Consider the following 56,416-nt stretch of genomic DNA (forward strand, 5'->3'; position numbering starts at 1 on the left):
TGGACCGCGATACGCCGCGTAGTCCTTCGGTGCGCATGAGCCGCTCCACGGTGCAGCGTGCGACCGGGATTTCCTGTCGGCGCAGCTCGGCATGGACCTTCCGGGCCCCGTAGACGCCGTAGTTCTCGCTATGGACATGGAGGATCAGACCGGTCAGCCTGGCGTCGCGGATGCTCCGCGCAGAGGCTGGGCGGGAACGTCGTGCGTAGTAGGGGACAAGGGGCGATCTGCAGCTGGCGGCAGATCGGCTCGACCCCGTGTTCACCGCGGTGCTTGTCGATGAACGCGCACATCATCTCGAGGGGCGGTCGAGCTCCGCCGCGATAGACAAGTCGAGGCCTGGCGCAGGATCGTGTTCGCCCGTCGTAGCTCGCGTACCTCGCGTTCGAGTTCGGCAAGACGGGTGGCTTCGTCGCTGCTGGTGCCCGGGCGCTGACCGCCGTCGATTTCGGCTTGCTTGACCCAGTTCCGCAGCGACTCGGAATTGATGCGGAGTTGCTCTCCGATGCGTCGGTAGGCGCCGGTCCTGGTGGTCACGTCGCGGCGGGCTTCGACGGCCATCCTCGTGGCCCTATCTTTCAGCTCCGCGGGGTATTTCGGTTTCGCTGGCATGAGATCCATCCTTCCGGTTATTCGATGTCTCCATCAAACCCGGGGCAATACGCTTGGATACTGCCACAATAGTAATGCTGTTGCCTAGTTCGGTTTTGAACCAACCTCACTGTCAAATAAGCTCACATAATGACTTCCATCGCCGCTATTCAAGCTGAGACTCTGAACGTCCTCTCGGGTTTAGTCCACTGTGGGGAACACCTAGCGTTGGTCGATTTCCCCTTACATCAGAATTCCGGTGACTCACTCATCTACTTGGGCCAACTTGAGTACCTCCGAAAAATCGGGGCCGAAGTTCGTTATGTCGCGGATCAAACGCGATACTCGCCGAGCCAACTGCGACGCGCTGTCCCTACCGGCCCGATTTTGATCCAGGGTGGCGGCAACTTCGGAGATCGGTGGCTTGAGTTCCAAGAAATGAGAGAGCGCGTTATCCGCGACTTTCCCGACCGCCGTATTATTCAATTGCCTCAAAGCTTAGACTTTAGCGATGGACCGCGACTGAGGCAGGCGCAGGCCGTACTGGGTGCGCACCCAGCGTTAGTGTTGTTGTTCCGTGACCGACAGAGCTTAAGACGCGCCAAAGAGTGGTTCCCTGCAGCAAGTGTCTTGCACTGTCCCGACATGGCTTTTGGATTCATGCCGGAAACAAGAGAGTCTTCACCGGATTTTGAAATTGTGTTGATTCGTAGAAGAGATACAGAATCGACCCCAGCAGGAAATAGTCTAAGCCTTGACAGGTTAGGTCTGTCGGTCGAATTTGATTGGGGCCTCGTAGGGCGCGAACGTTTCGCCCATTTCTTTTTGAAGCTGCCAGGCGCCCTGCAAAAGCGTATTCCGTTCGTGGGACACGTGTCTCAGAAATTGATGCAATGGTGCTACGTATTGCAGGCGCGCTTAAATGTGCAATCAGCAATAAAAAAGCTCAATCACGGTGAAATTGTTTTGACCAATCGTTTACATGCCGTGATATTGGCTGTCCTTCTCGGAAAAGAAGTTGTTGCTATAGATAACGCAAATGGAAAAATCTCGGCGATCATGGATGATTACCTTCAGGCGTTCGAAGGCGTGCAGCTAGCCGAAAACGCTGCATCGGCCACTGAAGCTGTTAAAAATCTTGTCAAAGCAAAAATCTGACGAAAGACTCCCGAAGTCTCTGCGGGTTGCCTCCGATGTCACTGACAGCAGCCCCCGTTTCGGAAACTACTGTGACGATCCCCGGTGATGTCACTCGTTATCGAATTAGTTGTCACAGAGAATTGTCCACTAGCGTTCTAAGTAGTGGGTAGTGAATTGGCGTTATTCTACGCCGCACAATCATCCTGAACCGGCCGTTCGGTTGGCATCAATATACAAGCAAATGGGGGGGAAAGATTGCCTGTGGCAATTCGTATCACCGTGATCGGCGCGGGATATCTGGGGGCGACGCATGCAGCGTGCATGGCAGAACTTGGTTTCGAAGTTCTCGGACTGGACGTGGATCAAGAGAAAATCGACAGTCTTTCTCGTGGCGAACTACCTTTCCATGAGCCTGGGCTGCCGGAACTTTTACGCAAGCACATCGACTCCGGGCGCTTGCGCTTCACCACTTCCTACAAGGAAGTAGGGGCGTGGGGAGATGTCCACTTCATCGGCGTGGGTACACCGCAGTTGCCGGGCGAATACGCTGCGGACGTGGCCTTCGTGGACGCGGCCACCGTGTCGCTCGCGGAGAACATCACCAAGGATGCGCTGATCGTCGGTAAGTCCACAGTTCCTGTGGGAACAACGCGTCGACTCTTGGGCCTCATCGCTGAAAACAAGCGCGAAGACGTCCAGATCGATCTCGCATGGAACCCAGAGTTCCTGCGCGAAGGATTCGCCGTCAAGGACACGATCACACCGGATCGATTGGTTGTGGGCGTAGACAGCGTGCGTGCAGAAGAGACGCTCCGCGAGGTCTACGCATCCGCATTGGCTCTCGACACTCCCTTCATCAGCACGGACTTCGAGACCGCTGAACTGGTGAAGGTCGCAGCCAATGCTTTCTTGGCAACCAAAATCTCGTTCATCAATGCTTTCTCGGAAGTCACCGAAGCAGTGGGCGGAGACATCCGCACACTGGCCGATGCGATCGGCCACGACTCTCGCATCGGCCGTAAGTTCCTCAATGCCGGCCTCGGATTCGGCGGCGGCTGCCTCCCCAAGGACATCCGCGCCCTGCAGGCGCGCGTGAGCGAACTCGGTCTCGATCGGACCATGCGCTTCCTCACCGAAGTCGATGAAATCAACCTTCGGCGCCGCGAACGAGTCATATACCTCGCTACTGAGATCCTTGGTGACCTTGCCGGCAAGAAGATCGCTGTGTTGGGCGTGACGTTCAAACCCGACAGTGACGATGTGCGTGACTCTCCCTCACTCGACATCGCAGCGAGGCTGTATGGATCAGGAGCCGAGGTCACCGTCTATGACCCGGAAGGCAACGCGAATGCGGCCAAGCGTTTTCCCCGGCTCAACTACGTCGACAACACTTCCACGGCCGTCGCCGACGCGGACCTGGTGATGCTCCTCACGGAGTGGCCCGAGTTCAAGGCCTTGACGCCCATGTCGCTCGAGGGTTTCGTCAACGCGAAGCGGGTCATCGACGCGCGAAATGTCCTTGATGCCACTTCGTGGGAACAAGCAGGCTGGCACTTTACCGCCCTTGGACAGTACTTCGAGCCTACTGTGGCGCGCTAACTCAAGAGCGAATACCCAAAATTGGTCTGATCAGCGGCCAACAAATCGATTCCGGGGGGAATATCTTGAAAAAACCGCATGACGATTGGCATTCGGCGATTCCTAGGCTTTTGGGGATCGTGGATCTGTTGTGCATCTCTGTTGCCGTCGTTGTTGCCCAGCTCGCACGTTTCGGCGCATCAAGCGACCCCGAACTAGCTGGCGCGGTCCCGACCAACTATTGGCTGGTCACTGTCCTCATCGGTTTACTCTGGTGGGCAGCCCTTGCCGGCTGGCAGTCCCGGGACGTCAAGATCCTGGGCGCCGGGGCCGAGGAATATAAGCGAGTCGCCGTCGCATCCCTTTACCTCTTCGGCGCCATCGCGATCTTCTCCTACGCGGGCGAGGTCCCTACCGCCCGCGGCTATGTTGGAGTGGCACTGCCCCTGGGGGTCTTCTTGCTTCTAGCGAGTCGTTGGTTCATGCGAAAATGGCTCATTCGGCGCCGTGCCGCAGGACGGTTCACCCGCAAACTCCTGCTGATCGGTGCTCCTTCTGCGGTTGAGCATCTGCACGAAAACCTGTCCAGAGATTTCGGCGCGGGATACAGGCCGGTCGCTGCTATCCTCCCCGGCCATTCGCTGCAATCGCCTACAGGTCAGGAACTCCAACTGCCGGTGGTCAGCGTCAGCTCTGAGCTAGCAGCCGTACTCAGGGCCATCGAGGAAACCAACGTCGACGCGATCGCGATATCGGCCGGTTCCAGCCTCAAGCCCCGAGTCATCCAGGAGCTCGGCTGGGAGCTCCAGGACCGCGGTATCAGTATGATCATGGCGCCAGCGCTCACCGGTGTTGCCGGACCTCGAATCCACACCCAACCCGTGGCTGGCCTGCCCCTCATCCACGTCACCACGCCAAAGCTTGAAGGCACCAGCGCACTGGTCAAGCGCACCTTCGACATCATCGGTTCCGGTCTAGCCCTGCTCGTGCTCTCCCCGTTCCTTCTGGCCATGGCCCTGCTGGTTCGGGTCGACAGCCCCGGCCCTGCCTTTTTCCAACAGAAGCGGGTCGGCAAGCACGGTAGACCGTTCAAGATGCACAAGTTCCGTTCCATGGTCGCCGACGCCGAGGAACGCTTGGCCGCGTTGCAAGAAACCAACGAGGGAAACGGGACACTCTTCAAAATGAAAGCAGACCCACGCGTCACGCGGTTGGGCGCTTTCATCCGCAGATACAGCATCGACGAGTTACCACAGCTGTGGAACGTTTTCATGGGTGATATGAGCATGGTCGGCCCACGGCCACCACTGGTTTCGGAAGTCGAAACCTATGAAAAGTACGTGCTACGCCGTTTGATGGTCAAGCCAGGCGTTACCGGCCTCTGGCAGGTCAGCGGAAGATCGGATTTGTCGTGGAACGACAGTGTCCGTCTGGACCTCTACTACGTGGAGAACTGGTCGCTCATGAGCGACCTCATCATCCTTTTCCGTACAGCCAAGGCGGTTCTGGGCAAGGACGGCGCCTACTGACCGTTGGCCAGGGGAGTCGAAATCACCGACCATTCACGGATCGCGCCAGTGCCTTGGCATGGGGTCGACGCTCCGCGACGATGCGTGATCCAGCTTCTGCATGGACATGGGCCGACATGGCCGCCAGCTGTACACGCGAACGTGTCGATGAGCCGTTGCCGCAGTCGACGGCCAACATCGCCCCCAAGATGCCGGTCAGCACGTCGCCGCTTCCCGCTGTAGCCAGCTCAGGTCCGCCGTTGTTACTGACGATGGTCGGGCCGTCCGGCGCCACACATACGGTGGCAGGCCCCTTCAACAGCACCACCGAGGAATAGGCAACAGCGGCCCATCGCGCCCAACGAACGGGATTCTGTTCAACGGCCTCCCGATCCAGGCGCATGCCAGCGCGCCGGAGTAGATCTGTGAGCTCTCCCGCATGCGGGGTCAACACCAGCTTTGAGTGCCCCTGTTCCTGAGACAGTCCAGCCAGCGCACTGGCATCAACAACGCATGGCAACCCAGATGAAATAGCCGCCCGTGTCGCAGCGATCTGATCGGCGTCCTCGCCGATTCCCGGACCCACCGCCCAAGCTTGCACGTGGGCCTCAGCATCCTGTGCTGTTACTGCTTCGGGGACGGCCTGGGACAAAAGGGGCCGGACCGTCTCGGTGGCTACTGTCCGTAGCATACCCACGCCGGTGTTCACCGCTGCCGTCGCCGAAAGCACGGCAGCGCCCGGGTACTCGTCGGAGCCAGCGATCAAACCCAAGACTCCCCTGCTGTACTTCTGCGCGCTTGGCTCCGGACGGGGGAATAGCCTGCGGGCATCGCTGCCTTCCATCACGAAGAGGTCCGGTTCCCCGAGGTGTGGGCCCAGGCCGATGTCGACGACCTCGATTCGTCCTGAGAGTAGGTGTCCGGCGCCGACCGTAAGCCCAGTTTTGAGAGCACCAAAGGTCACGGTCAGATCTGCCTGAAGTACGCCGTTGGGTGCGTTTCCCGTATCGGCATCTACCCCCGAAGGCAGATCACAGGCAACCACCAACATATCGTCGGGAATCGTCGGCAGAGAGACACTTCCACGGGCTCCGGTACCCAACACGGCGTCGATCACCAAGTCCACTCCGTTAAGTGCTTCGGTGGCCCGATGCCAACGGCGGTTTCGCCCCCTTGAACCCGCGGGCCCCTCTCTTCCAGCTTCGACGACCTTGCCACCGGCCCGCTGGAAGGCGGCCATCCCTTCCGCATGGACCTTGGGCGCCATGAGAATCGCCGTGCAGGCAACCCCGCGTTTAGCCAGCCGCGCCATCGCGAAAAGTGCGTCGCCACCGTTGTTGCCGCTTCCAATAAGAGCCGCGACCCGAGCACCATAGACCCCACCGAAGCTCTCGCGCAGCAAGTTCATCGTGTGCTGGGCCAAGCCGTGGGCGGCGGCGCGCATGAGTGCGGGGCCATGCCCGGCTTCGACGAGGTGCGCTTCGGCGGCACGAATCTGAGTTCCTGTATATGCATTAATCATGTTCTAGCGCTCCGCAATGACCATGGCCGTGGCCAGGTCTCCATCGTGGCTGAGGGACAAGTGCCAATGACGCACGCCTTTGGACTCCGCAACCTCGGCCACCGTGCCGTCGATCTTCACCTGAGGGGCACCTGCGGCGTCCATGACTACCTGGCAATGTTGCCAGTTCATGCCCGCCGGGGCGCCGAGGGCTTTGGCGACCGCTTCTTTCGCAGCGAAACGCGCCGCCAGCGACCGCATGTTCAGCGCACGTTCGGCCGGCACAAAAAGCCGTTCGCACAACGCCGGGGTTCTTTCCAATTGCGCCGTAAAGCGGGAAACCTGCACTACGTCCACACCAATGCCCACAATCATTCCCCCAGCCTATCGGTTTCGGCGCTTCCAATGGTGGTCACGCGCAGTCGACGCACACTATCCCTTGCCCCACTTCCAGGCGTAGCGTCGGTGACCAGCCTGCCGACCGCCATCGTGCAGGGACGGCAGCCAATGAAAGGGCAACCCATGAGTGCGAATATTGCACGGGAACTTCTACGGGACGGGTTCGACCGTGTTGCGGAAACCGTCCGTTCCGTCACCAGCGGCACCGATGCAAGCGTCCTGCTCCATCAGCCTGACCCCCAGTCGAATCATGCTGCCTGGCTGATCTGGCATCTGACCCGCGTGCAGGACGACCATCTGGCGGACCTCGCCGCCGTTCTCGGCGGCGCCGAAGCCCCCTCCCGCGGCACCGCGCACCAGACTCCCGCGGGCCAGCTATGGCTCGAGCATGGCTGGGCACACCGTCTCGCGCTGCCCTATAAGGAGGAGGACACCGGGTTCGGGCACGACGGCCAGCAGGTCCGGGACTTCGACAACGGGGATTCCGGTCTGCTCTCTGCCTACCATCAGGCGGTCCACGACCGGACGGTGCAGGTGCTGGAGTCTCTGCGTCTCGAGGACTTCGAACGAGTCGTGGACCAAGGCTGGGACCCTCCGGTGACGGCAGCCTCCCGCCTGGTAAGCGTCCTGAACGACACCACCCAGCATGCCGGCCAGGCCGCCTATGTGCGCGGGCTCGCCGAGCGTGCGCTGGGGTAGTCCGCGAACGAAGGATCCCGGTGCATGTGTGCGGCGGGCTCCTTCAGATCGCGTGGGCCGCTCTACTCGACTGTGACGGACTTCGCCAGGTTGCGCGGCTGGTCAACGTCGAAGCCCTTGGAACTGGCCAGCTCACAGGCAAAGAGCTGCAACGGGACGGTGGCCAACAACGGCATCAGCAGGGTCGGGGTCTCCGGAACGTAGAAAACGAATTCGGCGTAGTCACGGACCGCCTCATCTCCGGATTCGGCGATCACCAGGGTCTTGGCCCCACGGGCCCGTACCTCCTGGATGTTGGAGACGACCTTCGAGTGCAGCGAATGCCGTCCCCGCGGGGACGGCACGACGACGAAGACCGGCTGACCATCGTCGATCAGGGCGATCGGTCCGTGCTTGAGTTCGCCGGCGGCGAATCCTTCGGCATGGATGTAGGCGATCTCCTTGAGTTTCAAGGCCCCTTCCATGGCCACCGGGTAGCCGACATGGCGTCCCAGGAACAGCACCGAGGTGGCCTCGGACATCGAACGGGCCAGAGCCTTGACCTCCTCCGCGCGATCCAGGATGTCCTGGATCTTGGCCGGGATGTCCTGCAGGTCCGCGAGAATGTCCTTGATCTGCCCGGTGAACAGGTTGCCACGCAGCTGGGCCAGGTAGAGTCCCAGCACGTAGGTGGCGGTGATCTGCGCCAGGAAGGCTTTGGTCGAGGCCACGGCGATCTCGGGGCCCGCATGGGTGTAGAGCACGGCGTCGGACTCGCGCGGGATCGTGGCGCCGTTGGTATTGCAAATGGATAGCGTCTTGGCGCCTTGCTCCCTGGCGTAGCGAACCGCCATTAACGTATCCATGGTTTCGCCCGACTGTGAGATGGAGACGATCAGGGTGTTGGCATCGACGATCGGGTCTCGATACCGGAATTCATGGCTGAGTTCGACCTCCACGGGGATGCGGCACCAATGCTCGATGGCGTATTTGGCGACCGAGCCGGCATAGGCGGAGGTACCGCAGGCCAGCACGATGATCTTGGAGATGTCGATCAATTCGGAGGCGTCGATGCGCAACTCGTCGAGGGTCATCCGGCCCTCGGCGTCGTAGCGGCCCAGCAGGGTGTCGGCGACGGCGGCCGGCTGGTCGAAAATCTCCTTCTCCATGAAGGAGTCGAATCCTCCCTTTTCCGCGGCGGCAGCGTCCCAGTCAACATGGAATTCGGTGCCTTCAGCCGGGTTTCCGTCGAAGTCGGTGATGACATGGGCATCCGGGGTGATGGTGACGATTTGGTCCTGCCCGAGTTCCACCGCGCGCCGGGTGAAGTCGATGAACCCCGAGACGTCGGATCCCAGGAAGTTCTCGCCCTCGCCCAGCCCGAGGACCAGCGGCGAGTTCCGCCGTGCGGCGACGACCACCCCGGGCTGGCTTTCGTGGATCGCCAACAGCGTGAAGGCGCCTTCAAGGCGCTGGCAGGCCAACTGCATGGAACGAGCCAGGTCCCCGTCTCCAGCATGGGTATAGATGTCGCCCAGCAGGACGGCAGCAACTTCGGTATCGGTTTCCGAGGTGAAGACATGGCCGACTGCGGAGAGTTCAGCTCGCAGATCGGCGAAATTTTCGATGATGCCATTGTGGATCATGGCCAGTTTTCCGTCGTCGGCCAGATGCGGGTGGGCGTTGACGTCCGAGGGTCCGCCGTGGGTGGCCCACCGCGTGTGTCCGATGCCGGTCAGTGAATTCGGCAGCGGGGCCGCTTCGAGTTCGGCGATCAGGTTGACCAGTTTGCCGGCCTTCTTCCGGGACTCAAGTCCGGATTCCCCGAGGACGGCGATCCCGGCGGAGTCGTAGCCGCGGTATTCCAACCGCCGCAGCCCCTCCAGAACCACGTCGAGGGCCCCATGGTTTCCGGTTGTTTTTCCTGGGCGGCCTACGTAGCCAACAATTCCACACATGCGCATAAGAATACCGCGCCGAAGAACCGATATTCGTCATTTCTGGGCTCTGGTGCCAGAGGCCGCCGCGGCAGTGGGCGTGCCCCGGTTTGGGGATACGGCGGCAGGCTTGGCACAATTCAGTGGTGAGCGCCTCCCGAGACCACGACGCCGGAGTCTCCCCTTTTGTGGAACTGGACCGGCAGACCTGGGCACGACTGTCCAACGAGATCACCCAACCGCTCGATGAGGGCGATCTAATCAGGCTGAGTGGCCTCGGCGAAAAACTCGATCTCAAAGAGATCAGGGACGTCTATCTTCCCCTCTCCCGCCTGCTGAACCTCTATGTGCAGGCCGCCGGTCAACTACACCAGGCCACCAACACCTTCCTCGGGGAATCGACCCGACGCACCCCCTTCGTCATCGGCGTCGCCGGCTCCGTGGCCGTGGGGAAGTCGACGACGGCCCGTGTGCTCCAGGAAATGCTGCGCCGCTGGCCAGATACCCCCAATGTCGAGCTGGTCACCACCGACGGTTTCCTGCACTCCAACGAGGTACTGGAACGCCGCGGCCTGATGCACCGCAAGGGCTTCCCCGAAGCTTACGACCGGCGCGCCCTACTGCGCTTCGTTTCAGCGGTGAAATCCGGTGCCGAAGAGGTCCGCGCCCCGTGGTATTCGCACCTGACGTACGACATAGTTCCCGGCAAGGAGGTGGTCGTCCACCGCCCCGACGTGCTCATCGTCGAGGGGCTGAACGTCCTGGCCCCGGCACAGGTCAGAAGCGATGGAACGGCCGGTTTGGCGCTCAGCGACTTCTTCGATTTCTCCGTCTATGTCGATGCTCAGACGCAGGCGATCGAGAACTGGTACGTCAAGCGGTTCATGAAACTGCGCAGCGGCGCGTTCGCAGATCCGGCCTCCTACTTCCACCGGTATTCGAGCCTGTCCGATGATGAAGCACGCGAAACCGCCTTGAGCATCTGGCGTCAGATCAACGAACCGAACCTCCGCGAGAACGTCCTGCCCACGCGGGGGCGCGCCCAGCTGGTGTTGACCAAGGACAGCGATCACTCGATCCGACGCATGCTGCTGCGCAAAATTTAATTATAAATCGTGCTCCCTCATGAATTTCTCCAGGTCATCGTCGGTGAGCGCGGTCGACAGGTCGTCGATGGCCTCATCGTCCGGCAGCACGATCGACTGCCCGTCCGAGGACCTGCCCGTTCCATTGTTCGGCAAGGTGAAGAAGTGGATCTTGTCGTTGCGGATGCTCTTCAGTGAAAGGCCCAGCTTGCCGACCATCGATGCGCTTAGGGTCTCGTCCACCGAGAGGTATGGCGACAACTCGTCGACGGCATTGGAAATACGCCCGGGGTTGGTCAGCGTGTCCTTGGCCAACAGCTTGCCCATGAGCGCCTTGATGAAGATCTGCTGGTCGCGCACACGCTGGTAGTCACCGTCCTTGAACGCATAACGTTCACGCACGAAACCCAGCGCTTGATCGCCATCCATATGCGTCGGTCCTGCCTTGAACGTATGGTTTCCGTGTTTTGAGGTGAAGCCCACCGGGACATCGACGTCCACTCCCCCGAGCGCGTCCGTCAGGCCCTTGAACCCCTCGAAATCCACCGAGGCGACATGGTCAATGCGGGTATCTAGTAGGCCCTCGATGGTTTGAACGGCCAACGGCACCCCGCCAAAGGAGAAGGCCGCGTTGATCTTATGGTTGCCCCTCCCCGGAATCGGTACCCAGGTATCGCGCATGATGGACGTGACATAGACGTTCTTCCGATCGCTAGGAACGTGCACGAGCATCATGGTGTCCGATCGACCGGCATTTGGAACCCCGTGGAGATCCTCCGTCTCCCCGGAACCGCCACGGGCATCGCTGCCCAACAGCAAGATATTCACCGCATCCTCGTTCGAGGCCTGCTTCTGCGGCCGCTGTGACTCGGCGGGGAAGGCATCGTCGATTTTCTCTGTCTTGCTGTCGAAGCTGCTGCCCAGCGAAAAGAGATAACCACCAGCGACGACGGCGGCGATGACCACTAGGACTATTAGGGAGAGGATCGTGATCCTGACCGGGTGCCGCTTCTGATGATGGGTTGTATCCTCGTGATCATGAATGCGCGCGTTAGTCATACCGCTCTTCCTTTTGTCCCCAGCATGTCAGGGCAAGTCTAGGTGGGCGTCCCTGACGCCCAGACAGCCCACGCCAAATAACCCATTTGCTGGGTCTAGATAACGAAACCTTGTACAATCTAGCGCATGCTACAGGGATTCAAGGACTTCGTCATGAAGGGCAACGTCGTAGACCTTGCCGTCGCCGTGGTGATTGGTGGTGCCTTCGCCACCGTCATCGATGCATTCGTGAACAGCGTGCTGATGCCGCTGATCTCGGTGCTCGTGGGCACCCCGAACTTTGACAACTTTTTGGCGGTGGGCCCGGAGCATGCCATCAAGATCGGCGTTCTACTCACCGCAGTCGTCAATTTCCTGCTCGTCGCCGCGGCCATCTACTTCGTGGTCGTCATGCCGATGAACAAGATGATCGAGCGCCGTAATGCACGCCTGGGTATCCTCCCGGAAGAGGTAGAAGCCGATCCGCAGGTCGCCCTGTTGACTGAGATCCGCGATTCGTTGCAACCACGATCCTGATGGTCATTACTTGACCGGGCGCTACCTGCATTCGGATAAACCCAGTGGGCCCCACCTGATGATGGGGCCCACTTCCACATGTAGGCGTTGACGCTGACACTGGTAGTTGGTGCGATCGGTTCTTCAGGTTCTCTGCTGTGGCGCCTGGGGTGCCCCGGACTTGCTCACCTCTGCCGACGGTACGGGCACCGTGGGCGCACCCGGTATGCAATAGAGTGAACGCATGGATCGCAAGTCACCACCTACCAACATTTTCTTGCAGAAGGCAGACGGAGTCGCGTCCGTCGTTTCGGATGAGTACCAACGGATCGCGATACTGAGTCCAAGCATCGATCAACCAGTGATACTCAGCGGTACCGGTGCAGTGCTATGGGACATCCTCGACGACGTCTCCACGACACAAGAGCTCATTGAACGGGTCGCCGAAATCTATTCTGCCGACCCATCCGAAGTCAGAACCGATGTGGACAGATTTGTCGAAAGTCTTATAGATCAGAGGCTTCTAGTAGCCGGTACTGTCCCTCGTCGGCAGCAGGAGGCGCGGTAGGCAGGTTATTCCGTCCGTTATAGCCTCTTCTGTCTGATTGTCAGAAACGGCATCCCTAACGGCTTGGCACTCATGCAATTCAACGAGACGCTAGGTGCTTCGACGACGGGTGGAAGCTTGAAGTGCACGGTAAGCCCGATTCAGGCTCGTCCCTGACCGTTCCTAACCGTTCGATATTCTCTGAGGATTTGTGGGAGGGATCTCAGGAACGATCCCCAGCGAACGATTCGGATCCTGAGGACATGCACTCTGCCGACTCCCATGAGAGACCGGTTACTTTCTTCGAACATGCGCCTCGGCGGAAACAGGGCTCGTCGAATCAGTGGCCACCGCCGGTTCGGTGGTAGCGAGGCAAGTTGCAGCAAGCGGTGCACTCCCGGAGCAGAAACCGTCGTTCGCTGAACCCAATCAGACGATACTTCGGGGAAGTCCACCTCTATGGCTTGGGGGTACGCCGCAAGTAAATAGGGCTTCATGGAAGCGAGGGCATCAATGTCCGCCGCGAGATCACGGATTTCGCTCCACGATGGCATCGCGGCTTCATGCAGGAGATAGTCCAGTTCAGAAACATTTTTGGGGAGGGCAGGCGCCCGTAGAGCATGGAGAGCCTGAATAATGGTTGCTCCTGATCGATCAAGCCCAAGCACGGGACGACTAGCCAACGTGAATTCCTGCCGGTGCTTCCATAGCAGCGGGAACGAAGTCTCTGGTGGAGCTTCGATGCCAGGAAACACAAAGTGGATATCAATGTCGGTGGGCCATTGAGGATGAAACATCGTCACCGAATGAATCGGTTGCGGAGGGCAGACTTCGTTTGAACGGAGCTTCCATCCCCGGTCAGCCAGGCCCTCGACGACTGTCTCAGATTTTCCTGGCTCCACGAGGACATCAATATCGTTCGAATCCCCGGGCGGCCGGACCCCGATCTGGACAGCAACGGGCCCTTTGATAAACAGGACGCGGACCTGAAGATCCTCGCATATCTGCGCCACAAGGGCAGCGGAAAGCAAGACGGACTCCTGGGACCTCAAAGTCGTTGTGTGTTGATCCACTTCGCTGACGCCCCCAGACGACTTCATGGTAAGGCCCCTCCCTTGATCCTCAACGTTTCCCCCATCGAACGGTTGCGCTACAGCGCCAGTTCGATCTTCACAACACCGGCGAGCCGGCTGGCCACATCGTCGGCGACGAGGTGGTCGGTCGCCTCGACCATGACCCGCACCACCGGTTCCGTTCCCGACGGACGCAGCAGCACCCTCCCGGCACCGCCTAGTTCGTTTTCGGCACCCTGGACGGCGAGCGTCACCGCTGCATTGGAGTGCGCGGCATGTTTGTCCACGCCGTTCACGTTGATCAGCACCTGCGGAAGGACCTCCATCACGGCTGCCAGTTCCTTGAGCGTCTTGCCCGTGGCGGCGACGCGGGCGGCGATTTGCAGACCCGTCAGGACGCCATCACCGGTGGTCGCGAACTCTGAGAAAATCACGTGACCGGATTGTTCGCCACCGAGGCTGAAACCGCCGGCCCGCATTCTCTCCAGGACGTAGCGGTCCCCCACCCCCGTCTCGGCAATCGTGATTCCGGCAGTCTCCATGGCCATCTTCAACCCCAGGTTGCTCATGACCGTGGCTACGAGGGTGTCATCCTTGAGCTTGCCGGCTTCCTTGAACGCGACGGCCATGATCGCCATGATCTGGTCCCCATCCACGACGGAGCCTTCGTGGTCGACGGCCAGGCACCGGTCGGCGTCCCCGTCGTGGGCGATACCAAAGTCGGCTCCCTCGGAGACGACCTTCGCCTGGAGCATCTCCAGATGGGTCGAACCGCAACCTTCGTTGATGTTGTTTCCATCAGGGTCCGCGCCGATGACCACCACGTCGGCCCCGGCTGCTGCGAAGGCTTCCGGTGAGCAACCGCTGGCAGCCCCATGGGCACAATCCAACACGACTTTGAGACCCTCCAGGCGGTGCGGCATCGTCTTGAGCAAGTGGACCACGTAGCGGTCCTCGGCGTCCGCGAAGCGTTTGATCCGGCCGACCGCTGCGCCGAGGGGGCGGGGTGCTTCCCGTTCGAGCTCGGCTTCGATGGCATCCTCTTGCGCGTCGGAGAGTTTCTGCCCTCCCCGGGCGAGGAACTTGATCCCGTTATCGGGTGCCGAGTTGTGGGAGGCGGAGATGACGACGCCGAAGTCGGCTTCGATGTCGGCAATGAGGTGGGCGGCCGCCGGCGTCGGCAGGACGCCGGCATCGAAGACGTCCACGCCCACCGAGGCGAACCCCGCTTCGATGGCAGCGCAGATGAAATCGCCGCTGATCCGCGGATCACGGGCGATGACGGCCACCGGCCGGGTTCCTTCGCCAGCAGCCTGCAGACCGAGCACCACGGCTGCGGCCTGCGCCAAGTTCAGGGCCAGGGCAGGGGTGATCAGTTCGTTCGCTTTTCCACGCACACCATCGGTGCCAAATAATCTAGCCATCCCGCTCATCCTATCGTCCGAAGAGCACAAAAAAGTGGGGATCGGCAACGATCCGGCCACACTTTCATCTGCGCGGGCCCCGGTTAGGCGACCGAGGGCCCCACGGCAAAAGCCGTGGGGCCCTCGGCTGGAACCCTTGGGTTCCAGTGAAGCAGATTAGCGCTTCGAGTACTGCGAGGCCTTGCGTGCCTTCTTGAGGCCAGCCTTCTTGCGCTCGATGACGCGGGCGTCACGAGTCAGGAAGCCGGCCTTCTTCAGGGCCGGACGGTTGTTCTCGCGGTCGATCTCGTTCAGCGAGCGGGCAACGCCCAGGCGCAGGGCGCCGGACTGGCCGGAGGGGCCGCCGCCATGGATATTGGCCAGCACGTCGTACGCACCGTCGAGCTCGAGGAGCTTGAACGGATCGTTGACTTCCTGCTGGTGCAGCTTATTCGGGAAGTACTCCTCCAGCGTGCGGCCGTTGACGGTCCACTTGCCGGTGCCGGGAACCAGGCGCACGCGGGCGATGGCCTGCTTGCGACGGCCGACGGCGGCGCCGCCGACAGTCAGTGCCGGACGTTCCTTGACGACGGTCTCTTCAGCCGCCGCAGACGACTCGGAGGTGTAAGCGGCCGGAGCCGCACCCTCGGTTTCATTCAGCTCTTCAGTGTTCTGAGCCACGATTCTCCTTGAAAACTAGTCTCTTGTTTCGGGGCCCAGCGCTACTGCGCGACCTGGGTGATTTCGAAGGTCTTGGGCTGCTGGGCAGCATGCGGGTGCTCGGCCCCGCGGTAGACCTTGAGCTTGCCCAGCTGCTGGGCAGCCAGGGAGTTCTTGGGAAGCATGCCCCTGATGGCCTTCTCAACTGCCTGAACCGGGTTCTTTTCCAACAGTTCGGCGTAGCTGACGGACCTCAGACCACCCGGGAAACCGGAGTGGCGGTAGGCGCGCTTCTTTTCGAGCTTGGCGCCGGTGAGGGCAACCTTCTCAGCGTTGATGATGACAACAAAGTCACCCATGTCCATGTGGGCTGCATAGGTGGCCTTGTGCTTGCCGCGCAGCAGGGTTGCGGTCTGGCTGGCGAGGCGGCCCAGAACGATGTCAGTGGCGTCGATGACGTGCCACTGGCGATCTGCGTCGCCGGGCTTCGGAGTGTACGTACGCACGGTTATTGCCTTCGTTTCCTTGGATACTGGTCAAGCGTTCCACCTGAGGTAGCTGTGAGATCCACCGCAGGAAAGAGCACTGTGTTATCGATGCGCTGTACCAGTTCTTCAGGTGAGGTCTGAATCTAACCGGCCATCCGTTAGCTGCCTGCATTCTCCACAGACCAGGGCCCTGCAACTGGGCCGTCACGTGGAGAAAGTTGTGTCAGGCATAGGACATGCACAACAGCAGCCTACTTTACCGCATGCGCGGCGTCGTTCCAAAAGCCGCCATGACGCCCATCCGACGCGGGCGGCGCACCTGACCTCAGATACGTTGGATGTCCTCAGGCCGGCGCCGCGCACGGGTCGCCTCGGCGCGGAATGCCAGCTGATTGTCATCGGGGTAGGCGACCTCTTCGAGGACCAGCGGGTGTGGTGCAGCCATTCGGGTTCGGTGGTCCCTGACAGGCTCCGTTAGACGGCGCTGGATCCACCCCGCCTCCTCTTGCCCGTCGCCGACCCTGAGCACGGCACCGATGAGGGTGCGCACCATGTTGTGGCAGAACGCGTCGGCGCGCAGGCTAGCCACCAGGATGCCATCGTCCTTCCGAACGAAGCAGAATTCCTCCAGGGTACGGATGGTGGTCGCGAAGTCCTTGGGACGGCAATAGGACAGGAAATCGTGCCGGCCGACGGCGACCTGCACCTCGGCGTTCAGGATTTCCTGATCGAGCTCCCACGGATGCCACAACGTCGTTGACCGCGTCAGCGGATCCCATCGATGCTGCCCGTCGGCGATCCGATAGCTGTACCGGCGCCATAGGGCGGAGAACCGGGCATCGAAACCCGTGGCTGCCGCGCGCGCCTCGTGGACGAAGACCTCTCCCCCGATGCGGGAGGTCACACCACGGATCCGCCGCAGCAATGCCTGGTCTTCGGTCAGGTTCTTTCCACGCGGCAAGGCCCTGTACTCGGCCTCGGTGAGATCAAAATGGGCGACTTGTCCCCTGGCGTGAACCCCCGCGTCGGTCCGACCGGCGACCGTGGTGCGTACCGGCCGCCGGAAGAGTAGCTCCAGGGCTTCCTCGAGGCTTCCCTGCACCGTGCGCCGCCCCGGTTGCGTGGCCCAGCCGGAGAAACCGGAGCCGTCATAGGCCAACCTCATCCGGATGCGTACCGTCGCCGGTTCGCTGGTCGAGGCGTCCGTGACGATCGACGTGGTCGCCGAGGGGGTGGATTCCATGACTTCCATCCTAGAGCGCACCTTCGCAAGCACGCGAAAGGGCCCCCATCCGAAGATGGGGGCCCTTTCGCTGCAGCGGGTCAGCTGCGGGAAGTACTACTCAGCGATCTGCTGGGCTTCCTCGCCACCGGCCGGCTCGAAACCGGCGGCCTTGGCGGCCTCCTGCGTTGCGAACCACAGCTCGGCGTCGGTCGCGTCGTACCAGCGCGAACCGGGGACGTGGTACTTCATCGAGTCCGCGTTGCCCTTGATATCGGCACCCTCGGGAGCGTCGCCGCTCTCGGTGGCTGCCACGGCGCCGTCATACTTGGCGGCGGTCGCGGCGTGGTCCGTGGCCTCGGCAGCAGGAGCTGACTTCTCGGCAGCCTTCGTGGCTTCCTTGACGACGGCCTGCTTCGGGGAAACGGGCTCGAGCACCAGTTCGATGACAGCCATGGGGGCGTTGTCGCCCTTGCGGTTGCCGATCTTGGTGATGCGGGTGTAACCACCTTCACGCTCGGCCATGGCCGGGCCGATGTTGGTGAACAGCTCGTGCACCACGGACTTGTTGGTCCGGTTGCGCGAGGCAATGGCGGCCTGGACGCGACGACGCGAGGACAGGTCCCCGCGCTTTGCGAAGGTGATCAGGCGCTCGGCGTAAGGACGCAGACGCTTGGCCTTCGTGACCGTCGTGGTGACCGACTTGTGCTCAAAGAGCTGGGCCGACAGGTTCGCCAGCATGAGGCGCTCGTGGGCTGCTCCGCCTCCGAGGCGCTTTCCCTTTGGTGGGGTAGGCATTGTTTTTTCTCCTAAATGGAGCCCGCCGCCCCGCGCACCTGCGCGGGCCTTGGGGCAAAGTACATTACTTTGAAGGCGGCCTTAGGCCTCTTCGTCACCGAGTTCGGTGTCATCCTCATCACTGGCGGCAGCACGCGCGGCCAGATCAAACCCTGGAGGGGAATCCTTCAGGGACAGACCCAGCTCGATCAGCTTGGCCTTGACCTCGTCGATGGACTTGGCACCGAAGTTCCGGATGTCCATGAGGTCAGCCTCGGAGCGAGCAACCAGCTCGCCTACCGTGTGGATTCCCTCGCGCTTAAGGCAGTTGTACGACCGGACGGTCAGCTCGAGATCCTCGTTCGGCAGAGCCATGTCGGCGGCGAGTGCGGCGTCCGTCGGGGACGGGCCGATCTCGATGCCTTCGGCGGCCGAGTTCAGCTCGCGGGCCAGTCCGAACAGTTCAACCAGGGTCGTACCGGCCGAGGCGACTGCGTCGCGAGGCAGGATGGAGTCCTTGGTCTCGACGTCGACGATGAGCTTGTCGAAGTCGGTGCGCTGTTCGACACGAGTGGCCTCCACGCGGAAGGTCACCTTCAGAACCGGCGAGTAGATGGAGTCGACCGGGATACGGCCGATCTCGGCATCGAGGCTCTTGTTCTGCGCCGCTGAGACGTACCCGCGACCACGCTCGATCGTCAGTTCCATGTCGAACTTGCCCTTCGCGTTCAAGGTCGCGATGTGTAGATCCGGGTTGTGGAACTCGACGCCGGCCGGCGGCGTGATGTCCGCGGCCGTCACGACGCCGGGGCCCTGCTTACGCAGGTAGGCGACGACTGGCTCGTCATGCTCGGAAGACACAGCAAGGTTCTTGATGTTCAGGATCAGTTCGGTGACGTCTTCCTTCACACCCTGAACGGTGGTGAACTCGTGCAGCACGCCGTCGATGCGAACACTGGTGACAGCTGCACCAGGGATCGAGGACAGCAGCGTGCGGCGCAGCGAGTTGCCCAGGGTGTAGCCGAATCCCGGCTCCAAGGGCTCAATCGTGAACCGTGAACGGTTCGGGGCAACTACTTCTTCGGTAAGGGTGGGGCGCTGTGCAATAAGCACTTACATTTCCTTTCAGCGAGCATCCGCTATATGACGCAACACATGTGGGTGGAAACGACGTCTGCCATCAGGCGTCCGTCTAGATCGGGCGAATGATCCGCAGGTGGCGCGCGCCGCCGTCGTCCCCGGAAAGCGGGGACGACGGCGGCACAGGCCTACAACTGGGTCAAACTAGACGCGGCGACGCTTCGACGGGCGGCAACCGTTGTGGGCGCTCGGGGAAACATCCTGGATGGATCCCACTTCGAGGCCCGTGGCCTGCAGGGAGCGGATGGCGGTTTCGCGACCCGAACCCGGTCCCTTCACGAACACGTCGACCTTCTTCATGCCGTGTTCCTGGGCACGCTTGGCGGCCGACTCGGCTGCCATCTGCGCGGCGTACGGGGTCGACTTGCGGGAGCCCTTGAATCCGACTTCGCCGGCCGAGGCCCACGAGATGACGGCACCGGTCGGGTCCGTGATGGACACGATGGTGTTGTTGAAGGTGCTCTTGATGTGCGCCTGACCAAGCGCGATGTTCTTTTTGTCCTTGCGACGCGGCTTGCGGACCGCTCCACGAGTCTTTGGGGGCATTGCTAACTCCTACGAAGTATTTGGCTGGGACCGCTATTTAGCGGGTCTTCTTCTTACCGGCGACGGTGCGCTTCGGACCCTTGCGGGTGCGAGCGTTGGTCTTGGTGCGCTGCCCGCGGACCGGCAGGCCCTTGCGGTGGCGAATGCCCTCGTAGGAGCCGATCTCGACCTTCCGGCGGATGTCGGCTGAGACTTCGCGGCGGAGATCGCCCTCGACCTTGAAGTTGGCCTCGACGTAGTCGCGCAGCTGCAACAGCTGGTCGTCGCTGAGGTCCTTCACACGAGTTTCCGGGGTGATCCCGGTCTCGGCAATAGTTTGTTCTGCACGGGTCCTACCCACGCCGTAGATGTATGTCAGCGCAATGACAACGCGCTTTTCGCGCGGGATGTCTACGCCTGCAAGACGAGCCATATTGGTGTCTTCCTTACATGATGTGCGGAGGTCTGGAGGCAGTACATCCCGTTTCCAGGTCCCCGGCCTCCGTGCCCGGGGGTATGCGCCCTGCGTAATGGACGCCGTACTACCGATATTCGATTACTACGCGCAGGTTGAGGTTCCCGAAGGAGACTTAACCCTGACGCTGCTTATGGCGTGGATTTGCGCAGATCACCATGACCCGCCCGTTACGGCGGATCACCTTGCACTGCTCGCAGATCGGCTTCACGCTAGGGTGAACCTTCACGGTGTTTCCTTTGCGGTTGCGGTTTCAGTGGAACTGTAATGACCTTCGTTCCCCCGGAAGTCCAGGAGAACGGAAGTCCCTACTTGTAGCGGTAGACGATACGTCCGCGATTGAGGTCGTACGGGCTGAGTTCCACCACTACGCGGTCCTCAGGAAGGATCCGAATGTAGTGCTGACGCATCTTTCCCGAGATAGTGGCAAGTACCACGTGTCCATTCGGCAGCTCAACGCGGAACATCGCGTTGGGCAGTGCTTCCGACACGGCGCCTTCTACCTCGATGACACCCTCTTTCTTGGCCATATCCTCCGCTAACGTTTGTGCCGGTCGCTGACGCTTCCGACGTGTATGTTCGTGGCTGACGAGCGCCGGTGCCCGACAGCAGCTTGGGACTGCGTGTTTTTTGGGCACAAACGTAGAGACAACCAACAAATAATCTTACGCTCTGGATCCCATTAAACGAAATCCCCAGGTTTGGGCGCCGCTTCGAGCCGGAAGGGTGGTAACGCACCCGACAGGACTGTTTTCGCGGTCCGCTCGGCTAGTCCTTCAGCGGCGACGGGGTGATCCCGAACGGTGCAAGGCCGGCGGCACCGCCGTCGTGCGCCGAGAGCACCCAGATGCCTCCGAGATGCACCGCCACCGTATGTTCCCACTGCGAGGCCCGCGACCCGTCGGTGGTCACCACGGTCCAGTCGTCCTCCAGGGTGCGGGTTTCGATTCCACCCCGGACCAGCATGGGTTCTATGGCCAGGCACATCCCCGGCTTCACCCGGGCGCCGCGGTCCCCGGACCGGTAGTTGAGGACGTCGGGGGCCTGATGCATCTCGGTGCCGATGCCGTGGCCGACGTAATCCTCCAGGATCCCCAACGGTTCGCCCTCGACCGAACTGACGTAGTCGTCGATGGCCTCGCCGATGGCTCCGACGAACCGCGCCGTGGCCAGGGCTGCGATCCCCCGCCACATGGCTTGTTCGGTGACATCGGAAAGGCGCTGGTCCGCAGGATCGGGGGTGCCGACCAGAGTGGTCCGGGCGGAATCGGAATGCCAGCCATCAATGATGGCCCCACCGTCGATCTTCAGCACGTCGCCCTCGGCGAGGACGTAGTCGGAAGGGAACCCGTGGACGACCTGGTCGTTGACCGAAGCGCAGATCGTGGCGGGAAAACCGTAGTAGCCCTTGAAGTTCGACGTCGCCCCGTGGCGCTCCAGCACCCCTTCGAAAAGGGCATCCAGCTCGGCGGTGGTGGTGCCGACGCGCGCGGCGTCGACCACCGTATCCAGGGCTTCGGCCAGCACGAGTCCGGCTTCCCTCATCTTACGGATCTGGGCGTTGGACTTGTACTCGATCTTGGGCTGGCCGAATGCCATGCGGGGGTTCCTTCGTTTCGTTGTAGATAGGCGGGGTGTTCCCGATGGGCACCCCTGGAATGCCGCGACGGCCGCCCCACGCTGGAGAACAGGTGGTGACGGCCGTCGTGCAAGGCGGGCAGGTCGCTAGGAGGCGTCGCCCTCGAGGGCGGCCATCACGCGCTGGGTGACCTCATCGATATCACCCAAACCGTCGACGTGGCGCACGATGCCCCGTTCCAGGTACCGGTCGACCACGACCTGGGTCTGCTTCTCGTAGACGTCCAGGCGGTGGCGGATCACGTCCTCGGTGTCATCCGCCCGGCCCTCGACCTCGGCCCGCTTGAGCAGCCGGGCCACGAGCTCCTCGGAATCGGCGGTCAGCTGGAGCACGACATCGAGCGCGGTGTTGTTTTCCTGCAGGATCGCGTCGAGCTCGTCCACCTGGGCCGCGGTGCGCGGGTAGCCATCCAGGAGGAAGCCCTCGGCGACATCATCCTGCTGGAGCCGGTCGCGCACCATGCGGTTGGTGACCGAATCGGGGACGTAGTCGCCGGCATCCATGTACTGCTTGGCTTCGAGACCCAGGGGGGTCCCGCCCTTGACGTTGGCACGGAAGATGTCGCCGGTGGAGATCGCGACGATCCCCAACTGCTCCGTGATCCGTGCTGCCTGCGTTCCTTTGCCCGAACCTGGCGGGCCAATGATCAAGAGTCTGGTCATCGCAGTAGTCCTTCGTAGTGTCGCTGTTGCATCTGGGCGTTGATTTGCTTAACCGTTTCCAGTCCCACACCAACCATGATGAGGACCGAGACGCCACCGAACGGGAAGTTCTGATCGGCCTTGATCAGGACGAAGGCAATCAGTGGGGTCAAGGCGATCAGGCCAAGATAGATGGCTCCGGGGAAGGTGATGCGGCTGAGCACGTAGGACAGGTAGTCCGCCGTGGGCTTGCCGGCGCGGATCCCCGGAATGAATCCACCGTACTTCTTCATGTTGTCGGAGACCTCGATCGGGTTGAACGTGATCGCGACATAGAAGTAGGTGAAGAATATGGTCAGAAGCAGGTAGACCAGCATGTACAGCGGGCTGCTGCCGCTGAAGTTGGCTTGGATCCAGGCCGCCCAGCCCGGCAGTGAACCGTCGGGGTTCATGTTGAACTGGATGAGCATCTGCGGCAGTGCCAACATTGACGAGGAGAAGATCACCGGGATCACGCCGGCCATGTTGACCTTGATCGGAATGTACGTCGAGCTGCCACCGACGGTGCGTCGACCGACCATGCGTTTGGCGTACTGCACCGGAACACGGCGCTGGGACAACTCGACGAAGACCACCAGGGCCACGACGCAGAGCCCGATGATGATGACGCCGGTGAAGACGCCCCAGCCCTGGGTGGCGGCGATGGAGCCCATCGAGGAGGGGAAGCCCGAGGCGATCGACACGAAGATCAGGATGGACATGCCGTTGCCGACGCCCTTTTCGGTCACCAGTTCGCCGAGCCACATGATCATGCCCGTACCGGCGGTCAGCACGATGACCATGAGCAGGATGTGCACGATGCTCTGATCGGGGACGATCGGCAGCTGACACCCCTGGAAGAGGTTCCCGCTGCGGGCCAGTGACACCAGTGTCGTCGCCTGCAACAGCCCCAGGGCGATCGTGAGGTAACGGGTGTACTGGGTCAGCGTCGCCTGGCCGGCAGCACCTTCCTTATGGAGGTCCTCGAAGCGGGGAATGACCACCCGCAGCAGCTGCACGATGATGGAGGCCGTGATGTAGGGCATGATCCCGAGGGCGAAGATCGACACCTGCAACAGGGCGCCGCCACTGAAGAGGTTCACGAACTGGTAGAGCCCCCCGGACGTATCGCCCATTTCAAGGCATTGTTGGACGTTGCCGTAGTCGACCCCTGGCGCGGGAATGTAGACGCCGAGACGGTAGATGGCAATGATGCTGAGCGTGAACAGCAACTTACGTCGCAGGTCAGGCGTCCGGAAGACCCGGGCAATGGCGCTGAGCAAGCGTCCTCCTGAAAGGTGTGGTTTCGGCCTGATGCCGTAATGGACTTCTGAGAGTCTACCGGTTGTCGGGACTGTTCGAAGCAGTGGGACTGCCGGTTCCACCGTGAGGTGGCCCCGGAACTAGGTGCCCGGCAGGTGGTGGGGTTCTCCCATCATTCCGTGGGGCGGGATGCGAAAGGTCCCCAGCGCGCCGGGACCTGCCCGGGCGTTGGGGACCTTTCAGCTGTGCCGTGCTTGCATCGGGACCTTAGAGCGAGGCCACCGAGCCGCCGGCGGCAGCGATCTTATCCGCGGCTGATGCCGAGAAGGCATCGGCCTTGACGTTCACCTTCACGGTGATGTCGCCCGAGCCCAGGACCTTGACGGGCTGGTTCTTGCGCACCGCGCCCTTCTCGACCAGGTTCTCGACGGTGACGTCGCCGCCTTCGGGGAACAGCTCCGAGATCTTGTCCAGGTTCACGACCTGGTACTCGACCCGGAACGGGTTCTTGAAGCCGCGCAGCTTCGGCAGGCGCATGTGCAGCGGAAGCTGCCCGCCTGCGAAGCCTGCCTTGACCTGGTAGCGGGCCTTGGTGCCCTTCATGCCACGGCCTGCGGTCTTGCCCTTGGACGCCTCACCGCGACCCACACGGGTCTTGGTGGTCTTGGCGCCTTCGGCCGGACGCAGGTGGTGTACCTTCAGTGACTTTTCGTTACTGGCCATGATTACTTCGCCTCCTCAACCTTCACGAGGTGCTGAACCTTGTTGACCATGCCTACGGTCACGGCATCCGCGTCGCGGACCACGGTGTGGTGCATACGCTTCAGTCCGAGTGACCGCAAGGTGTCACGCTGGTTCTGCTTGCCGCCGATGACGGACTTGGTCTGGGTGATTACCAGCTTCGCGTTGCTCGCGACAATGTTCTTCGCCACAGCTTACGCACCTGCCTTCTGGTTGAGCGTGCGCAGCATCTGGGCCGGCACGACTTCGTCCATCGGCAGTCCACGACGCGCAGCAACTGCGGCCGGCTCCTCCAGGGCCTTCAACGCCGCGACGGTGCCGCGGACGATGTTGATCTGGTTGGCGGAGCCCATGGACTTCGACAGAACATCATGGATACCAGCGCACTCGAGCACGGCACGCACCGGACCACCGGCGATAACACCGGTACCCGGAGCAGCCGGACGCAGGAGCACGACGCCGGCGGCGGCTTCACCCAGCACCAGGTGCGGGATGGTGGTGCCGACGCGGGGAACGCGGAAGAAGGACTTCTTGGCTTCTTCAACGCCCTTGGCGATGGCCGCGGGAACTTCCTTGGCCTTGCCGTATCCGACGCCGACCATGCCGTTGCCGTCGCCCACCACAACGAGTGCGGTGAAGCTGAAGCGGCGGCCGCCCTTGACGACCTTGGACACGCGGTTGATAGCTACCACGCGCTCAAGGAACTTGTCCTTGTCATCGTTGCGGCTGTCCCGGGAATCGCGGCCTCGGCCACGTCCCTCGCCACGGCCACGGCCTTCGCCACGACCGCCCTTTTCGCCGCTCTTTTCGTTGCGACGTCCGGCGGAGGTGTTCTCCGTCGTGGTCGCAGCTGCCTCAGTGGTTTCCGACACCTGAGTTTCCTTCTCGTTAGTAGCTTCGCTCACAGTGCCAGCCCACCTTCCCGCGCGCCGTCCGCTACCGCGGCCACACGGCCGTGGTACCTATTGCCTCCGCGGTCAAAGACCACGGTATCGATGCCTGCGGCCTTGGCACGCTCGGCGATCAGTTCACCAACGCGCTTGGCCTTGGCGGTCTTGTCACCGTCGAAGGAGCGCAGATCCGCTTCCATCGTCGACCCGGATGCCATCGTGATGCCCTGGGTGTCATCGACGACCTGGACGAATACGTGGCGGGCCGAACGGTTGACCACCAGACGCGGGCGCAGGCCCGATCCGGAGACGCGCTTGCGCACGCGCAGGTGGCGACGGCTGCGCGCTGCAGCCTTGCTCTTACCCTTGATTGAAAGAGCCATGTTTACTTACCAGCCTTTCCGACCTTGCGGCGGATAACTTCGCCTTCATAGCGGATGCCCTTGCCCTTATAGGGATCCGGCCGACGGAGCTTGCGGATGTTGGCTGCAACTTCGCCAACCTGCTGCTTGTTGATACCGGAGACAATCACCTTGTTGTTGCCCTCGACGGCGAGCGTGATGCCCTCCGGAGCTTCAACGGGGACCGGGTGGGAGAAACCCAGAGCGAACTCCAGGTTGTCGCCCTTGGCCAGCACGCGGTAACCGGTGCCGTGGATTTCCAGCTTCTTGGAGTAGCCGTCGGTGACCCCGGTGATCAGGTTGGAGATCATCGTGCGGGTCAAGCCGTGCAACGAACGCGATTCGCGCTCGTCGTCCGGACGGGACACCGTGAGGACGTTGTCCTCGAGGGCGACCGTGATCGGGGAGACAACGGTGAAGTTGAGCTCTCCCTTGGTGCCCTTGACGGAGATCTCGGAACCGTTGACCTTCAGGTCGACGCCGGCAGGGATAGTGATTGGAAGTCGTCCAATACGTGACATGGTGCTTCTTCCTTCCCGTTACCAGACGTAGGCGAGGACTTCCCCACCTACACCCTTCTTGGCTGCCTGGCGGTCCGTCAGAAGACCCGAGGACGTGGACAGGATGGCAATGCCGAGTCCACCAAGGACATGCGGCAAGTTGGTGGACTTCGCGTAAACGCGGAGGCCCGGCTTGGAAATGCGGCGGACGCCAGCGATGGAACGCTCACGGCTCGGACCGAACTTCAGGTTGATGGTCAGGTTTTTGCCTACCTCGGCGGCCTCTTCGACGAAGTCGCCGATGTAGCCTTCCGCCTTGAGGATCTGGGCAACGCGCACCTTCAGCTTGGAAGACGGCATCGACACGGTGTCGTGGTATGCCGAGTTCGCGTTGCGCAGACGAGTCAGCATGTCTGCGACAGGATCTGTCATTGTCATTTGGGCTGAGGCCCTTCCTCGCTACGGTTTCCGCTCCCGCGGACCTGCAACGTAGTTGATCTAGTTATCGTCGGTCCTGAACGGGAAGCCCAGCGCCTTGAGCAGCGCGCGGCCTTCTTCGTCGGTCTTGGCGGTGGTCACCACGGTGATGTCCATGCCACGGACGCGGTCAACCTTGTCCTGGTCGATTTCGTGGAACATTGCCTGTTCCGTGAGACCGAAGGTGTAGTTGCCGTTTCCGTCGAACTGCTTGCCGTTCAGACCGCGGAAGTCGCGGATACGGGGCAGGGAGAGCGTCACCAGGCGGTCGACGAATTCCCACATGCGATCGTTGCGCAGCGTGGCGTGGGTGCCGATCGGCATTCCCTCGCGCAGCTTGAACTGTGCGATCGACTTGCGGGCTTTGGTCACGAGCGGCTTCTGGCCGGTGATGGCCGTCAGGTCGCGCACGGCGCCTTCGATGATCTTGGAATCCTTGGCTGCCTCGCCGACACCCATGTTCACGACGACCTTGACCAGGTTCGGGACCTGCATCACGTTCGTGTAGCTGAACTCGGTCTGCAGTGCTTCGCGGACCTCGGAGCGGTACTTCGCCTTCAGGCGCGGCTGAACCTTCACTGCTGTTTCAGTCATTAGAGTGCCTTTCCGGAAGCCTTGGCGTAACGAACACGCACGGTCTTCTTCACGCCATTCTTTTCCACGGTTTCTTCGCGGAAGCCAACGCGGGTCGGCTTCTTCGATTCGGGGTCGATGACCGCGACGTTTGAAACGTGGAGGGGAGCCTCGACGACCTCGATGCCGCCGGTGGAGGCGCCACTTTCGGTCTGGCCGGCACGGGTGTGCTTGGTGACACGGTTGATGCCCTCGACGAGCACGCGGTTCGCCTCGGGGAACACCTTCAGTACCTTGCCCTGCTTGCCGCGGTCTCCACCGCGATCGGCCTTGGCGCCGGTGATGACCTGAACCAGGTCACCCTTCTTGATTTTTGCGCCCATGGTTACAGCACCTCCGGAGCCAGCGAAACGATCTTCATGAACTTCTTGTCGCGAAGTTCACGCCCGACGGGACCGAAGATACGGGTACCCCGCGGCTCGGTGTCCGCCTTGAGGATGACCGCTGCGTTCTCGTCGAACTTGATGTACGAACCGTCGACGCGGCGACGTTCCTTCTTCGTGCGGACGATGACGGCCTTGACCACATCGCCCTTCTTGACGTTGCCGCCAGGGATTGCATCCTTGACGGTGGCGACGATGGTGTCGCCGATGCCTGCGTAGCGACGTCCGGATCCACCGAGAACACGGATGGTAAGGATTTCCTTAGCACCGGTGTTGTCAGCCACCTTGAGTCGCGACTCCTGCTGAATCACTTTCAACTCCTGTCGTCTCGCCGGTTCTCCTCGGGAGCCTTGCGGAACGGATATGGTCCATCTGCGACGCTCGCTTACCCCCATCTCCAACACAGGCGGGATCCACGAGGAATCCGATGCTGCTGGGGAAATCGGGCCGAGGCGAAATGCCGCAGAGCCGTGCCGCGCACCGGGCCCGGAACAGACCGGGCCGCACACGAATGCCTGCCATGAAGGTGGATAGTCCTCGCAACAGAGCGCACAGACTGACGAGTCTACGCCAGAGATGCACTGAGGACCAAACCCGTGATATGGGGGGCAGGGGATGCCCCATGACAAAAGCACGACGCCGGCCCGCTCCCCTGTTCGGGGTGCCGGCCGGCGTCGTGCTTTCAGATCCCTGTGGATCGGAAGGAGGCTACTTGGCCTTCTCCACGATCTCGACCAGGCGCCAGTTCTTGTCCTTGGACAAGGGACGGGTCTCGGCGATGATGACCAAGTCGCCGATACCGGCGGTGTTGGCCTCGTCATGCACCTTGATCTTCTTGTTGCGACGCATCACCTTGCCGTACAAGGCGTGCTTCACACGGTCCTCGACGTCAACGACGATGGTCTTCTGCATCTTGTCGGAAACCACGTACCCGCGGAGGGTTTTGCGGTAACCGCGAGCTTCTGCTGCTTCAGCCACTGCGTTCTCCTTCTCGCTCATTACTTGGCTTCCTCAGGTGCATCAGCCGGCTCGGCAGTCTTCGCCGACTTCTTGGCCTTCTTATCGGCCTTGACTTCTTCGACGGGGGCCGAAACCTCCGCACGAATGCCCAACTCACGCTCACGCATCACGGTGTAGATGCGGGCGATGTCGCGCTTGACCGACTTCAGGCGGCCGTGCGACTCGAGCTGACCGGTGGCGGACTGGAAACGAAGGTTGAACAACTCTTCCTTCGCCTTTTTCAGTTCCTCGACCAGACGGGCGTTATCGTAGCCATCCAGCTGTTCGGTGGCGAGATCCTTGGATCCGATTGCCATACCTATTCACCACCCTCACGACGCACGATGCGTGCCTTCAGCGGCAGCTTGTGGATCGCCAGGCGCAGGGCCTCGCGAGCTACCTCATCGGTAACACCGGAGAGTTCGAAGAGAACCCGTCCCGGCTTGACGTTTGCAACCCACCACTCAGGTGAACCCTTACCGGAACCCATGCGGGTTTCGGCCGGCTTCTTGGTCAGCGGGCGGTCCGGATAAATGTTGATCCAGACCTTGCCGCCACGCTTGATGTGACGGGTCATGGCAATACGGGCGGCTTCGATCTGACGGTTGGTCACGTAGCCCGGTGTCAGGGCCTGGATTCCGTAGTCACCGAAGGAGACCGTGGTGCCTCCGCTAGCCATGCCCGTACGATCCGGGCGGTGCTGCTTGCGGAACTTTACTCGGCGTGGGATAAGCATTTAAGCCTGTCCTCCTTCTGCGGACGCCGGAGCCTGAGCCGCCGGAGCAGCTTCGGTTGCCGGAGCGCCGGTGTTGCGGTCGTTACGACGACGGCGGTCTCCACCCGGTCCACCCGGACGTCCGCCACCACGCTCGCCACGGCCACGGGCCGGGGCAGCAGCGTTCTGTGCAGCAAGTTCCTTGCTGGTCAGGTCGCCCTTGTAGATCCAGACCTTCACGCCGATGCGGCCGAAGGTGGTCTTCGCTTCGAACTTGCCGTAGTCGATGTTCGCGCGCAGGGTGTGCAGCGGCACACGACCTTCGCGGTAGAACTCCTTGCGGGACATTTCCGCACCGCCGAGGCGACCGGAGCACTGGACACGGATGCCCTTGGCGCCCGAGCGCATGGCGGACTGCATGGCCTTCTTCATCGCACGGCGGAAGGCCACGCGTGAAGCAAGCTGTTCGGCGATGCCCTGGGCAACCAGCTGGGCTTCGATCTCCGGGTTCTTGACCTCGAGGATGTTCAGCTGAACCTGCTTGCCGGTGAGCTTCTCCAGCTCGCCGCGGATGCGATCGGCTTCGGCGCCGCGGCGGCCGATGACGATGCCCGGACGGGCGGTGTGGATGTCAACGCGGACACGATCGCGGGTGCGCTCGATCTCCACCTTGGCGATGCCTGCACGGTCCATGCCCGTGGTCATGAGCTCGCGGATCTTGACGTCCTCGCGGACGAAGTCCTTGTAGCGCTGCCCCGGCTTGTTGCCGTCGGCGAACCAGTGAGACACGTGGTCCGTGGTGATGCCGAGACGGAACCCGTTTGGGTTGATCTTCTGTCCCATTTACTTTTCCCCACCCTTCTCCGGGCTTGAAACAACCACGGTGATGTGGCTGGTGCGCTTGTTGATGCGGTAGGCGCGGCCCTGGGCCCGCGGCTGGAACCGCTTCATCGTCGCACCTTCGTCAACGAAGGCTTCGCTGATGAACAGCTCGTCCTCGTTGAACGCAACACCATCACGGTCGGCGGCGACACGGGCGTTTGCCACGGCCGACGCAACTACCTTGAGTACCGGCTCCGAAGCACCCTGCTGGGCAAACTTCAGAATCGCCAGAGCCTCATTCGCCTGCTTGCCACGAACAAGGTCGACGACGCGCCGGGCCTTCATAGGCGTTACGCGGATATGGCGCGCAATTGCCTTGGCTTCCATTGCTTTCCTTCTCTCGTCTATCAAAGGGATGCTCAGCGCTCAATAACCCTTGCGGGTTAGCGGCGCTTACCCTTCCTGTCGTCCTTTACGTGGCTGCGGAATGTCCGCGTCGAGGCGAATTCGCCGAGCTTGTGCCCGACCATCGACTCAGTGACAAACACGGGAATGTGCTTGCGTCCGTCGTGTACGGCGATCGTGTGCCCGAGCATGTCGGGGATGATCATCGAACGGCGGGACCACGTCTTGATGACGTTCTTGGTGCCCTTTTCGTTCTCAGCAGCCACCTTCACAAAAAGGTGCTGATCGACGAAGGGGCCTTTCTTCAGGCTGCGTGGCATGTTTCCAGGCTCCTATCGCTTGTTCTTGCCAGTACGACGACGACGCACAATGAGCTTGTCGCTTTCCTTGTTCGGACGGCGGGTACGGCCTTCCGGCTTGCCGTTCGGGTTGACCGGGTGACGACCGCCACTGGTCTTGCCCTCGCCACCACCATGCGGGTGGTCGATCGGGTTCATGACCACACCACGCACGGTCGGGCGGACGCCCTTCCAGCGCATGCGGCCGGCCTTGCCCCAGTTGATGTTCGACTGTTCGGCGTTGCCGACGTAGCCGACCGTCGCACGGCAGCGGACGTCAACGTTCCGGATTTCACCGGAAGGCAGGCGGAGCTGTGCGTGGCGGCCCTCGCGAGCCACCAGCTGGACCGAAGCGCCTGCCGAGCGAGCCATCTTGGCTCCCCCGCCGGGACGCAACTCCACTGCGTGGAGCACGGTACCGACCGGAACGTTGCGCAGCGGCAGGTTGTTGCCCGGCTTGATGTCGGCGTTCGGGCCGGCTTCAACCGAGTCTCCCTGGGAGAGCTTGTTCGGAGCGATGATGTACCGCTTGGTGCCATCGATGTAGTGCAGCAGCGCAATGCGGGCGGTGCGGTTCGGGTCGTACTCGATGTGAGCGACCTTGGCCGGCACGCCGTCCTTGTCATGACGACGGAAGTCGATCAGACGGTATTGGCGCTTATGTCCACCACCCTTGTGACGGGTAGTGATCTTGCCGGAGCTGTTGCGTCCACCAGTCTTGGAGAGCGGGCGGAGCAGCGACTTTTCCGGGGTAGTCCGGGTAATTTCTGCGAAGTCGGCCACGCTCGAGCCACGCTGGCCCGGGGTAGTCGGCTTGTACTTACGGATTGCCATGTTTTATTCCTCGTTAAAGTGGTCTCCGCTTATGAAAGCGGACCGCCGAAGATGTCGATCGTGCCTTCTTTAAGGGAGATGATCGCTCGCTTGGTAGTCTTGCGGGCTCCCCATCCGAAGCGGGTGCGCTTGCGCTTACCTGCACGGTTGATGGTGTTGACGGAGTCAACCTTGACGGAGAAGATGCTCTCCACCGCCAGCTTGATTTCCGTCTTGTTCGAGCGCGGGTCGACCAGGAAGGTGTATTTGCCTTCGTCGATCAGGCCGTAGCTCTTTTCCGAAACGACCGGCGCCAGGATGACGTCGTGCGGGGACTTGGAGAAGGTGGCGCTCACTTGGCGTCCTCCTTGTTGACCAGGGCATCGAATGCGGCCTTGGTGAACACCACGTCATCGGCGACCAGAACATCGTACGTGTTCAGCTGGTCGGCGTAGAGGGCGTGGACGTCCACGAGGTTGCGCACGGAAAGTGCGGCAACATCATTGGCGCGGTCGATGACGACGAGCAGGTTCTTGCGCTCGGTGAGAGCGCGCAGGGTGGCCAGTGCTTCCTTGGTGGACGGCGTGGTGCCGGCTACCAGGTTCTCGATCACGTGAACGCGATCGTGACGGGCACGGTCCGAAAGGGCTCCGCGCAGTGCGGCGGCCTTCATCTTCTTGGGGGTGCGCTGCGAGTAATCGCGGGGCGTCGGTCCGTGGACGATGCCACCACCGGTCATCTGAGGAGCGCGGATGGAGCCCTGACGAGCCCGGCCGGTGCCCTTCTGCTTGAACGGCTTGCGACCTGCGCCCGAGACCTCGGCGCGGGTCTTGGTCTTGTGCGTACCCTGACGGGCGGCAGCAAGCTGACCCATGACGACCTGGTGCAGCAGCGGAATGTTGGTCTGGACATCGAAGATCTCGCCCGGAAGCTCGACCTTGAGTGCTGTGTTAGCCATTTGCTTATGCTCCCTTCACGGCGGTGCGCACGAGGACGACCCGGCCGCGGGCGCCGGGAACGGCACCCTTGATCAACAGGAGGTTCTTCTCGGCGTCGACTCCGTGAACCGTGAGGTTCATCGTGGTCACGCGCTCGTTGCCCATGCGGCCAGCCATGCGCTGTCCCTGGAAAACGCGGCCTGGGGTGGAAGCCCCACCGATGGAACCGGGCTTGCGGTGGTTCTTATGTGCACCGTGCGAGGCGTTGGCGCCGCCGAAGCCGTGACGCTTCATGACGCCGGCAAAGCCCTTGCCCTTGGAGGTGCCCATGACGTCGACCTTCTGGCCGGACTCAAAGACATCCACGGCCAGTTCCTGGCCCAGGCTGTACGTATCGGCATCCGCGGTGCGCAGCTCGACGACGTGGCGGCGCGGGGTGACCCCTGCTGCCTCGAAGTGGCCGGCCAGCGGCTTGGTGACCTTTCGCGGGTCGATCTGGCCGTAGCCGATCTGAACCGCCGAGTAGCCATCCCGATCCGCATTGCGGAGCTGGGTGACGACATTGGAATCTACCTGCACGACAGTGACGGGGACGAGGTTGTGGTTCTCGTCCCAGACCTGGGTCATGCCGAGCTTCGTGCCCAGCAGGCCCTTTACATTACGGGTTGCGGTCATAGTTTCTCAGCACCTCCCCTAAAGCTTGATTTCGATGTTGACGTCCGCCGGCAGGTCGAGACGCATCAGCGAATCAACAGCCTTCGGGGTCGGGTCGACGATGTCGATCAGACGCTTGTGCGTGCGCATTTCGAAGTGCTCACGGCTGTCCTTGTACTTGTGGGGCGAACGGATCACGCAGTACACGTTCTTCTCCGTCGGCAGCGGCACTGGGCCGACTACGGTTGCGCCTGCGCGCGTGACCGTCTCAACGATCTTCCGGGCAGAAACGTCAATGACCTCGTGGTCATACGACTTCAGCCGGATGCGGATTTTTTGTCCCGCCATGGCGTCATGCCTCTTTCTAAGTAGCACTCTCTGTACAGTTACTGTGCACTAACGGGCCCTTACGGACCGGCACACCTCGCACGAGCTGAATCCGGGCAATCCCGGGTTCCTCACCTCGCCGAAGCTCCGACCCCCGCGGTCGGGCGTGTCGCCTAGATTCGGCTTCACGCTCCACAGGAATGGGGGCGGGTCATATTTGGTCCTCGATGTCTCCGTCGTATCCGCCCCTGCCCCGGGCATTATCCCGGGCGGGACGCAATCTCGGTCGAAACCGGCCTTGGCCCCGGTATCGGCGAGCCGATCAGCAGGCACAAGGCACAAAGAGGCGCTTGAACAACTTATCCAGTGTGTCAGAAGATCGCTGGATTTACCAATCAGACGATGTTGCCTGCCTCCCACCGTCCGCCGGCTCCTCCCCCTCACGACGCCCAGGGGCCGACAGGTCGGTTTCGTGGGCGGCCCTCGACGCAGGAGGTGCTGCATCCGGCCCTTCGGGGACCGGGCGCGCAGCCTCAGCCGCGTCCTTATCCTTCCCCAGCCGTTGGAGCCGCCAGATGGCCAGCGCGATCAACCCGGCGGCCAGGACCGCCAGGAGGAGGATCGTGAATCCCCGCAGGAACCACAGGACCAGCAGGGCGGCGGCGATGGTTCCCCACACTACGTACAGCCGCCGGTTGAGCAGCAGACCAGCCGACAGTAGGAGGACATGTCCCAGCAGCAGCCAGCCCTGGCCCCACTCCTGCTCCACCGCCAGGCCGAAGGGCGCCGAAACGGATAGCAGTACCGCCGAGGCGATCAGCGGGTAATCGGCATCCTTGCGTCGACCGGCCTTGAGTTCGTAGGCAGCCAGGAGAGCCAAAACAACGACCCAGTATTGGGTCATCCAGAACAGGCCCGGCTGGCCGTTTGCCAGATGCCAGGCGTGCTGGGCTCCTCCGGCAACGACCAGGGCGGCGGCTTCGCTGCATCGTTCGCGGTACCTGCGCGGAACCTCCGCGACGGTCGCGACCGCGGCCACCACGATCATGGCCGTCCCGAGATAGGCCAGTATCGTCGCCGACCTCGAGTTTGGCTCCCCGGACTGCATCACGTTGGCCTCGAAGCCGTCGATGAAGATCAGCAGGACGGCGCCGGCACTCAGGATGCGGGCATGGAGCCATGACCAGCTCCGCGGCGTGGTGATCGGCCCCGGGGCCCCTCCCCTTCGTGGTCGGCGGAACCATCCGGCGGCATAAAGCAGGATCGCCGATCCCAGCGCCGAGGCCATATACAACGCGGACAGCTCCATCGCGCTTCCGGCTCGTCCGGCCCACTGGACCAGGGCCACGAATACCGCCCAGGGGAGGAACACGACGGCCCCGATCAACAACAGCGGCAATCCCGTCGTCACCCCGAACACCGCGCACCCGGCGGCAGCAGCCAATAAGGTGGCCGCGAGCCAGGCATCGCCACCGGGAACCGGGGCACCGGTGGCGGCCCCGGACGTGCCTCCGGCCCCGAGAACGACTGCCGCGGCGACCCCGAGATAGCTGGCGACGGTGATGCCCCGCGCCATCGGATGGGCGCCACCCTCCGGACCGGATCCCGGGTGGACCAACCGGGCCCGGCCTTCCTCACCGGCCAACACCCCGGTCATGCGGAGGCGGAGAGAGGTTTCGGGTCCCAACGCTTCGAAGACCATCACCAGCAAGGCGGTGACCAGCAGCAGGATCAGGAGCACGGTCGAGTTCCACCACGGTTCCGGCAGCCAGCCAGCCTGGCGTACGGACATCACGCCCGAGGGGATGAACATCATCCAGGCCAAGGCGTAGGCGACCACGAGGATCTGCATCCTGGCCACGATCCGCCACGGGATCGAAGCGGTGGCAGCGGCCGTCAGATCGACACGCCACTTCAGCAGGCCGACGACCAGCAGGCAGACGAACTGCACCAGCAGCGAGGCCATGTCCACCCCGGCACCGGGCCCCGAACCACCATGGAGCCCGACGTACACCAGGGGCGTGAGGAACAGCAGTGCGAGGCTCGCCTGGGCGACCCTGGGGCCGTAGGCGGTCGGTGTTGCCCCCTGTCCGCGCCCCCGTAGCCGGAACCGTGCCGACTGGCCCATGGCCAGGCTGATGGCAAACAACGCCCACCGCGCGTGGGCGTCGGCTTGTAGCTGGTGGGACAGCTCGAGGACCGAGAGGGAGAAGAACAACTGCGCAGCCACGGCATAGGCCAAGCGTTCCAGCGGTCCTCGGGCCGCGGCCAGGCGCCAGGCTGCGTGGCCCAGCCCGGTCAGGCAGACGGTGAATACCAGCCACGGGCTGTCGATCCCGAAGCTGGCCCCCCAGGTCGCGACGACCGCCACGGGTGCCACCGCATGGGCCATCGCTGTCTTGCGTCGTGCGGTCCTGCCCCGCCCACGGCCGAGCGTGGCCAGGAGGGCGTTGGATCCGACGGCAGCCAGCACCAGGGTGGAAACCGCAACCGCTGTCGTCCATGGGGTTCCCCCCGATTCCAGCGAACCCAGGCGGACTTCGGCAGCCACCACCACGGCGATGCCTGCCAGCATGAAACCGGACTCCAGTTTCCAGGCCGCCAGCGCTGCGGCGGCCATCCAGCACATCACGAAGACCAGTCCTGCGATGAGCATGACCACCCGCGGGTCCGTCCCCCCGTCGGCCCACTGGCCGGGGTCCCCGGAGATCCAGGCTCCGAGGCCGGGACCGGCTGCTGATCTCGTGATGAGGAACCCGCCGGCGGCCCACGCGGCGATCGCCGCGAGCGTGGTGGGCAGGACGGCGACGATTCCCCGACGCAGCCACAGGAGTTGACGTCCAACGGCGTGACGCAGGCCGGGGACCATGCAGGCCAGCCCCACCGCCAGGAATGCCACCTGACGCCAGGGGGAAAGCACCGCCCCTGGTTCCAGCATGGCCGCCACACCGGTCCCCAGGGCAATCCACGGAGGCAGCTTCCTGCCCCGTGTGCTCAGCCCCGCAGCGGTAAGGGCCACCAAGGGGAGCAGGAAGTTCACCGGGGTCCACCCGGTATCGGTCCCCATGTCCAGCATCGCCTTCGGGATGCGCAGGGACACGACGAGTGTTTCGTTCATCACCAGTGCCAATCCCGCGACGGCGAGGAGCAGGCCTTGGACTTCACGATCCACCAGCCTACGGACCTGCGGGGCAACGAAACGACGATAACGTTCCCCCGCACGATGCACCGCCAGTGACTGGAGGAGCAGGACGATCCCCAGACCGCGTGCCATGCCCACGGCACCGGCGCCGAACACATGGGCGAGCAGGACGATGGCCGCGGTGCCGCAGAGCCGTGCCGCGATTAGATTCGCGGCACGTTCGGTCGTCGGGCCGAAGACGGTCACCGCCACGTAGTAGATGAAGCCGGCGATCAGGAGCAGGCTCACGTCTTCGGCACCGAGCGCCTGTCCTACGAGGACCGCGATCAGAAGTGTCGCCGGAGCGAGGAACCGGTGAGTCTCGGCGAAGGCCCTGAGATAGATGTTCCCCAGCCAGCGCGGACGTCCGTAGGCCAGCGCCGTTCCGGCCGCGGCCAGCACCATGGAGAACATGAAGTACCAGAACAGTCCCCGGTTCAGCACCGCTCCCCCGGCCCATGCCGAGGAGACCAGGAAAGTCAGACTGAGGTAGGCGACGACACGGCTGTTCAGTCTGTCGGCGGCATGGACGAACGCCACGGTCCCCACGAGCGAGGTGATCCACCAGGCCATCACCGGGTCGTGCACCACCAACGCCGACAGCGCCAGCCCACTGACGGGGATCAGCGCCAGGCCGGTCCCGGCAAAGGCGATCCCTGCCGGCCGGAGTCGTTCGCTGAACGCATGGATCAGCAGCCCCCCGGCATAGAACAGGGTAGTCACCACGACCAGCCCACCGAACTTCGCCAGCGGCGGCACAGCCAACCCGATGAACAACGAGGCGGCAGCCACCAACAGCAGCGAGGCTGCGTAGAGGGTGATGTTGATATTGCGCAGCGTTGCCTTCTCGCGTTCCTGGGCGCTGCGCGGGGAAGGTGTCTTCCCCGCAGCCGGATGGGGAACGTCGGGGGCGCGGTGGGCCATGGCCGCCTCTTCAAGTGCAGGCGTCGACGCCAGGAACTCGCTGGGTTCGTCCACGGAACGTCCGGCGCCGCGTTCGGCGTCCACGGCGCGCGGGACGACGGAGCGTATGTCGTCCTCGTCGACCCTGAGCGGATTCGCCGGAGGCTGGAACGGCTCCGGTGGCGCCGGGGCCGTCGTTGGCCCACCGGGTGCCCCGGTGGCCGGCGCTGACGATGAGGCGGGATCCGTCAGGCTGCGCCCGGCGTGAAATCCTTCCTGCCATGCCTGGGCCAACGCGGAGGGAACGGTTCCCCTGCCGGAGCTCTTCGCCCGGGCACTTCGTGCACCCAGCTGCCATCCGACGACGACACACAGCACCAGCGCCATCACGACAAAAATGAACCCCACGCAGACTCCCAGGCCATCGAAGATAGTTATTCACGAGACTAGTGGAACCCTACCGTGGTTCTTCGGCTTTACCCGCCCGCGGCCGGCCCGGCGCGGGACCGGAATGCATCAGGACGCGAAAAGGCCCCGCTGTCGTAACAGCGGGGCCTTTTCCGACCAACGGTCAGATCATCAGGTAGTGACTACTTGGTGATCTTCGTGACGCGGCCTGAGCCAACGGTGCGGCCACCCTCACGGATGGCGAAGCCGAGGCCGTCTTCCATGGCGATGGGCTGGATCAGCACAACGCTCATTTCGGTGTTGTCGCCCGGCATGACCATTTCCGTGCCCTCGGGCAGGGTGATGACACCGGTGACGTCCGTGGTGCGGAAGTAGAACTGCGGACGGTAGTTCGAGTAGAACGGGTTGTGACGCCCGCCTTCATCCTTGGACAGGATGTAGACGTTGGCCTCGAACTCCGTGTGGGGAGTGATCGAGCCCGGCTTCACGACAACCTGGCCACGCTCGACATCGTCGCGCTTGATGCCGCGGAGCAGCAGGCCACAGTTCTCGCCGGCCCATGCCTCGTCGAGCTGCTTGTGGAACATCTCGATACCGGTGACCGTCGTCTTCTGGATCGGACGGATACCAACGATCTCGATGTCGGAGTTGATCTTCAGCGTGCCGCGCTCGGCGCGACCGGTGACGACCGTGCCGCGACCGGTGATGGTGAAGACGTCTTCAACCGGCATCAGGAACGGCTTGTCGCGGTCACGAACCGGGTCCGGAATGAAGTCGTCGACTGCTTCCATCAGGTCCTCGACGGACTTGACCCACTGGGGGTCGCCTTCGAGTGCCTTCAGTGCGGAGACACGCAGGACCGGGGCGTTGTCGCCGTCGAACTCCTGCGAGGACAGAAGTTCGCGAACTTCCATCTCCACGAGGTCCAGCAGCTCCTCGTCCTCGACCATGTCGGACTTGTTCAGTGCGACCAGCAGGGTGGGGACGCCAACCTGGCGGGCCAGCAGAACGTGCTCGCGGGTCTGGGCCATCGGGCCGTCGGTTGCTGCAACCACGAGGATCGCACCATCCATCTGGGCGGCACCGGTGATCATGTTCTTGATGTAGTCAGCGTGACCCGGCGCATCGACGTGCGCGTAGTGTCGCTTATCCGTCTGGTATTCGATGTGCGAGATGTTGATCGTGATGCCGCGCTGGCGCTCTTCCGGGGCGGAGTCAATCGCCGTGAAATCACGCTGGTCGTTGAGATCGGGGTACTTGTCAGCAAGCACCTTCGAAATGGCAGCCGTCAACGTCGTCTTACCGTGGTCAACGTGACCAATGGTGCCGATGTTAACGTGCGGCTTAGTCCGCTCGAACTTTGCCTTCGCCACAGGTTCCTCCTAGAACGTTTTTCAGAAGACTTACCCCGCCTGCGCGGTTCGCAGGCGAAACTTAATAAAGTCTACTGTGGGCTTGTTTACTTTTTGAAATTGCGGTTTCCGTCCGGCCCCGGTATGGGAACCCTTCGTTCGCCTTGGGGAGGCCGGCCGGACAATGCTGCCCGGCCGGCAAACCCGATGTCGCTCACCTTGCGGTCCGCGACCAGTTTAGATCCCTGGGGTGATTACTCGCCGCGGGACTTCTGGATGATCTCCTCGGCCACTGCCTTGGGGACCTCGGCGTAGCTGTCGAACGTCATCGAGTACACGGCACGACCCTGGGTCTTGGACCGCAGGTCGCCAATGTAGCCGAACATCTCCGAGAGCGGAACGCCGGCCTTGATGACCTTCACGCCCGACGCGTCTTCCATCGACTGGATGGAACCACGACGTGAGTTCAGGTCGCCGATGACATCGCCCATGTACTCCTCGGGAGTACGGACCTCCACGGCCATCAGCGGTTCCAGGATGATCGGGGAAGCGCGACGTGCGCCTTCCTTGAAGACCTGTGAACCGGCGATCTTGAACGCCATCTCCGAGGAGTCGACGTCGTGGAAGGCACCATCAAGAAGCGTTGCCTTCACACCGACCATCGGGTAGCCGGCCAGGATGCCGAACTGCATGGCGTCCTGGATGCCCGCGTCGACCGAAGGGATGTATTCGCGCGGAATACGTCCACCGGTGACGGAGTTCTTGAACTCGTAGAACGTCCCGTCGCTGGTGTCCAACGGCTCGAAGGACATCTGGACCTTGGCGAACTGGCCGGAGCCACCCGTCTGCTTCTTGTGGGTGAAGTCGACCTTCGCCACCGAGGACTTGATCGTTTCGCGGTAGGCGACCTGGGGCTTGCCCACGTTCGCTTCCACACGGAATTCGCGCTTCATGCGGTCCACCAGGATGTCCAGGTGGAGTTCACCCATGCCGCCGATTTCGGTCTGTCCGGTGTCCTCGTTCAACGAAACGGTGAACGTGGGGTCCTCGGCCGAGAGCTTCTGGATGGCCGTGGAGAGCTTCTCCTGGTCACCCTTGGTCTTCGGCTCGATGGCCACGAAGATCACCGGATCCGGGAAGGACATCGATTCAAGCACGATCGGTGCGTCCAGTGCCGCCAAGGTGTCACCGGTCGTGGTGTCCTTGAGGCCGATGGCCGCGTAGATGTGCCCGGCGTGTGCTTCCTCGACCGGGTTCTCCTTGTTGGCGTGCATCTGGAACAGCTTGCCGATGCGCTCCTTCTTGCCCTTGGTGGTGTTGATCACCTGGACGCCCGGGGAGGCCTTGCCTGAATAGACGCGGATGAACGTCAGCTGCCCGAAGAACGGGTGGGCTGCGATCTTGAAAGCCAGAGCCGAGAACGGCTCGGTCTCGCTGGGCTTACGCGTCATCGGGATGTCCTCGTTGCGCGGATCGTGCCCGACCATCGGAGGGCAGTCCAGCGGCGACGGGAGGTAGGCGATCACGGCATCGAGCATCGGCTGCACGCCACGGTTCTTGAAGGCCGAACCACAGAAGACCGGGTAGGCCTCCGAGTTCACGGTCATCTTACGGATGCCGGCCACGAGTTCCTCGTTGGTGATTTCCACACCTTCGAGGTACTTCTCCATCAGCTCGTCGGAGGACTCGGAAACGTCCTCGATCAGCTTGGCGCGGTATTCCTCGGCGCGCTCCTTCAGATCCTCGGGGATCTCGCGAGTCTCATAGGCGGCGCCCATGGTGACATCGCCCTTGGAGTCGCCTTCCCAGACGAGGGCCTTCATCTTGATCAGGTCGACGACGCCGACGAAATCGCTTTCGGAGCCGATCGGCAGCTGCATGACCAGCGGCTTGGCGCCTAGGCGGTCGATGATCGTGTCCACCGTGTAGTAGAAGTCGGCACCCAGCTTGTCCATCTTGTTGACGAAGCAAATGCGGGGAACGACGTACTTATCAGCCTGACGCCAGACGGTCTCCGACTGCGGCTCGACGCCTTCCTTGCCATCGAAAACGGCAACGGCGCCATCGAGCACGCGCAGGGCACGCTCGACCTCGACCGTGAAGTCAACGTGGCCCGGGGTGTCGATGATGTTGATCTGGTTGTCTTCCCAGAAGGAGGTCACGGCGGCGGACGTGATCGTGATGCCGCGTTCCTTCTCCTGCTCCATCCAGTCAGTCGTCGAGGCACCATCGTGCGTTTCGCCGATCTTGTGGTTCACACCCGTGTAGTAAAGGATGCGTTCCGTAGTGGTGGTCTTACCGGCATCGATGTGGGCCATGATGCCGATGTTGCGGACCTTCGTGAGGTCGGTGAGCACGTCCTGTGCCACGTTGTCTCCCTTTGTCTATGGTTTCGAGTCACACGGCGGCGAGACACCCAGGTGTCTCGCCCCGCCGTCGTACAAGAGGCGATTTACCAGCGGTAGTGGGCGAATGCCTTGTTGGATTCAGCCATCTTGTGAGTGTCTTCGCGGCGCTTAACAGCGGCACCGAGACCATTCGAAGCGTCCAGGATCTCATTCATGAGACGCTCGACCATCGTCTTTTCGCGGCGGGCCTTGGAGTAGCCAACGAGCCAGCGCAGAGCCAGGGCCGTTGCACGGCCCGGCTTGACCTCGATCGGAACCTGGTAGGTTGCGCCACCAACACGCCGGGACTTGACCTCGATCGAAGGACGGACGTTGTCCATGGCCTTCTTGAGGGCGACCACCGGGTCGGCGTTGGTCTTGGCGCGCACGCCTTCCAGCGCGCCGTAGACGATGCGCTCGGCGGTGGACTTCTTGCCATCGACCAGGACCTTGTTGATCAGCTGGGTGACGAGCGGTGATCCGTGGACGGGATCGGAAACGAGGGGGCGCTTGAACGCCGGACCCTTACGAGGCATTACTTCTTCTCCTTCTTGGCGCCGTAGCGGGAACGAGCCTGCTGACGGTTCTTCACGCCCTGCGTGTCGAGTGCGCCGCGGACGATCTTGTAACGGACACCCGGGAGGTCCTTCACGCGGCCGCCGCGGACGAGCACGATGGAGTGCTCTTGCAGGTTGTGGCCGACACCCGGAATGTACGCGCTGACTTCCACGCCGCCGGCCAGGCGCACACGGGCAACCTTACGCAGTGCGGAGTTCGGCTTCTTCGGGGTGGTGGTGTACACGCGGGTGCACACGCCACGACGCATCGGGTTGCCCTTCAGGGCAGGGGCCTTGGTCTTGTTGACCTTCGGCGAGCGGCCCTTGCGGACCAGCTGCTGAATAGTAGGCACTTTCGTGTCCTCCGGTTTCTTGGTTCTGCTGCGTCCGGGCCCACAAACGGCATTCCGGACACTGCGCTTTTGGTCGTTTCATCGCAGCGCTTGCGGAGTCGACCGTAGGCGTGCAAAAGTGTGGCATTTGTTGCGCAAGTTCCCCGCAACCCGGACCGTGTCCATTTGCCACACATAAAAACAATTAGTCATAGCTTAGCACGCCGTCAAGCCCGATCGTAACCACCTCCCGCGAGGCCCCGGTCACCTCCCCCTCCTCTCCGGGCACCAGGAACCCCCGCCCCGGCCGCCGGCAGATAATCGTGAGACATATCTACCAGTCGACAAGTCCACCTTGATTGCTGGTTCCGGGCTGCTCCCCCAGAGGCGACCGCCTCGGCACGCCGCCCGGGGCCGGTGTCCACCAGTTCGACCGGGGGGACCCAGGCGTGCTTCCCGTCCCAGTCAGAGGATGACAATGGCCGGCATCCCGCGAGGGATGCCGGCCATTGGGCGGATCAAACGATCAGCTGGTGACTACCGGAAATCGTTTCCGAGGTCGTAGTCATCCATCGGGATGGCGTGGAACTCGGGGCTCATGCCCGGCTCCACTCCTTCGTAATCGAAGCCGGTGAAGGCGCTCGGACCCGTGAAGAGGTTGGCCTTGGCTTCCTCCGTCGGTTCCACCGAGACCTGCGTGTAGCGCTCCAAGCCGGTGCCGGCCGGGATCAGCTTACCGATGATCACGTTCTCCTTCAGGCCCAGCAGCGGGTCGCTCTTGCCTTCCATCGCCGCCTGCGTCAGGACACGCGTGGTCTCCTGGAAGGATGCCGCCGAGAGCCATGAATCCGTGGCCAACGACGCCTTGGTGATGCCCATGAGCTCGTCACGTCCCGAAGCCGGCGTCTTCCCCTCGGAAACCGCCTTGCGGTTTTCGCTGGTGAAGCGGGCCCGGTCAGCCAGTTCGCCCGGCAGGAGCCCGGTGTCGCCGGATTCGATGACCGTGATGCGGCGAAGCATCTGGCGGACAATGACTTCCACGTGCTTGTCGTGGATGCCCACACCCTGGGACTGGTAGACCTCCTGGACTTCGCGGACCAGGAACTTCTGGGCCTCGCGGGGTCCGAGGACACGCAGCACCTGCTTCGGGTCGATGGCACCGGCGACCAACTGCTGGCCCACCGCCACCGAATCGCCGTCGGCGACGAGCATCCGTGAACGCCGGAGCACCGGGTAGGCGCTCTCCTCGGAACCGTCATCGGGGGTGATGACGATGCGCAGCTGCTTCTCCGCATCCTCGATGGTGACGCGTCCGGCCACTTCGGCGATCGGCGCGACACCCTTGGGGGTACGTGCTTCGAAGAGCTCCTGAATACGGGGCAGACCCTGCGTGATGTCATCCGCGGAGGCGACACCACCGGTGTGGAAGGTACGCATGGTCAGCTGGGTACCCGGCTCACCAATCGACTGGGCGGCGATGATGCCCACCGCTTCGCCGATGTCCACCGTCTTGCCGGTGGCCAGCGACCGTCCGTAGCACAGGGCACAGGTGCCGACGGCGGACTCGCAGGTCAGGACCGAACGGACCTTGATCTCCTGGATGCCTGCCGCAAAGAGCTCGTCGATGAGGACGTCGCCCACATCCGAACCGGCAGCCGCCAGGACCTTGCCGGCGTCGTCGACGACGTCGACGGCCATGGTGCGGGTGTAGGCCGAGTTCTCCACGGTCTCGTGCTTGCGCACGGTCCCGATCTCGTCGACGTAGGCGATCGGCACGTTCAGGCCGCGCTCGGTTCCGCAGTCGGCTTCGCGGACGATAACATCCTGCGAGACGTCCACCAGACGACGGGTCAGGTAACCCGAGTTGGCGGTCTTCAACGCGGTATCCGCCAGGCCCTTACGGGCACCGTGCGTCGCGATGAAGTACTCGAGAACCGACAGTCCCTCACGGTAGGAGGACTTGATCGGCCGCGGGATGATCTCACCCTTCGGGTTCGACACCAGGCCACGAATACCCGCGATCTGGCGCAGCTGCAGCCAGTTACCACGAGCCTTCGACGTCACCATCCGGTTGATGGTGTTCAACTCCTCCATGCCAGCCTGCATGGCCTCGGCGACCTCGTCGGTGGCCTTGCCCCAGACGTCGATCAGTTCCGAACGACGCTCGTCATCGGAGATCAGGCCCTTGTCGTACTGCGACTGGACCTTCAGCGCCTGCTCCTCGTACGGAGCGAGGATGGCCTTCTTGTCCATGTTGGAGGTGATGTCCGAGATGGCCACGGTGATGCCCGAGCGCGTCGCCCAGTTGAAGCCGGAGTCCTTGAGGTTGTCCAGGGTCTCGGCCGTGACGTTCTTCGGGTAGCGCTCCGCCAGGTCGTTGACGATCTCCGAGAGCACGTCCTTGCCGGTGACCTGGGCGACCCAGGGGTAGTCGGCCGGGAGCGTCTCGTTGAACAGGACCTGCCCGAGGGAGGTCTCGATCAGCGCCGGGGTGCCTTCTTCCCATCCTTCCGGGGCAGCCTGCTCGTCGGAGGGCACGAAGCCGTCCACGCGCATCTTCACCAGGGAGTTCAGGTGCAGGTCGCCACGGTCCATGGCCATGATCGCTTCGGCGACCGAGGAGAAGGCATGGCCTTCGCCGGCTTCCCCCGGACGCTTGGTGGTCAGGTGGTGCAGCCCGATGATCATGTCCTGCGACGGCAGTGCCACGGGGCGTCCGTCGGAGGGCTTGAGGATGTTGTTGCTGGAGAGCATCAGGATGCGCGCCTCGGCCTGGGCTTCGGGGCTCAGCGGCAGGTGGACTGCCATCTGGTCACCGTCGAAGTCGGCGTTGAACGCGGCACAGACCAGCGGGTGCAGCTGCAGGGCCTTGCCCTCCACCAGCATCGGCTCGAACGCCTGGATGCCCAGACGGTGCAGGGTCGGTGCACGGTTGAGCAGCACCGGGTGTTCGGTGATGATCTCCTCGAGCACATCCCAGACCTGTGGACGGTACCGCTCGACCATGCGCTTGGCGCTCTTGATGTTCTGGGCGTGGTTCAGATCCACCAGACGCTTCATGACGAACGGCTTGAACAGCTCCAGGGCCATCTGCTTGGGCAGACCACACTGGTGCAGCTTCAGCTGCGGGCCCACCACGATGACCGAACGGCCCGAGTAGTCCACGCGCTTGCCGAGCAGGTTCTGGCGGAAACGCCCCTGCTTGCCCTTGAGCATGTCGGAGAGCGACTTCAGCGGGCGGTTGCCCGGCCCGGTGACCGGACGGCCGCGACGGCCGTTGTCAAACAGCGAGTCAACGGCTTCCTGGAGCATGCGCTTTTCGTTGTTCACGATGATCTCGGGAGCCCCGAGATCGAGCAGGCGCTTCAGGCGGTTGTTGCGGTTGATCACGCGACGGTAGAGGTCGTTCAGGTCGGAGGTCGCGAAACGGCCACCGTCCAGCTGGACCATCGGGCGCAGCTCCGGCGGGATCACCGGAACGGCGTCCAGCACCATGCCCATGGGGCTGTTGGTGGTGGTCAGGAACGCGTTGACGACCTTCAGCCGCTTCAGGGCACGGGTCTTGCGCTGGCCCTTGCCGTTCTTGATGACATCGCGCAGCAGCTCGGCTTCGGCATCCATGTCGAAGGAGGCCAGACGCTTCTGGATCGCCTCGGCGCCCATGCAGCCTTCGAAGAACAATCCGTACTTCTCGCGCAGGACGCGGAAGAGTCCTTCATCACCTTCGAGGTCGGCGACCTTCAGGTTCTTGAAGCGGTCCCAGACCTGTTCCAGCCGCTCGATCTCGGCGTCGGCGCGCTTACGCACCTGGGCCATCGTCTTGTCGGCGAGGTCGCGGACCTTCTTCTTCTCGGCGGCCTTGGCCCCCTCCGTCTCGAGACGGGCGAGGTCGTTCTCCAGATCCCGGGCGATGGCCGCGATGTCGGAGTCACGGTTGTCGACGAGCTGCTTGCGCTCGACGTCGTGCTGGGCCTGCAGGTTCGGCAGCTCCGCGTGGCGGCGCTCCTCGTCGACCGAGGTGATCATGTAGGCAGCGAAGTAGATGATCTTCTCGAGATCCTTCGGTGCCAGGTCCAACAGGTAGCCCAGGCGTGAGGGCACGCCCTTGAAGTACCAGATGTGGGTGACCGGGGCGGCGAGCCCGATGTGGCCCATCCGTTCACGGCGCACCTTGGCACGCGTGACTTCGACGCCGCAGCGTTCACAGATGATGCCCTTGAAACGCACACGCTTGTACTTGCCGCACGAGCATTCCCAGTCGCGGGAAGGACCGAAGATCTTTTCGCAGAAAAGACCGTCCTTTTCCGGCTTCAGGGTGCGGTAGTTGATGGTTTCCGGCTTCTTGACCTCGCCGTAGCTCCAATCGCGGATCTCTTCCGCGGTGGCCAGGCCAATGCGCATATTTCCGAATGAGGATTCGCTGGACATATGGTCCCTGTCTCTCTCTTGTTCTGAAGAAGTCTAATGTTCTGCGGCGGGCACCAGGCCCGCTGGGGTGGGGAAAAGGAACGTGTACGACGGCGGACGCCCGGCAGGGGTGCCGGGCCTCCGCCCGCCGTGCTATACCTCGTCGACGGAGCTTGGCTCGGCCCGGGAAAGGTCGATGCCCAGCTCTTCCGCAGCCCGGAACACTTCTTCGTCCGAGTCCCGCATCTCAATGGGATTGCCATCGGTGGAGAGGACCTCCACGTTGAGGCAGAGTGACTGCATTTCCTTGATGAGCACCTTGAAGGACTCCGGAACACCCGGTTCCGGGATGTTCTCGCCCTTCACGATGGCCTCGTAGACCTTCACGCGGCCATGGATGTCATCGGATTTGATGGTCAGCAGTTCCTGCAGCGTGTACGCCGCGCCGTAGGCCTCGAGGGCCCAGACTTCCATCTCACCGAAGCGCTGGCCACCGAACTGCGCCTTACCACCCAGCGGCTGCTGCGTGATCATGGAGTACGGTCCGGTCGAACGGGCGTGGATCTTGTCGTCGACCAGGTGGTGCAGCTTCAGGATGTACATGTAGCCCACGGACACCTGGTCCGGGAAGGGCTGTCCGGAACGGCCATCGAACAGATGGGCCTTGCCGGAGTTGCCGATCAGGCGATTGCCGTCCCGGGTGGCGTTGGTGTGATCCAGCAATCCGCGGATCTCGTCCTCCTCGGCACCGTCGAACACCGGGGTGGCGACGGTCGTGGGACCGGATTCACGGGGCAGGTTGGGCAGTTCCTTCACCCAGTCCGGTTCGCCCTCGATCTTCCAGCCTTGCTTCGCGGCCCAGCCGAGGTGGATTTCCAACACCTGTCCGACGTTCATGCGGCCGGGGACACCCAACGGGTTCAAGACGATGTCGACCGGGGTGCCGTCCTCCATGAACGGCATGTCCTCGACCGGCAGGATCTTGGAGATGACGCCCTTGTTGCCGTGGCGTCCGGCCAGCTTGTCACCGTCGGCGATCTTGCGCTTCTGGGCCACGTAGACGCGGACCAGCTGGTTCACGCCCGGGGGCAGCTCGTCGTCGTTGTCGCGTTCGAAGATCCGGACACCGATGACGGTGCCTGATTCACCGTGGGGAACCTTCAGGGAGGTGTCACGCACTTCGCGGGACTTCTCGCCGAAGATGGCCCGCAGCAAACGCTCCTCCGGGGTCAGTTCCGTTTCGCCCTTGGGGGTGACACGGCCGACCAGGATGTCGCCGGCCTCGACCTCGGCACCGATGTGGATGATGCCGCGTTCGTCGAGCTGGCCCAGGATCTCCTCGGAGACGTTCGGGATATCGCGCGTGACTTCCTCGGCACCAAGCTTGGTGTCGCGGGCATCGACCTCGTGCTCCTCGATGTGGATGGAGGTCATCACGTCTTCGGAAACCATGCGCTGGGACATGATGATGGCGTCCTCGAAGTTATGTCCTTCCCAGGACATGAAGGCCACCAGCAGGTTCTTGCCCAAGGCCAGCTCACCGTTGTCGGTGGACGGCCCGTCGGCAATGATCGACTGGTATTCCAGACGCTCACCCTCGGAGACCCGCACCCGCTGGTTGTAGGCGTTGCCGTGGTTTGACCGGGCGAACTTCATGATCGGGTAGGCCGAGTCGGTGCCGTCGTCGTTCATGACGGTGACCAGATCCGCGGACACCTCGGTGACCACACCCGGCTTGGCAGCGGTGATGGAGTCGCCGGCGTCGACCGCCACGTACTTCTCCATGCCGGTACCGACCAACGGGGCTTCCGAAGCCAGCAGCGGCACGGCCTGGCGCTGCATGTTCGCGCCCATGAGGGCACGGTTGGCGTCGTCGTGCTCCAGGAACGGGATCAGCGCGGTGGCCGCGGAGACCATCTGGCGCGGAGAAACGTCCATGTAGTCGATTTCGGCCGGCTCCACGAGCACGGGCTCGCCGCCGCCGCCACGCTCACGGCAGAGGACCAGGTCCTCGGCGAAGCGCAGGTCATCGGTCATCGGGGCATTCGCCTGCGCGATGATGCTTTCGAGTTCCTCGTCGGCGGTCAGGTAGTCGACCTGATCGGTGACCTGGCCGTTGACGACCTTGCGGTACGGGGACTCGATGAAACCGAAGTTGTTGATGCGGGCGTACGTCGCCAGCGAACCGATGAGGCCGATGTTCGGGCCTTCAGGGGTTTCGATGGGGCACATGCGGCCGTAGTGCGAGGGGTGGACGTCACGGACTTCCATGCCGGCACGGTCACGGGACAGACCACCCGGGCCCAGCGCGGACAGGCGACGCTTGTGCGTCAGTCCGGCGAGCGGGTTGTTCTGGTCCATGAACTGCGAGAGCTGGGAGGTTCCGAAGAACTCCTTGATCGCTGCGACCACGGGCCGGATGTTGATCAGCGTCTGCGGCGTGATGGCCTCGACGTCCTGCGTGGTCATCCGTTCACGGACGACGCGCTCCATGCGGGAGAGCCCGGTGCGGACCTGGTTCTCGATGAGCTCACCGACGGCGCGGATACGACGGTTGCCGAAGTGGTCGATGTCATCGACCTCGACGCGGACGTCGACGTTGGCACCCTTGCGAACGCCCGGGACGGTCGCTTCACCGGCGTGCAGCGCAACGAGGAACTTGATCATCGCGACGATGTCATCGTTGTTCAGCACCGATGCGTCGGGGGCGTCCAGCGGGGTCTCGACTCCGAGCTTGTGGTTGATCTTGTAGCGGCCGACCTTGGCCAGATCGTAGCGCTTGGAGTTGAAGTAGAGGTTGTCGAGCAGCGCTTCGGCGGCATCGACCGTCGGCGGCTCGCCCGGGCGCAGCTTGCGGTAGATGTCCAGCAGCGCCTCCTCCTTGGTTTCCGTCGCGTCCTTCTCCAGGGTCGTGCGGATGGAGTCGTACTGGCCGAACTCCTCGAGGATGCGCCCTTCGGTCCAGCCGAGGGCCTTGAGCAGCACGGTCACGGACTGCTTGCGCTTGCGGTCCAGCCGGACGCCGACCTGGTCGCGCTTGTCGATTTCGAGCTCGAACCAGGCACCACGGGACGGGATGATCTTCGCCGTGAAGATGTCCTTGTCACTGGTCTTGTCCGGGGTGCGCTCGAAGTAGGCGCCCGGGGAACGAACCAGCTGGGAGACCACGACACGCTCGGTGCCGTTGATGATGAAGGTGCCCTTGCCGGTCATCAGCGGGAAGTCGCCCATGAACACGGTCTGCTGCTTGATCTCACCCGTGTTGTTGTTCATGAACTCGGCCTTGACGTACAGCGGCGCGGCGAACGTGGCATCGCGGTCCTTGCACTCGGCTTCGGTGTACTTCGGGTCCGCGAACTCCGGCTCCGAGAAACTCAGGGACATGGTGCCCTGGAAGTCCTCGATCGGGGAGATTTCTTCGAAGATCTCTGCCAGGCCCGACGTGTCGGCGACACTGGTGATGCCTTCGGCACGCGCCGTCTCCAGACGGGTCTTCCAGTTGTCGTTGCCGACGAGCCAATCAAAGCTCTCCACCTGCAATGCCAGCAGGTTCGGCACATCCAGTGGTTCGTGGATCTTTGCGAATGAAATTCGGCCGGCCGCTTCCGCGGTACGGGCCGAACTAGCGGTTTGATGATTTGAGGTGCTCGAGGCGACCAAGAGGGATCCTTCCACAGACCGTCAGGTTTCCGGCGCCAACCCCGCCCGGGATGAGGAACCCGGAACACCACCGAACATCGGGCCCACCGCTATATGAAGGCCGATTGGAAAGAGGGAAGACGCAAAGATCCACAGTACACGCCCACGGAGAATCTGTCTACCATACTAGATGCGCGGAGAAAATGCCCGTAGGCGGGAAAAAAATTTCCCTTCCCCCGCCACCGACGTTCGAGCCCTCCGGCCCCGTGGACCGGCACGGCCCGCTTTGGTCTTTATGCTCCACGTCACGATAATTGAACATGAAGTAGTCCCCCAGCGAAAGCGAGCACCACCATGTCCGATCCCCGTGAGGCCGTCCTCGTTTCAGGAGCACGGACCCCCTTTGCCCGGCTCAAGGGCCAGCTTGCGGGCTTCACTGCCGTGGAGCTTGGTGCCGCCGCCATCACCGGAGCCCTGGAGAAGGCCGGCGTCCCGGCCGCCGATGTGCAGTCGGTGATCATGGGACATGTCGTCCAGGCCGGCTGTGGACAGAACCCTGCGCGCCAGTCCTCGATCAAGGCGGGTATCGGCTGGGATGTTCCGACCGTGACCATCAACAAGGTCTGCCTTTCGGGCCTGGCCGCCATCACCGATGCCGCCCGCCTGGTGCGTCTGGGCGAAGCCGACGTCGTCATCGCCGGCGGGCAGGAATCGATGACCAATGCCCCGCACATCCTGCCGGGCAGCCGCAAGGGATGGAATTACGGCAGTTTCACAGCCATCGACTCCGTCGACCACGACGGCCTGACCGATGCCTTCGACGGGCAGTCCATGGGGGTGAGTACCGAAACCAGGAACGGCGAACTCGGGATCGACCGCGCCTCACAGGACGAGGTCGCTGCCGCCTCACACACCCGGGCGGCAGCGGCACGCGAGGCCGGGGTCTTCGATGAGGAGATCCTGTCGCTCTCCGTACCGCAGCGCAAGGGCGATCCACTGACGGTCGATGCCGATGAGGGAATTCGCCCGGACACCACGGCCCAGAAGCTCGGGGGCCTGCGCTCCGCGTTCGCGAAGGAGGGCACCATCACCGCAGGGAACTCCTCCCCGCTCTCCGACGGGGCCGCGGCCGTCGTCGTGACTTCGCGCGAATACGCCCAAAGCCACGGGCTGCAGGTCCTGGCGGTCATCGGCGCGCCGGGGCAGGTGGCAGGTCCCGACACCTCACTGCATTCGCAGCCGTCGAATGCCATCAAGTCCGCACTGGGCACGGCAGGCTGGGCGGTATCGGATCTGGACTTCATTGAAATCAACGAGGCCTTCGGTTCGGTCGCCTGCCAGTCGCTGAAGGACCTGGACTACCCCTTGGAGAAGACCAACCTCCACGGTGGCGCCATCGCCCTGGGCCATCCCATCGGCGCTTCGGGGGCCCGTCTGGCCTTGCATGCGGCCCTGGAGCTGCAACGTCGGGGCTCCGGCAAGGCTGCGGTCAGCCTCTGTGGCGGCGGGGGCCAGGGCGAGGCCCTCCTGCTCTTCCGCGAGGGCTGATCCGGCAGGGGCACCGCCCGAACGAGGCGGAAGTGAGCGGTCCGCGGCTGGTTGCCGCGGACCGCTCCTTGGTTTCCGCCCACTGCCCCGACGTGGCCCGCCGCCGGCCGGATCATGGCGCACGGCCCCGGCGGCTAGAGTCCCCGGGTGATGCCTCCCTGGTTATGGGGAACCGCCCGGGCGGCCGGCCGCCTGCGGTCATCGACTCGACTGACGCGTTCGGCGAACCCGCGGCCCCTCCGCCCTAGGGAGGTCAAGGTATCGACCCCGCTGGTGACCGCCCGACCGAGGCGGCGGCCCAGGGTCTGCTCGACGAAGCGGTAGACCAGGTAGGCGCCGGCCGCGGCGGCGCCGATGGCGATCATCAGCACCACGGGCCGGGGCAGGTGGCCGCTGAGCTGGTCGATGATCCACCACCCCCAGATCTCATGGAGGAGGTAGATCGGATAGGTCAGCGCCCCGGCCAACGCAAGGCCCGGAAGGTTGACCCTGCTCAAGGGCGTGAGGGTCAGCAAGGCAATCACGACGAAGATTCCGACGACAATGCCCCAATAGGCCTGTTCCGGGATGGCGTAACCGACCAGGCTGGTGGCTTCCTCGGTCCCCTTCTTCCCGGTCCATGCAGCGGCCTGGACCACGTTCAGCCCCAGGGCCGCCCACCGCCACGGGGTATGCCCGAAACGGTAGATCAGGAACAGGCAGATGCCGCCGGCGAAGAGGGCAGCGTGTTCGGGGATCAGTGCCTGCCGGACGAAGTTGCTGGGAATCAGTGGCGCCAAAAACCCGAGTAGCGGCCAGACGACGGCGAAGGCCAGGATCCGCCGGCAGGTCACCCACCCCAGCATCATCAATAGCAGGACCAGCCCATAGAAGCGCATCTCGGCCCAGAGCGTCCAATAGACGCCGTCGACGTAGGGGACGTTGAAGCCGCGCTGCATCATCGTCAGGTTCACGGCCCAGTCGGAGAACGTCAGTCGCTTGCCCATCACGGGCCAGATGAAGAAGATCAACACCCCGGTGGCAAGCACGGCCACCCAGTAGGCAGGAAAGAGCCGGCCGACGCGTGAACCGATGAATTGTGCCGGTCGCTTGCCGTAGGCGGAGAGCAGGATGACGAAACCGCTGATGACGAAGAACAGCTGGACGCCCATGTTCCCGAACACCGTGAGGCGGGACAGGTATGGCCAGGCGGCTTTGGCCGGTTCGACGCCCCAGTACCCGTGGTGCCATGCGGTGTAGTGGTAGAGGATGACCCCCACCGCGGCAACCAGGCGCAACCCGTCCAGCAGGGCCATGCGCCCTTTTCCGCGCGGAGGGCGGGATGGGGTGGCCGTGGAAGCGGAGGTCCCGGACGCCGTGGTGTCCGTCCCCGCAGGGGCAGGCTGCTGGAGTGTCGTCGTGCCGTGTTCCATGCCATGCACTCCCGTCATCGCTTGCCTGCGTTATCAAGTCGTTACCTGACACGCTAGCAAAGCGAGGACTTTCGCATTCAAGAATGTGATCGGCATCACAGTGGTGGCCCGTCGTGCCCACCGGTTAAACAGCGCGGCCCCGCCCACCTGATCGGTGGACGGGGCCGCGCCCGTGTTGCCTGTCTGCTACTTGAGCGTGACGGCAGCGCCGGCGGCCTCGAGGGCCTCCTTGGCCTTGTCGGCAACATCCTTGGATGCGCCTTCCAGGACGGCCTTCGGGGCGCCGTCGACGAGGTCCTTGGCTTCCTTCAGACCCAGTGAGGTCAGTGCGCGGACCTCCTTGATGACTGCGATCTTCTTGTCGCCGGGGCCTTCGAGGATGACGTCGAATTCGGTCTGCTCCTCGGCAGCCTCTTCGGCACCGCCGGCCGGACCGGCAACGGCAACGGCCGCGGCGGTGACGTCGAAGGTCTCTTCGAAGGTCTTAACGAACTCGGAGAGCTCGACGATGGTCATTTCCTTGAAGGCCTCAAGGAGCTCTTCAGTGCTGAGCTTCGCCATGATGTGGCGTCCTTTCAGTGGGGCGGCACGCTGGGGTGCCACGAGATTTTCGGTGGTTTGAAGGGCCCTTAGGCTTCTTCGGTGGCAGCGTCGGCAGCAGGTGCTTCCTCGGCCTCGGCGGCAGGAGCTTCGGCCGGAGCCGAGGCTGCACCACCTTCTTCATGCTTGGCGCGCAGGGCGTCGATGGTGCGGACTGCGGCCGAAGCCGGCGCCTGCAGGACACCGGCGATGCGGGCCAGCTGGTGTTCGCGGGACTGGAGCGCACCGAATGCGACCACCTGGGCCGCGTCCATGGACGCACCTTCGAAGTAGCCGGACTTGACGACCAGCTTCTCGTTGGACTTCGCGAAATCCGTCAGACTCTTGGTCGCGGCCACTGCATCGCCCTTGATGAAGGCGATGGCGGTCGGGCCGGCAAGCTGGCCATCGAACGAATCGATGCCTGCTTCCTTGGCTGCGATGCCCGTCAGGGTGTTCTTCACAACCGAGAACTTGGTGTCTTCACCAAGCGCACGGCGCAACTCCTGGAGCTGTGCAACGCTGAGCCCACGGTATTCGGTCAGGACAGCGGCACTCGACTCCTTGAAGTCGTTGATGATTTCCTGAACAGCTGAAATCTTGATTTGCGTTGCCATAACCCTCCTTCCGGGGATTGTTTACGAGTCGGTCTGACCGGTCCACGAGCCCGGAAGGGCTGGCATAAAAAACGCCCCGCGCAGATGCACGGGGCTTCAACTTCCTGACGACGGGTCGAGCGGGAAGGAAAGTCTTCGTTCACCTGCGTAGGCCGCCCATTAGCTGGGACTTTCGGATGGTTTCCCATGCTGGCACGGGGCACCACCGACCGACGGTCTTTGGTTCCCTTAGTTTATCCGCAGACGGGCCGCAGTTCCAAATCGACTCCGGGGACGCCTTCGAGATCACGAAGGCGCCCCCGGAGGGATCAGCGCAGCAGACTGATGAGGATTCCGCCGACGGCCACGATGCCGGCGATGACCACGAAGACGTTGGAGGCCCTCCCCCGGAACCGGGCCAGGGCCGGAACCCTATGAATTGCATACATCGGCATCAGGTAGAGCACCGCGGCGATCACGGGGCCGGCCAACGACTCGATCAATGCCAGAATGCTCGGATTGAGGATTCCCGCCACCCAGGTGGTCACGATGAGGAAGACACTCACCCCGATCTTCAGGGTCCGGTCACTGAGGCGTTTCTCGGCCGGGTCCACCATGGTCCTCACGATCGCGGTGGCCCCTTCCGCGGCGCCCAGCCAGTGCCCGAAGAAGGAGGAGGCGATGGCGGCAATGGCCACTGCGGGGCCCAGCCAGGCAATGATGGGCATGTCCATGACATTGGCCAGGTGCGAGAGCACGGGCAGGTTCGCGTCCTTGGCGTCCTGCAGCCCCTCGGGGCCCAGCGCCAGGACGCAGGACCAGACGAAGCCCATCGTGAAGACGACCAGGAGGGTGGCGACCACGCGGAGGATCGATGAGGCCTTGTCCACCGACCCCGCCCCGTAGCGCTCCCGCAGCGAGACGGAGAACTGTGAGATCGCCGGGGAATGGTTGAACGAGAAGACCAGGACCGGGATCATCAGCCACAGCGACATGGCGAAGTCGCCGGCTGCGGGGAAGGCACCGAATCCTTCGAAGGACCAGGAGGGAATGAGCAGGAGGGTGACCACCAACAGCACGGCGATCAACGGATAGACCAGCCACTGGGTGACGACCAGCATGACCTTCTTCCCGGCCACCATGACCGAGGACATCAACAGGATCAGCACCCCGGCCAGGACCCAGCGGGGCCACGGCTCCAGGCCGAGTTGATGGA

General features: G+C 62.9%; 59 protein-coding genes and 1 other annotated feature (1 of these 60 cut by a window edge). Of the genes, 8 read left to right on the forward strand and 51 right to left on the reverse strand.

What is annotated here, in order from left to right:
- Together ACT3S2_RS00005 and ACT3S2_RS00010 are read right to left on the reverse strand one after the other, a co-directional pair.
- Positions 1-265 (reverse strand): IS3 family transposase (locus ACT3S2_RS00005; RefSeq protein WP_444561036.1); only part of this gene is annotated, 265 nt, incomplete at its 3' end.
- Positions 219-335, reverse strand: a sequence feature (AL1L pseudoknot). It overlaps the preceding gene by 47 nt.
- Positions 262-612 (reverse strand): transposase, encoded by a 351-nt coding sequence (locus ACT3S2_RS00010; protein WP_444561037.1) that lies wholly within the window; start codon positions 610-612, stop codon positions 262-264. Its footprint overlaps the feature before it by 74 nt. The genes ACT3S2_RS00005 and ACT3S2_RS00010, both read right to left, overlap by 4 nt.
- Positions 613-741: 129 nt before the next feature.
- Here ACT3S2_RS00010 and ACT3S2_RS00015 point away from each other — a divergent pair, with 129 nt between their 5' ends.
- The 3 genes from ACT3S2_RS00015 to ACT3S2_RS00025 all read left to right on the forward strand — a co-directional run bounded on the left by ACT3S2_RS00015 (position 742) and on the right by ACT3S2_RS00025 (position 4,838).
- A complete protein-coding gene (locus ACT3S2_RS00015) occupies positions 742-1,749 on the forward strand; it encodes a polysaccharide pyruvyl transferase family protein (RefSeq protein ID WP_444561038.1) in 1,008 nt (335 codons plus the stop codon).
- Between the two features lie 249 nt (positions 1,750-1,998).
- Positions 1,999-3,330, forward strand: a complete 1,332-nt coding sequence (locus ACT3S2_RS00020) for a UDP-glucose dehydrogenase family protein (protein WP_444561106.1) — start codon at positions 1,999-2,001, stop codon at positions 3,328-3,330.
- 65 nt (positions 3,331-3,395) lie between these two features.
- Entirely contained in the window at positions 3,396-4,838 is a 1,443-nt protein-coding gene (locus tag ACT3S2_RS00025) for a sugar transferase (RefSeq protein ID WP_444561039.1), read from the forward strand.
- Between the two features lie 22 nt (positions 4,839-4,860).
- Here the strand turns inward: ACT3S2_RS00025 and ACT3S2_RS00030 are convergent, their stop codons facing one another.
- On the reverse strand, positions 4,861-6,339 hold the full coding sequence (locus tag ACT3S2_RS00030) for an NAD(P)H-hydrate dehydratase (protein ID WP_444561040.1): 1,479 nt from the start codon (positions 6,337-6,339) through the stop codon (positions 4,861-4,863).
- 3 nt (positions 6,340-6,342) lie between these two features.
- The gene (locus ACT3S2_RS00035; RefSeq protein WP_444553271.1) at positions 6,343-6,693 is read right to left on the reverse strand and encodes a holo-ACP synthase; all 351 of its coding nucleotides are present in this window, start codon (positions 6,691-6,693) and stop codon (positions 6,343-6,345) included.
- 147 nt (positions 6,694-6,840) lie between these two features.
- On the opposite strand from ACT3S2_RS00035, the gene ACT3S2_RS00040 reads away from it, so the two are divergent.
- Positions 6,841-7,416, forward strand: coding sequence for a mycothiol transferase (locus ACT3S2_RS00040; RefSeq protein WP_444561041.1), 576 nt, complete (start codon positions 6,841-6,843; stop codon positions 7,414-7,416).
- 62 nt (positions 7,417-7,478) lie between these two features.
- Here the strand turns inward: ACT3S2_RS00040 and glmS are convergent, their stop codons facing one another.
- Positions 7,479-9,353, reverse strand: coding sequence for a glutamine--fructose-6-phosphate transaminase (isomerizing) (gene glmS / locus ACT3S2_RS00045; RefSeq protein WP_444561042.1), 1,875 nt, complete (start codon positions 9,351-9,353; stop codon positions 7,479-7,481).
- Positions 9,354-9,478: 125 nt separating this feature from the next.
- Between glmS and coaA the strand changes: the two genes are divergently transcribed.
- Complete coding sequence (gene coaA, locus ACT3S2_RS00050) at positions 9,479-10,438, forward strand: type I pantothenate kinase (protein WP_444561043.1); 960 nt, start codon at positions 9,479-9,481, stop codon at positions 10,436-10,438.
- Here the strand turns inward: coaA and ACT3S2_RS00055 are convergent, their stop codons facing one another.
- A complete protein-coding gene (locus ACT3S2_RS00055) occupies positions 10,439-11,476 on the reverse strand; it encodes an LCP family protein (RefSeq protein WP_444561044.1) in 1,038 nt (345 codons plus the stop codon).
- Between the two features lie 126 nt (positions 11,477-11,602).
- On the opposite strand from ACT3S2_RS00055, the gene mscL reads away from it, so the two are divergent.
- Together mscL and ACT3S2_RS00065 are read left to right on the forward strand one after the other, a co-directional pair.
- Entirely contained in the window at positions 11,603-11,992 is a 390-nt protein-coding gene (gene mscL / locus ACT3S2_RS00060) for a large conductance mechanosensitive channel protein MscL (protein WP_444561045.1), read from the forward strand.
- Positions 11,993-12,215: 223 nt separating this feature from the next.
- The gene (locus ACT3S2_RS00065; RefSeq protein WP_444561046.1) at positions 12,216-12,539 is read left to right on the forward strand and encodes a PqqD family protein; all 324 of its coding nucleotides are present in this window, start codon (positions 12,216-12,218) and stop codon (positions 12,537-12,539) included.
- A gap of 140 nt (positions 12,540-12,679) precedes the next feature.
- Here the strand turns inward: ACT3S2_RS00065 and ACT3S2_RS00070 are convergent, their stop codons facing one another.
- From ACT3S2_RS00070 to rpoB, 41 genes are all read right to left on the reverse strand, one after another.
- Positions 12,680-13,618 carry a nucleotidyltransferase family protein gene (locus ACT3S2_RS00070; RefSeq protein WP_444561047.1) on the reverse strand — a complete coding sequence of 313 codons (939 nt, stop codon included), beginning with the start codon at positions 13,616-13,618 and terminating at the stop codon, positions 12,680-12,682.
- A gap of 50 nt (positions 13,619-13,668) precedes the next feature.
- Positions 13,669-15,015 carry a phosphoglucosamine mutase gene (glmM, locus tag ACT3S2_RS00075; RefSeq protein ID WP_444561048.1) on the reverse strand — a complete coding sequence of 449 codons (1,347 nt, stop codon included), beginning with the start codon at positions 15,013-15,015 and terminating at the stop codon, positions 13,669-13,671.
- A 156-nt stretch (positions 15,016-15,171) separates the two neighbouring features.
- Complete coding sequence (gene rpsI / locus ACT3S2_RS00080) at positions 15,172-15,675, reverse strand: 30S ribosomal protein S9 (protein ID WP_444553281.1); 504 nt, start codon at positions 15,673-15,675, stop codon at positions 15,172-15,174.
- Between the two features lie 41 nt (positions 15,676-15,716).
- Complete coding sequence (gene rplM / locus ACT3S2_RS00085) at positions 15,717-16,160, reverse strand: 50S ribosomal protein L13 (RefSeq protein ID WP_087000349.1); 444 nt, start codon at positions 16,158-16,160, stop codon at positions 15,717-15,719.
- A 307-nt stretch (positions 16,161-16,467) separates the two neighbouring features.
- Positions 16,468-17,307 carry a tRNA pseudouridine synthase A gene (locus ACT3S2_RS00090; protein WP_444561107.1) on the reverse strand — a complete coding sequence of 280 codons (840 nt, stop codon included), beginning with the start codon at positions 17,305-17,307 and terminating at the stop codon, positions 16,468-16,470.
- A 174-nt stretch (positions 17,308-17,481) separates the two neighbouring features.
- Positions 17,482-18,162, reverse strand: coding sequence for a 50S ribosomal protein L17, sunset domain variant (gene rplQ / locus ACT3S2_RS00095; RefSeq protein ID WP_444553282.1), 681 nt, complete (start codon positions 18,160-18,162; stop codon positions 17,482-17,484).
- Positions 18,163-18,243: 81 nt separating this feature from the next.
- Positions 18,244-19,254, reverse strand: coding sequence for a DNA-directed RNA polymerase subunit alpha (locus ACT3S2_RS00100; protein WP_444561049.1), 1,011 nt, complete (start codon positions 19,252-19,254; stop codon positions 18,244-18,246).
- A 171-nt stretch (positions 19,255-19,425) separates the two neighbouring features.
- Entirely contained in the window at positions 19,426-19,827 is a 402-nt protein-coding gene (gene rpsK / locus ACT3S2_RS00105; protein ID WP_087000341.1) for a 30S ribosomal protein S11, read from the reverse strand.
- A 37-nt stretch (positions 19,828-19,864) separates the two neighbouring features.
- The gene (gene rpsM, locus ACT3S2_RS00110) at positions 19,865-20,239 is read right to left on the reverse strand and encodes a 30S ribosomal protein S13 (protein ID WP_444561050.1); all 375 of its coding nucleotides are present in this window, start codon (positions 20,237-20,239) and stop codon (positions 19,865-19,867) included.
- Between the two features lie 157 nt (positions 20,240-20,396).
- Entirely contained in the window at positions 20,397-20,510 is a 114-nt protein-coding gene (gene rpmJ / locus ACT3S2_RS00115) for a 50S ribosomal protein L36 (protein WP_087000337.1), read from the reverse strand.
- 79 nt (positions 20,511-20,589) lie between these two features.
- Positions 20,590-20,811: a translation initiation factor IF-1 gene (gene infA / locus ACT3S2_RS00120; protein ID WP_007271050.1), complete on the reverse strand. Its 222-nt coding sequence runs from the start codon at positions 20,809-20,811 to the stop codon at positions 20,590-20,592.
- A 238-nt stretch (positions 20,812-21,049) separates the two neighbouring features.
- Positions 21,050-21,880: a type I methionyl aminopeptidase gene (map, locus tag ACT3S2_RS00125; RefSeq protein ID WP_444561051.1), complete on the reverse strand. Its 831-nt coding sequence runs from the start codon at positions 21,878-21,880 to the stop codon at positions 21,050-21,052.
- A 126-nt stretch (positions 21,881-22,006) separates the two neighbouring features.
- Positions 22,007-22,582: an adenylate kinase gene (locus ACT3S2_RS00130; protein ID WP_444561052.1), complete on the reverse strand. Its 576-nt coding sequence runs from the start codon at positions 22,580-22,582 to the stop codon at positions 22,007-22,009.
- Positions 22,579-23,883, reverse strand: a complete 1,305-nt coding sequence (secY, locus tag ACT3S2_RS00135; RefSeq protein ID WP_444561053.1) for a preprotein translocase subunit SecY — start codon at positions 23,881-23,883, stop codon at positions 22,579-22,581. Before secY ends, ACT3S2_RS00130 begins: the two co-directional genes overlap by 4 nt.
- A 247-nt stretch (positions 23,884-24,130) precedes the next feature.
- Entirely contained in the window at positions 24,131-24,586 is a 456-nt protein-coding gene (rplO, locus tag ACT3S2_RS00140; RefSeq protein ID WP_444561054.1) for a 50S ribosomal protein L15, read from the reverse strand.
- A 2-nt stretch (positions 24,587-24,588) separates the two neighbouring features.
- On the reverse strand, positions 24,589-24,795 hold the full coding sequence (rpmD, locus tag ACT3S2_RS00145; protein ID WP_096223375.1) for a 50S ribosomal protein L30: 207 nt from the start codon (positions 24,793-24,795) through the stop codon (positions 24,589-24,591).
- Positions 24,796-24,798: 3 nt separating this feature from the next.
- Positions 24,799-25,509, reverse strand: a complete 711-nt coding sequence (gene rpsE / locus ACT3S2_RS00150; RefSeq protein WP_444561055.1) for a 30S ribosomal protein S5 — start codon at positions 25,507-25,509, stop codon at positions 24,799-24,801.
- Positions 25,506-25,877, reverse strand: a complete 372-nt coding sequence (gene rplR / locus ACT3S2_RS00155) for a 50S ribosomal protein L18 (RefSeq protein WP_444561056.1) — start codon at positions 25,875-25,877, stop codon at positions 25,506-25,508. The genes rpsE and rplR overlap by 4 nt, the downstream gene beginning before the upstream one ends.
- Before the next feature lie 2 nt (positions 25,878-25,879).
- Complete coding sequence (rplF, locus tag ACT3S2_RS00160; RefSeq protein WP_444561057.1) at positions 25,880-26,416, reverse strand: 50S ribosomal protein L6; 537 nt, start codon at positions 26,414-26,416, stop codon at positions 25,880-25,882.
- 18 nt (positions 26,417-26,434) lie between these two features.
- On the reverse strand, positions 26,435-26,833 hold the full coding sequence (gene rpsH, locus ACT3S2_RS00165) for a 30S ribosomal protein S8 (protein ID WP_087000320.1): 399 nt from the start codon (positions 26,831-26,833) through the stop codon (positions 26,435-26,437).
- A gap of 60 nt (positions 26,834-26,893) precedes the next feature.
- Positions 26,894-27,466, reverse strand: a complete 573-nt coding sequence (gene rplE / locus ACT3S2_RS00170) for a 50S ribosomal protein L5 (protein ID WP_444561058.1) — start codon at positions 27,464-27,466, stop codon at positions 26,894-26,896.
- Positions 27,466-27,828, reverse strand: coding sequence for a 50S ribosomal protein L24 (gene rplX, locus ACT3S2_RS00175; protein WP_444561059.1), 363 nt, complete (start codon positions 27,826-27,828; stop codon positions 27,466-27,468). The genes rplE and rplX overlap by 1 nt, the downstream gene beginning before the upstream one ends.
- Positions 27,829-27,830: 2 nt before the next feature.
- The gene (gene rplN, locus ACT3S2_RS00180; protein WP_087000314.1) at positions 27,831-28,199 is read right to left on the reverse strand and encodes a 50S ribosomal protein L14; all 369 of its coding nucleotides are present in this window, start codon (positions 28,197-28,199) and stop codon (positions 27,831-27,833) included.
- Between the two features lie 397 nt (positions 28,200-28,596).
- Entirely contained in the window at positions 28,597-28,887 is a 291-nt protein-coding gene (gene rpsQ / locus ACT3S2_RS00185; RefSeq protein ID WP_444561060.1) for a 30S ribosomal protein S17, read from the reverse strand.
- On the reverse strand, positions 28,887-29,204 hold the full coding sequence (gene rpmC / locus ACT3S2_RS00190; RefSeq protein ID WP_444561061.1) for a 50S ribosomal protein L29: 318 nt from the start codon (positions 29,202-29,204) through the stop codon (positions 28,887-28,889). Before rpmC ends, rpsQ begins: the two co-directional genes overlap by 1 nt.
- Before the next feature lie 2 nt (positions 29,205-29,206).
- On the reverse strand, positions 29,207-29,623 hold the full coding sequence (gene rplP / locus ACT3S2_RS00195) for a 50S ribosomal protein L16 (RefSeq protein ID WP_444553287.1): 417 nt from the start codon (positions 29,621-29,623) through the stop codon (positions 29,207-29,209).
- Positions 29,624-30,445: a 30S ribosomal protein S3 gene (rpsC, locus tag ACT3S2_RS00200; protein ID WP_444553288.1), complete on the reverse strand. Its 822-nt coding sequence runs from the start codon at positions 30,443-30,445 to the stop codon at positions 29,624-29,626.
- Positions 30,446-30,811, reverse strand: coding sequence for a 50S ribosomal protein L22 (gene rplV, locus ACT3S2_RS00205; protein WP_087000304.1), 366 nt, complete (start codon positions 30,809-30,811; stop codon positions 30,446-30,448).
- 56 nt (positions 30,812-30,867) lie between these two features.
- On the reverse strand, positions 30,868-31,149 hold the full coding sequence (gene rpsS, locus ACT3S2_RS00210; protein WP_087000303.1) for a 30S ribosomal protein S19: 282 nt from the start codon (positions 31,147-31,149) through the stop codon (positions 30,868-30,870).
- Positions 31,150-31,161: 12 nt separating this feature from the next.
- Positions 31,162-32,001, reverse strand: a complete 840-nt coding sequence (rplB, locus tag ACT3S2_RS00215) for a 50S ribosomal protein L2 (RefSeq protein ID WP_444553289.1) — start codon at positions 31,999-32,001, stop codon at positions 31,162-31,164.
- A gap of 29 nt (positions 32,002-32,030) precedes the next feature.
- Positions 32,031-32,336 carry a 50S ribosomal protein L23 gene (rplW, locus tag ACT3S2_RS00220; protein ID WP_444553290.1) on the reverse strand — a complete coding sequence of 102 codons (306 nt, stop codon included), beginning with the start codon at positions 32,334-32,336 and terminating at the stop codon, positions 32,031-32,033.
- Positions 32,333-32,938, reverse strand: coding sequence for a 50S ribosomal protein L4 (gene rplD, locus ACT3S2_RS00225; protein ID WP_444553291.1), 606 nt, complete (start codon positions 32,936-32,938; stop codon positions 32,333-32,335). The genes rplW and rplD overlap by 4 nt, the downstream gene beginning before the upstream one ends.
- A 4-nt stretch (positions 32,939-32,942) precedes the next feature.
- On the reverse strand, positions 32,943-33,593 hold the full coding sequence (rplC, locus tag ACT3S2_RS00230; RefSeq protein WP_444553292.1) for a 50S ribosomal protein L3: 651 nt from the start codon (positions 33,591-33,593) through the stop codon (positions 32,943-32,945).
- Between the two features lie 18 nt (positions 33,594-33,611).
- Positions 33,612-33,920: a 30S ribosomal protein S10 gene (rpsJ, locus tag ACT3S2_RS00235; RefSeq protein WP_013349689.1), complete on the reverse strand. Its 309-nt coding sequence runs from the start codon at positions 33,918-33,920 to the stop codon at positions 33,612-33,614.
- 367 nt (positions 33,921-34,287) lie between these two features.
- Positions 34,288-38,391: a hypothetical protein gene (locus tag ACT3S2_RS00240; RefSeq protein ID WP_444561062.1), complete on the reverse strand. Its 4,104-nt coding sequence runs from the start codon at positions 38,389-38,391 to the stop codon at positions 34,288-34,290.
- Positions 38,392-38,573: 182 nt separating this feature from the next.
- Entirely contained in the window at positions 38,574-39,764 is a 1,191-nt protein-coding gene (tuf, locus tag ACT3S2_RS00245) for an elongation factor Tu (protein ID WP_444553294.1), read from the reverse strand.
- A gap of 233 nt (positions 39,765-39,997) precedes the next feature.
- Positions 39,998-42,112: an elongation factor G gene (gene fusA / locus ACT3S2_RS00250; protein WP_444553295.1), complete on the reverse strand. Its 2,115-nt coding sequence runs from the start codon at positions 42,110-42,112 to the stop codon at positions 39,998-40,000.
- An 83-nt stretch (positions 42,113-42,195) separates the two neighbouring features.
- On the reverse strand, positions 42,196-42,666 hold the full coding sequence (rpsG, locus tag ACT3S2_RS00255) for a 30S ribosomal protein S7 (RefSeq protein WP_444553296.1): 471 nt from the start codon (positions 42,664-42,666) through the stop codon (positions 42,196-42,198).
- Positions 42,666-43,040 carry a 30S ribosomal protein S12 gene (gene rpsL, locus ACT3S2_RS00260; RefSeq protein ID WP_087000631.1) on the reverse strand — a complete coding sequence of 125 codons (375 nt, stop codon included), beginning with the start codon at positions 43,038-43,040 and terminating at the stop codon, positions 42,666-42,668. The genes rpsG and rpsL overlap by 1 nt, the downstream gene beginning before the upstream one ends.
- 516 nt (positions 43,041-43,556) lie before the next feature.
- Positions 43,557-47,447, reverse strand: a complete 3,891-nt coding sequence (locus ACT3S2_RS00265; protein ID WP_444553297.1) for a DNA-directed RNA polymerase subunit beta' — start codon at positions 47,445-47,447, stop codon at positions 43,557-43,559.
- A gap of 132 nt (positions 47,448-47,579) precedes the next feature.
- On the reverse strand, positions 47,580-51,086 hold the full coding sequence (rpoB, locus tag ACT3S2_RS00270; protein ID WP_444553298.1) for a DNA-directed RNA polymerase subunit beta: 3,507 nt from the start codon (positions 51,084-51,086) through the stop codon (positions 47,580-47,582).
- Positions 51,087-51,419: 333 nt separating this feature from the next.
- On the opposite strand from rpoB, the gene ACT3S2_RS00275 reads away from it, so the two are divergent.
- A complete protein-coding gene (locus ACT3S2_RS00275; protein ID WP_444553299.1) occupies positions 51,420-52,613 on the forward strand; it encodes an acetyl-CoA C-acetyltransferase in 1,194 nt (397 codons plus the stop codon).
- 134 nt (positions 52,614-52,747) lie between these two features.
- On the opposite strand, the gene ACT3S2_RS00280 is transcribed toward ACT3S2_RS00275, so the two are convergent.
- The 4 genes from ACT3S2_RS00280 to ACT3S2_RS00295 form a co-directional block, all read right to left on the reverse strand.
- Positions 52,748-54,025 carry an acyltransferase family protein gene (locus ACT3S2_RS00280; RefSeq protein ID WP_444553300.1) on the reverse strand — a complete coding sequence of 426 codons (1,278 nt, stop codon included), beginning with the start codon at positions 54,023-54,025 and terminating at the stop codon, positions 52,748-52,750.
- Positions 54,026-54,211: 186 nt separating this feature from the next.
- Entirely contained in the window at positions 54,212-54,586 is a 375-nt protein-coding gene (gene rplL, locus ACT3S2_RS00285; RefSeq protein WP_444553301.1) for a 50S ribosomal protein L7/L12, read from the reverse strand.
- Positions 54,587-54,654: 68 nt separating this feature from the next.
- On the reverse strand, positions 54,655-55,221 hold the full coding sequence (rplJ, locus tag ACT3S2_RS00290; protein WP_444553302.1) for a 50S ribosomal protein L10: 567 nt from the start codon (positions 55,219-55,221) through the stop codon (positions 54,655-54,657).
- 308 nt (positions 55,222-55,529) lie between these two features.
- Positions 55,530-56,416 carry the 3' portion of an aromatic amino acid transport family protein gene (locus tag ACT3S2_RS00295; RefSeq protein WP_444561063.1) on the reverse strand. It continues 403 nt past the right edge of the window, so 887 of the gene's 1,290 nt are visible here — the last part of the coding sequence; its start codon lies off the right edge, out of view; the stop codon is at positions 55,530-55,532.

Source organism: Arthrobacter sp. AOP36-A1-22, assembly GCF_052377615.1.
In the GTDB taxonomy this organism is placed as follows: domain Bacteria; phylum Actinomycetota; class Actinomycetes; order Actinomycetales; family Micrococcaceae; genus Arthrobacter_H.

Bases quoted from the DNA above. Each gene is read 5' to 3' on its own strand.
- ACT3S2_RS00010 (WP_444561037.1), bottom strand. From the start codon at position 612: ATGCCAGCGAAACCGAAATACCCCGCGGAGCTGAAAGATAGGGCCACG.
- ACT3S2_RS00015 (WP_444561038.1), top strand. From the start codon at position 742: ATGACTTCCATCGCCGCTATTCAAGCTGAGACTCTGAACGTCCTCTCG.
- ACT3S2_RS00030 (WP_444561040.1), bottom strand. From the start codon at position 6,339: ATGATTAATGCATATACAGGAACTCAGATTCGTGCCGCCGAAGCGCAC.
- ACT3S2_RS00035 (WP_444553271.1), bottom strand. From the start codon at position 6,693: ATGATTGTGGGCATTGGTGTGGACGTAGTGCAGGTTTCCCGCTTTACG.
- ACT3S2_RS00040 (WP_444561041.1), top strand. From the start codon at position 6,841: ATGAGTGCGAATATTGCACGGGAACTTCTACGGGACGGGTTCGACCGT.
- glmS (WP_444561042.1), bottom strand. From the start codon at position 9,353: ATGTGTGGAATTGTTGGCTACGTAGGCCGCCCAGGAAAAACAACCGGA.
- ACT3S2_RS00055 (WP_444561044.1), bottom strand. From the start codon at position 11,476: ATGACTAACGCGCGCATTCATGATCACGAGGATACAACCCATCATCAG.
- mscL (WP_444561045.1), top strand. From the start codon at position 11,603: ATGCTACAGGGATTCAAGGACTTCGTCATGAAGGGCAACGTCGTAGAC.
- ACT3S2_RS00065 (WP_444561046.1), top strand. From the start codon at position 12,216: ATGGATCGCAAGTCACCACCTACCAACATTTTCTTGCAGAAGGCAGAC.
- ACT3S2_RS00070 (WP_444561047.1), bottom strand. From the start codon at position 13,618: ATGAAGTCGTCTGGGGGCGTCAGCGAAGTGGATCAACACACAACGACT.
- glmM (WP_444561048.1), bottom strand. From the start codon at position 15,015: ATGGCTAGATTATTTGGCACCGATGGTGTGCGTGGAAAAGCGAACGAA.
- ACT3S2_RS00090 (WP_444561107.1), bottom strand. From the start codon at position 17,307: ATGAGGTTGGCCTATGACGGCTCCGGTTTCTCCGGCTGGGCCACGCAA.
- rplQ (WP_444553282.1), bottom strand. From the start codon at position 18,162: ATGCCTACCCCACCAAAGGGAAAGCGCCTCGGAGGCGGAGCAGCCCAC.
- rpsK (WP_087000341.1), bottom strand. From the start codon at position 19,827: ATGCCCCCAAAGACTCGTGGAGCGGTCCGCAAGCCGCGTCGCAAGGAC.
- rpsM (WP_444561050.1), bottom strand. From the start codon at position 20,239: ATGGCTCGTCTTGCAGGCGTAGACATCCCGCGCGAAAAGCGCGTTGTC.
- infA (WP_007271050.1), bottom strand. From the start codon at position 20,811: ATGGCCAAGAAAGAGGGTGTCATCGAGGTAGAAGGCGCCGTGTCGGAA.
- map (WP_444561051.1), bottom strand. From the start codon at position 21,880: ATGGCATTCGGCCAGCCCAAGATCGAGTACAAGTCCAACGCCCAGATC.
- ACT3S2_RS00130 (WP_444561052.1), bottom strand. From the start codon at position 22,582: ATGACCAGACTCTTGATCATTGGCCCGCCAGGTTCGGGCAAAGGAACG.
- rplO (WP_444561054.1), bottom strand. From the start codon at position 24,586: ATGGCCAGTAACGAAAAGTCACTGAAGGTACACCACCTGCGTCCGGCC.
- rplR (WP_444561056.1), bottom strand. From the start codon at position 25,877: ATGGCTCTTTCAATCAAGGGTAAGAGCAAGGCTGCAGCGCGCAGCCGT.
- rplF (WP_444561057.1), bottom strand. From the start codon at position 26,416: ATGTCACGTATTGGACGACTTCCAATCACTATCCCTGCCGGCGTCGAC.
- rpsH (WP_087000320.1), bottom strand. From the start codon at position 26,833: ATGACAATGACAGATCCTGTCGCAGACATGCTGACTCGTCTGCGCAAC.
- rplE (WP_444561058.1), bottom strand. From the start codon at position 27,466: ATGACTGAAACAGCAGTGAAGGTTCAGCCGCGCCTGAAGGCGAAGTAC.
- rplX (WP_444561059.1), bottom strand. From the start codon at position 27,828: ATGGGCGCAAAAATCAAGAAGGGTGACCTGGTTCAGGTCATCACCGGC.
- rpsQ (WP_444561060.1), bottom strand. From the start codon at position 28,887: ATGAGCGAGAAGGAGAACGCAGTGGCTGAAGCAGCAGAAGCTCGCGGT.
- rpmC (WP_444561061.1), bottom strand. From the start codon at position 29,204: ATGGCAATCGGATCCAAGGATCTCGCCACCGAACAGCTGGATGGCTAC.
- rplP (WP_444553287.1), bottom strand. From the start codon at position 29,623: ATGCTTATCCCACGCCGAGTAAAGTTCCGCAAGCAGCACCGCCCGGAT.
- rpsC (WP_444553288.1), bottom strand. From the start codon at position 30,445: ATGGGACAGAAGATCAACCCAAACGGGTTCCGTCTCGGCATCACCACG.
- rplV (WP_087000304.1), bottom strand. From the start codon at position 30,811: ATGGAAGCCAAGGCAATTGCGCGCCATATCCGCGTAACGCCTATGAAG.
- rpsS (WP_087000303.1), bottom strand. From the start codon at position 31,149: ATGCCACGCAGCCTGAAGAAAGGCCCCTTCGTCGATCAGCACCTTTTT.
- rplB (WP_444553289.1), bottom strand. From the start codon at position 32,001: ATGGCAATCCGTAAGTACAAGCCGACTACCCCGGGCCAGCGTGGCTCG.
- rplD (WP_444553291.1), bottom strand. From the start codon at position 32,938: ATGGCTAACACAGCACTCAAGGTCGAGCTTCCGGGCGAGATCTTCGAT.
- rplC (WP_444553292.1), bottom strand. From the start codon at position 33,593: ATGACCGCAACCCGTAATGTAAAGGGCCTGCTGGGCACGAAGCTCGGC.
- rpsJ (WP_013349689.1), bottom strand. From the start codon at position 33,920: ATGGCGGGACAAAAAATCCGCATCCGGCTGAAGTCGTATGACCACGAG.
- rpsG (WP_444553296.1), bottom strand. From the start codon at position 42,666: ATGCCTCGTAAGGGTCCGGCGTTCAAGCGCCCCCTCGTTTCCGATCCC.
- ACT3S2_RS00265 (WP_444553297.1), bottom strand. From the start codon at position 47,447: ATGTCCAGCGAATCCTCATTCGGAAATATGCGCATTGGCCTGGCCACC.
- ACT3S2_RS00275 (WP_444553299.1), top strand. From the start codon at position 51,420: ATGTCCGATCCCCGTGAGGCCGTCCTCGTTTCAGGAGCACGGACCCCC.
- ACT3S2_RS00280 (WP_444553300.1), bottom strand. From the start codon at position 54,025: ATGGAACACGGCACGACGACACTCCAGCAGCCTGCCCCTGCGGGGACG.
- rplL (WP_444553301.1), bottom strand. From the start codon at position 54,586: ATGGCGAAGCTCAGCACTGAAGAGCTCCTTGAGGCCTTCAAGGAAATG.
- rplJ (WP_444553302.1), bottom strand. From the start codon at position 55,221: ATGGCAACGCAAATCAAGATTTCAGCTGTTCAGGAAATCATCAACGAC.